This is a genomic window from Bacillus sp. FSL R10-2201 (assembly GCF_038008665.1).
In the GTDB taxonomy this organism is placed as follows: Bacteria; Bacillota; Bacilli; order Bacillales; family Bacillaceae_G; genus Bacillus_A; species Bacillus_A mycoides.
Genome location: NZ_JBBOZP010000001.1, coordinates 5,176,514 through 5,234,184 on the forward strand (window position 1 = coordinate 5,176,514; position 57,671 = coordinate 5,234,184).

Here is a 57,671-nt window from a genome sequence, read left to right on the forward strand (position 1 = left end):
CGATTGTAACAGTAACCACGGTTTATCCTGGTGCTACACCAGAAGAAGTAGCTGATAAAATTTCAAAACCAATGGAAGAGCAACTCCAAAATTTAAGCGGTGTAAACGTTGTTAGTTCATCATCTTATCAAAACGCATCTTCTATTCAGGTAGAATATGATTTTGATAAAAATATGGAAAAAGCCGAAACGGAAATTAAAGAATCGCTCGCAAACGTGAAACTGCCAGAAGGTGTGAAAGACCCGAAAGTCTCACGAGTAAACTTTAATGCCTTTCCTGTTATTTCATTAAGCGTAGCGAGTAAAAATGAATCTTTAGCTGCCTTAACAGAAAATGTAGAAAAAAATGTTGTTCCTGGATTAAAAGGACTTGATGGTGTCGCATCTGTTCAAATCGCAGGTCAACAAGTAGACGAAGTACAGCTTGTCTTCAAAAAAGATAAGATGAAAGAATTAGGTTTAAGTGAAGATACTGTAAAAAATATGGTTAAAGGTTCGGACGTATCGTTACCACTTGGCTTATATACATTTAAAGATACGGAAAAATCAGTTGTTGTCGATGGTAACATTACAACAATTAAAGCATTAAAAGAATTAAAAATTCCAGCTATCCCTTCATCACCGAATGGTCAAGGTAGCCAAAACGCTGGTGCTGGAACACAAGCACCACAGATGAATCCGGCCGCTATGAATGGCATACCAACGGTTACATTAGAAGAGATTGCTGATATTAAAGAAGTTGGAAAAGCGGAATCCATTTCTCGAACGAATGGAAAAGAAGCAATCGGTATTCAAATTGTGAAGGCTGCTGATGCGAATACAGTTGATGTTGTAAATGCAGTTAAAGATAAAGTAAAAGACCTTGAGAAAAAATATAAAGACTTAGAGATTATTTCAACATTCGATCAAGGTGCGCCTATTGAAAAATCAGTCGAAACAATGCTTAGCAAAGCTATTTTCGGTGCTATCTTTGCGATTGTTATTATTATGTTGTTCCTGCGAAACATTCGAACAACACTAATCTCTGTCGTTTCTATACCACTTTCTTTATTAATTGCAGTTTTAGTAATAAAACAAATGGATATTACCCTTAACATTATGACACTTGGAGCAATGACAGTTGCTATTGGACGCGTTGTTGATGACTCAATTGTTGTTATTGAAAATATTTACCGACGTATGTCTTTATCAGAAGAGAAATTACGTGGGAAAGATTTAATTCGTGAAGCTACGAAAGAAATGTTTATCCCGATTATGTCTTCTACAATTGTAACAATCGCTGTATTCTTACCTCTTGGGCTTGTAAAGGGTATGATTGGTGAAATGTTCTTACCATTTGCTTTAACAATTGTTTTTGCCCTACTTGCTTCCTTACTTGTGGCAGTTACAATTGTGCCGATGCTAGCACATTCCTTATTTAAGAAGGAAAGCATGAGAGAAAAAGAAGTACATCATGAGGAAAAACCAAGCAAATTAGCAAACGGCTATAAACGTATACTTGAATGGGCGTTAAACCATAAAATTATTACATCAAGTATCACAGTCCTCCTATTAGTAGGCAGCCTTGCACTTGTACCAATCATCGGTGTCAGTTTCTTACCATCTGAAGAAGAAAAAATGATTATCGCAACGTACAAACCTGAGCCAGGTCAAACGTTAGACGACGTTGAAAAAATTGCAACGAAAGCTGAAAAGCATTTCCAAGATAAAAAAGACGTCAAAACGATTCAATTCTCATTAGGCGGCGAAAACCCAATGAGCCCTGGTCAAACAAATCAAGCGATGTTCTTCGTTCAATATGATGACGATACGAAAAACTTTGAAAAAGAGAAAGAACAAGTCGTTAAAGATTTACAAAAGATGTCTGGAAAAGGTGAATGGAAAAACCAAGATTTCGGAGCAGGTGGCGGTAGTAACGAAATTAAGCTATACGTTTATGGAGATAGCTCTGAAGAAATTAAGCCTGTCGTGAAAGACATTCAAAATATCATGAAGAAAAATAAAGATTTAAAAGACATAGACTCTAGTGTTGCAAAAACATATGCAGAATATACTTTAGTCGCTGATCAAGAAAAGTTAAGTAAAATGGGGCTAACTGCTGCTCAAATTGGAATGGGACTTTCTAATCAACATGATCGCCCTGTTCTTACAACAATTAAAAAAGATAATAAAGATATAAATGTATATGTAGAAACTGAAAAACAAAACTATGAAACGATCGATGACTTAACAAATCGTAAAATTACAACACCACTTGGTAATGAAGTTGCTGTTAAAGATGTTATGACTGTAAAAGAAGGTGAAACTTCTAACACAGTAACACATCGTGATGGCCGTGTTTATGCGGAAGTTAGTGCAAAACTAACATCTGATGACGTTTCAAAAGCATCTGCCGCTGTTCAAAAAGAAGTAGATAAAATGGATCTTCCTTCTGGTATAGATGTTTCTATGGGTGGTGTTACACAAGATATTCAAGAATCATTCAAACAACTTGGCTTAGCGATGTTAGCTGCGATTGCCATTGTATACTTCGTTCTTGTTGTTACATTTGGCGGTGCCCTTGCACCATTCGCAATTTTATTCTCGCTACCATTCACAATCATTGGTGCACTCGTTGCCTTATTAATCTCTGGCGAAACGTTAAGCGTATCTGCGATGATTGGGGCTCTTATGCTAATTGGTATCGTTGTAACGAACGCAATCGTGCTCATTGACCGTGTTATTCATAAAGAAAATGACGGCCTATCAACACGTGAAGCATTATTAGAAGCTGGTACAACACGCCTGCGTCCTATCTTAATGACTGCAATTGCAACAATCGGGGCTCTTATCCCGCTTGCATTAGGATTTGAAGGTAGCGGCTTAATTTCTAAAGGACTTGGCGTAACAGTAATTGGTGGATTAACAAGTTCAACGTTATTAACACTTCTTATTGTTCCAATCGTTTATGAAGCATTAAGCAAATTTAAAAAGAAAAAAGTAAAATAAAAAAATAACCTCGCTGACTGCGAGGTTATTTTTTATTCCCAAACAAGATTAGGAAATCACCATATCCTTCTTTTTCTAAATCTTCTTTTTGAATAAAGCGTAGCGCTGCCGAATTAATACAATAACGAAGGCCGTTTTGTCCTGGGCCGTCTGGAAATACATGCCCAAGATGTGAATCTCCTTCTTTACTTCTCACTTCCGTACGCGTCATATTATGGCTAACATCCATTTTTTCTTTCACACTAGCTGACATAACTGGTTTCGTAAAACTCGGCCATCCACAGCCGCTATCGAACTTATCGAAAGAAGTAAATAATGGTTCCCCCGAAACAATATCTACATAAAGCCCTTCTTCTTTATGATTCCAATACTCATTTTGAAAAGGCGGTTCTGTCCCATTTTCCTGTGTTACATAAAACTGCATCTCGTTTAATCTTTCTTTTAAATGAGCATTATTCTTTGGCCAATGTTGTTTAATAAAAGCATCTCGACCTGAGCCTTTACGATATAACTCATAGCGAAATGTATTCTTCTTATAATATCCTTGGTGATATTCTTCAGCTGGATAAAACGTAGCAGCTGGCAATATTTTTGTCGCAATTGGCTTCGAAAAATTCCCACTTTTCTCGAGCTCTTCTTTTGAAGCCTCTGCCTTTTTATGTTGTTCTTCATTATGATAAAAAATCACCGTTTCATAAGACTGTCCACGGTCGTGGAATTGTCCCCCTATATCAGTCGGGTCAATTTGTCTCCAATATATATTTAACAACTCTTCATACGGCATTTTATTTGCATCAAATGTAATTTGTACTGCTTCATAATGCCCAGTTGTTTCCGAGCACACTTCTTTATACGTTGGATCCTCTTTATGGCCACCTGTATAGCCTGAAACAACCTGTATAATCCCTTCCATCTCTTCAAATGGCGAAACCATACACCAGAAACACCCTCCGGCAAACGTAGCTAACCCTATCTTTTCATTTACAGCCATTATTTCACCCCTATTCTATCTTCTCCTTACAGTATGGCATAAGGAACGTCATGTTATAAAAGAAAAAGCATCGAACATCGATGCTTTTTCTTTACTTCACTTTATTTTTTTCCAACGTCCTTCTCCATTTCATCACTTGTCACATCTAAGACATCTAATAAGAAAATGAAGATTGGAATACCGATAATAAGTCCCCACACACCTAAGAAATGCTCAGAGAAAATTAATATCATAAATGTGTAGAAGATTGGTAAGTTTGTTTTTTGAGACATAAACTTCGGATTTAATACATAACTCTCAAGTGCATGAATTACTGTTACGATAACTACAATATAAACGACATACATAATACCGCCAATATTGTAAGCAATCATACAGAGTGGGAATAACGAGATAATAACACCCGCCACTGGAATTAAACCAAGCAAGAAAATCATTAACGCTAAACCTAGTAATTGCGGGAATCCTAATATCCATAATGCAATAACAGATAAAACACAGTTAACAATTGCAATTAAAAATTGTGCTTCGATTACTTTTCCAAATGAACGTGCAAATTTCTTTCCGAAATACTCTATTTCGTTATAGAAAATTGCAAGTCGGCTTTCTTTAAATTTTGAAGTAAAAGCAACGATACGTGCTTTTTCAAGTAAGAAAAATAAGCTTAAAATTACAGAAAGTAAAACTTGAAGGCCAAATTTCCCAACATTCGTAATAGATTTATACAAAATGTCTACGCCTTGCCCCACATATTTAGAAAGCTCCATATGATTAACAGCATTAACTGCATACTTAATTAATTCACTATCAGGTGGATTTCTTAAAAATACATTAAATTGATAAATCAATTGTGAAATTTGTATTGTTAATACCGGTAAATATTTAAATAGCGTAATGGCAATTCCTGCCACTAACATTACATATAAAAGCGCTATAATAATTTTTCGATTAATTGGCATGAAATGATCTAATTTACGAGAAATAAACTTTTGGAATCGATCCATTAAATACGTCAACATAAACGTAATTAAAATTAAATTTAACATACTTTGCATCCCATACAATATGAGAGCAAGTAATACTAATACGATTAACCTCTGAAATCCTTTGCTTTGAAACAGGTTTTTTATTTGCATAATCGACGAGTACTCTCTCCTGTCCTATAAAGTAAAACGTTAACAAGTAGATCTCTCTCTATTCTCTACTTATAATTATCCTTTAATATTAAAGCCATTGCGAGCAATTTATATTCAACCCTAACCACCCGTTAATTGTGCTATATATTATGTTACTTCTTATTTTACAATACAATGACCTATTTCAGAACGCATTATACGTAGTATTAATGAAGATTTAAGGAAACTTTTATCCTTCAATAGGTCTTACCACTACTGTAACATAAAAAGCAAGCTATCAGTAGAAATCCGTCCTACAAATAACTTGCTTTTATATTTTTTTTAGTAAGTTTTATCATCCAATAAACGGCATGAACATTGGAATAACCACCACCGTTACGACACCAACCACTGTCACAGCGATACTGGCCATAGCTGCTTCTACTTCACCCATTTCGATACCTACTGCAACCCCTAACGCATGTCCTGCTGTTCCAAGCGCTAAACCTTTAGCAATCGGGTGTTTCACTCTAAATGTTTTTAAGAATAACGCACCTAATGCGTATACGATAACAGCATTAAAAATAACTGCAAATGATGTAATTGCTGGAATACCACCGATACTTTCAGAGATTGGTAATGCAATTGCTGTTGTTGCTGCCTGCGGTAACATTGAGTTCATTACAGCTGTATCTAGACCAATTGCTTTTGCGACAATGAACACAACAACCACTGAACAAATAGATCCAACCACAATAGCCGATAAAATTTGCCACCAATATTTTTTTAACTTATCAACTTGTTTATATAATGGAATTGCAAACGCGATTGTTGCTGGTTCTAAGAAGAAGCTAATCATTTTTCCGCCAGTATTATATTCTTCAAAAGTAAAGTTACCTACTTTTAGAAAGACAATCCCTAATACCATCGCTACGAATAATGGTGTGAATAAGAAGAATCCTTTTGAATGCTTAAATAATAATGTTCCGATTCCGTATGCGATTAATGAAACGACGATTCCGAAATATGGAGTCATTGTGCTTGCCATGTTCATTCCCTCCTAACAATATATACTAAATTGGTTACGCAACTTTTCCGTGCTTGCGTCCTTTATTTACTACTTTCAATTCTTTCGTATCTTCTATTTCTTTATCGTCTTTTCCTAAAATAAATTGTGCAAATAATCCTGTTACAGCGAGTAAAATAATTGTTGCGACAACAATTACAGTTAAAATTTGTATAAAATATTGTCCCATTACACCGAGAGAATTAATAACCGAAATACCTGATGGAACGAAAAGGAATCCGATAATACCTGTTAAAGCCGTTCCGAATGATTCAACTTGTTCCAATTTAATAACTTTTAAACATAATAGGCTAAATAAAATAACTAATCCGATCACCGATGAAGGCATCGGAATTGGTAAATGCGTTGCAATAATATTAGAAACTAACATAATAGCTGAAAATATGAATGCTTGTGATAAGAAACTATATACTTTTTTCGTACTCATTTTGGCCACCTCTTTCGATTTGGTACCTTTATTGTATAAGATAAAAATAAAACTGTAAGCGTTTACATAACAGAACGTCAAATATACAAAATTAGTTACAAAAATAGGCAGACGAAATACAAAAAGCTGCTTCTTAAATACGAAGCAGCTTTTTAAGTTCTTTTGCATATGTACGGCTAACCGGGACTTTGGATCCCTCTTTCATAATTAAGTTATAAGTCGAATTAAACCACGGCTGTATCTCAGAAATATGATTAATATTAGCAACGAAACTACGATGAACACGCATAAAAATTGTTTGTGGTAATTTCTTTTCCAAAATGACAAGCGTATCATGTGTTACATATGTTTCTTTCATTGTTTTTACAGTTACTTTCCCATCTACAAGCCCTACATAAATAATATCTTCAATGTTAACAAGTACAATTGATTCCTCAATTGGTAATGCTAATTTATGCATCTCGGCCGTTACATCTACACTCTTTACATCTTGCTTTGTTTCTAACTTTATTTGCTTTTGTTTTTTATATTTCTTTAATGTCTGTACGATACGTTCTTCATCAAATGGCTTTAAAATGTAGTCTAACGCATCTACTTCAAATGCTTGCAATGCATATTGATCATAGGCAGTAGCAAACACAATTGAAGGTGGATTTTTCATTTTCTTTAATATATTTGCGATTTCAAATCCATTATCATCAGATAACTGAATATCTAGAAAAACAATATCTGGTTTGTTTTTCATTAATTCTTCTAATGCATCCTCTACACAATCCGCCTCACCAATTATCTCTACTTCTTTTGTTTTCTCTAATAAATATTTCAATTCATCCCGTGCTAACATTTCATCATCAACTACTAATACTTTTAACACTCCGTTTTTCCTCCTCTACTTTTTTCGGAATCACAAAGAGGATCTTTGTCCCTTGCTCTAATTCACTTTCAATTTGAAGCATTGTCTCTTTCCCAAATAACCCGATAAGTCGTTCATTAATATTATATAAGGCTGTTCCCGTCCCTTTCTTTGATGGAACTACCATTTTTCCTAATTGCTCTAGACGTTCACTCTCAATCCCTTGTCCATTATCCTTTACTTCAAAGTGAACCATCCCTTCTTTTTCAAACACATGTACCTCGACTTGGCACACTGGCTGCTTTTTCGGAAAAGCATGGCGCAATGCATTTTCAACTAATAGCTGAAGCACAAATGGTGGAACTAAAGTCACCTTTAGTGCCTCTTCAATGTACATCTTCACTTCATACTTATTCGGAAACCTCGCTTGCTCTAACGATAAATATGCATGTACATGATTCAACTCTTGTTCTAATGGAATAAGTAATTGTCGTGCCCCTTGCAAATTACAACGAAAATAAACGCTAAGCTGCAATAATAATTTTCTCGCTTTCTCTACATCTGTTCGGCATAAAGCTGATACTGTATTAATTGCATTAAATAAAAAATGCGGATTGATTTGTGCTTGCAACGCTTTTATTTCGGCATCTTGCAATAACTTACTTTGTAACTCAGCTTCACCTAACTCAAGCTGTGTGGAGAATATTTTCGCTAGCCCTTCCGCTAACTCTTCTTCAACACGACTTAATTGATTAGGGTTTTTAAAATAAAGTTTTAATGTTCCTATCGTATTTCCATGTGAAGTTAATGGAATAACAACTGCCGCTTGTAATGGACACCCTTCATGTTGACAATTAATAATCTCACGTGATTTTGCCTTCATTATTTTCCCTGTTTTTAATACTTCTTTTGATAAACCTGTTATTAAACTGTGTGAAGGAATATGATGATCTGATGCTAATCCAACGTGAGCTAAGATTTCCTCTGTATCTGTTAAGGATACCGCATCTGTTCCCGTAAAGCGGTGAATAATTTGTGCCACATGTTTACAAGACTCTTCTGTTAACCCTTGGCGGAAATATGGTAACGTCTTATCAGCAATTCGTAATACTTTATGCGTTTGCAAAGCTTTTGCGTTTTCTTCTTGTCGTAAAATAGCTAGTATCATCGAAAGTAAAATGAAACTGCCAAAACTATTTACAAGAATCATCGGTAGCGCAATTGTTTTTACAACACTAAGTCCATCTTCTATAATTAATAGAATCATAAGCATTTCTAAAGTAACGATAAAAACACTTAAAATCGCAGAAAATTTAGGCGTAATTACACGATTATATTTTTTGAAAATGTATCCAATATACCCCGTTATAACACCTGCTAAAATTGATGAGATTGCACAACTGAGCGCTGTCGTCCCGCCAAGCATATAACGGTGAATACCCGCAATCGATCCCACTCCAATACCGACGATAGGACCACCAAGCAATCCACTAATTCCAACACCCATAATACGTGTATTCGCAATTGTACTAGATGACGAAACACCTTGTAGCCAATTTTCTTTCATAATTGTATTCCCGGCAATTTCAATTCCTGTGTAATTGCTGACAATTGTAAACACTGAAAAAATACAAATAAGCTTAAGCTTATCTACATACCCATCTTGTCTATGAAGAAGGCGCCTGAACGTTTTAATATGAGAAAGTAAAAATCCTAAAATAACAATAAGTCCGACACGTTCAATCATCATAAGTACTAAATTTAGCATCTGTGATTCATTCCTTTTTATATTAGTTAGTTTTATTATGGGAAAATAATGAAGTGGGCGTCAAGAAGAATGCAATATCTTTTGAAATATTTTACACATAACTATCCCCTCTTTATTTGACAATCTAACAGAAGAGTGCTAAAAATAAAGTAATATAATACAGTCCTTTAACCCAACCCCGTGAGGTTGAGAAGGAAGTCGGAATATACTATACGTATGGTCTTTTTTAGGGATACGTATGATTTTTTGGCCTTCTCATCATATCAGGTGAGAAGGCCTTTTGTTATTCTTCCATAGCGACTGTAGAAGAAAATAAGGAGGAGTAATGATGAACGTCACTACTGATGTACAATCAACAACAGAGGAAACGAAGGAGAAAAGATATAAAACATTGTTTGGTTCTGCGCTAGGATATGCAGCAGAAGGTTTAGATATGTTGCTCTTATCTTTCGTACTCGTCTACATTTTAAAAGAATTTCATTTAAGCCCTGTTGAAGGTGGAAACTTAACATTAGCTACCACAATAGGAATGCTAACCGGGTCTTATTTATTTGGATTTATTGCTGATTTATTTGGGCGTATCCGTACGATGGCCTTCACAATCTTACTATTCTCACTAGCAACAGCACTTATTTATTTTGCAACAGATTATTGGCAATTATTAATTCTTCGCTTTTTAGTTGGAATGGGGGTTGGTGGTGAATTCGGAATTGGAATGGCCATCGTAACTGAAACATGGTCTAAAGAAATGCGCGCTAAGGCGACATCCGTTGTTGCACTTGGATGGCAATTTGGCGTACTAGTCGCTTCACTCCTTCCGGCATTTATCGTCCCGCATTTTGGATGGAGAGCTGTTTTCTTATTTGGACTCATTCCCGCTCTATTAGCTGTTTACGTCCGCAAAAGTTTAAGTGAACCGAAAATATGGGAACAAAAACAACGATACAAAAAAGAATTGTTACAAAAAGAAGCTGAAGGTAATTTAACAACCACTGAAGCAGAACAACTAAAGCAAATAAAAAAGTTCCCACTTCGAAAGTTATTTGCCAATAAAAAAGTAACGATAACAACCATTGGTCTTATTATTATGTCATTTATCCAGAACTTCGGATATTATGGAATTTTCACTTGGATGCCAACTATTTTAGCAAATAAATATAATTACACGTTAGCAAAAGCGAGCGGTTGGATGTTCATCTCTACAATCGGCATGCTAATTGGAATTGCAACTTTTGGTATTCTAGCCGATAAAATTGGCCGCCGTAAAACTTTTACAATCTATTACGTCGGTGGTACTATATACTGTCTCATTTACTTCTTCTTATTCACAGACTCAACATCATTGTTATGGGGAAGTGCACTGCTTGGATTCTTTGCCAATGGCATGATGGGGGGATTCGGAGCAGTTTTAGCTGAAAACTATCCTGCTGAAGCTCGCTCGACAGCAGAGAACTTTATTTTCGGTACAGGACGTGGGTTAGCTGGATTTGGACCTGTTATTATCGGCTTACTTGCTGCAGGTGGTAATTTAATGGGAGCATTATCTCTCATCTTCATTATCTATCCAATCGGTTTAGTTACAATGCTATTATGTGTCCCAGAGACGAAAGATAAAGTATTAGAATAGATTGAAACTGTACGAAATGTTTATCCAAATACTGTCCCCTCAGGAAAAGTATTTGGATAAATAGCAAAGAGGAAGCATCTCAAATGAAATGCTTCCTCTTCTTATATAAATACAATTATTTATTTTGATTTACTAGCTTTTTGGAACAAGAAGCTAGTTTTATCTTCTTCTTTTACAATACCTTGTTTTAACGCTAATTCCCCTGCAACTTTAGGCGCTAGCCATAGCATTGGGAATAACAGAATAGATACCGGAACAGCCGTCACTACAATGAAGGATTGTAAGGCGTTAATACTTCCCTCACCCATATATAAAAGAATCGCCGCAACTGCGCCCATAATAAGCGACCAAAAAACTCGCAAACTAATTCTAGGATCTCCATCTCCAGTCACTGCCATTGAAATCGAATAAGCCATTGAATCTCCTGTTGTCACTACAAATAAAATTGTTAATAAAAGAAATGCAGGTCCAATAATATTAGATAGTGGCAGTTGCTCTGTAATTGCAATCATAGCCGCTGGCATACCAGATTCACTTAATGCGGTCGAGATAGAACCAGGATTCATTAACTCATAAAACACACCTGATCCCCCTAGTATAGTAAACCAAAACGTTGTAATAATAGGTGCAATAATTCCAATTGCAACGATGATTTCTCGGATTGTTCTTCCTCTTGAAATTCGGCTCACTAAAATTGCCATCATCGGTCCATATCCAATAAACCATCCCCAGAAAAAGATTGTCCACGATCCTAACCAAGCTGTATCACCACGATATGTGCTCATTGGAATAAATTCATTTATATAAAATCCAAACGAAGAAACAAATGAATCGATAATAAATCCACCTGGTCCAAATAGTAATACAAATACCATTAATAGAACTGCTAACCTAACATTTAAATTACTTATAATTTGAATCCCTTTATCAATTCCTGTTACCGCAGATATAGTAGAAACAGCTACTACACAAACAATAATGGCTAATTGAGTAGTAAACACATCAGGAATGTTAAACAATGCTTGTAACCCATAACTTGCTTGTAGTCCTAAAAATCCGATTGGACCAATCGTCCCTGCAGCTACCGCAATAATGGCAAATACATCGATTATTGTTCCAAGCCAACTCTTTCGCAATTTCTCTCCAAAAATAGGATATAAAAGCGTTCGAGGTTTTAAAGGCATATCTTTATGATAATGCCCGTACATCATAACTACCGCACTAATTGTACCTAAAATCGTCCAAGCCAGGAAACCCCAGTGCATATAACTTTGTGCTAAAGCCGGCATTACCGCTTCTTTCGTTCCAGCAGTTATACCTTCATGTATTGGTGGCACCGTCATCAAATGGTACATCGGCTCTGCGGCTGCCCAAAAAACGCCACCTCCAGCAAGTAATGTAGACATAATAATAGCGAGCCATTTTGTCGTACTAATCTCAGGTTTTTCTAGCCCCCCAAGTTTAACTCTCCCATATTTTGAAAACGCCATACACATTGCAACAACAAATGTACCAATTAATAAAACCTGCCAAAAGGCACCAAAATATTTAATTGAAGCTGCAAAACTGCTATTAATGGCTCCCTCTACGTAACTTTTATTTAAAATAACTGCAATTACAAATAATAAAAGTGAGCCACCACTAATAAGAAATACAGGCCAATCCGTTTTTCGACTCTTCATCCTCATTTACACTTCCTCCTTCCTCAGCAATCTAAAAAAACAACTTTATTATGTTTTCTTGTTTACACCCAAAACACAATGATTATATAAGTATAATAATTCATCAATTTCCTACACACTTATGTTGTCCCTAAAAATATGCTAAATCCCTTATTTAAAAGAAAATCTCTATTCCTATTACATAAAAAAGCAAAACAAAAGACCTTATATTTCTATAAGGTCTTCGAAACAGAAATTTGATTATAACATAAGGAACTCCTTGGTTCAAAAAGTCCTTTCCAAAAATAACCGATAGTAAAGGCTTCCATTTGCTACGTAACAGTAATTAAAAAAATTATATTTTGCAGAAAAAAAACTATACTAGCTATTATTTATGAAAGAAATTCGGCTTCAAAATTTCATTTGGATACGGTTTATGATAAATATGAGTGGTAGCTGGCGACAACGGTGGAATGAGCCACACCCAATTACCTGTTACAACCCGTCCACATGCCGCTTCCTGCTTCTCAAATTGTTGAAATTGTTGTGCAGCTGTATGGTGATCCACAATACTAACTCCTTGTTTTTTAAAAGAATGTAAAACAGCCACGTTTAATTCAATTAGCGCCTTGTCTTTCCATAACGTACCGTTTCTCGATGTATCGAGCTTCATCATCTCCGCAACAGCCGGAAGTAAATTATAGCGATCATGATCCGCTAAGTTACGAGCCCCAATTTCCGTTCCCATATACCATCCATTGAACGGGGCTGCCGTATAAGAAATACCGCCAATTTCTAAGCACATATCTGAAATCATTGGAACCCCATACCATTTTGCTCCAAGTGACGAAATCGGGTATTCTGGGTGCTCAATTGGCACTTCTTTTACTTCTTCTCTCGGAATTTCTTTATATATAGGTGCCTTCCCGTTTATAGAAAACACAAGTGGCAATACATCGAAATTCGTACCTTCTCCTTGCCAGCCAAGTTCCTGACAAAAATCTGTAAACGCAGTGGAATGAGAGTCACCAATCACTCCCATTTCTGTTTTATATCCTGCATATCGAATCAATTGGTGATTATAAATTCGTATATTATTTTCTTCACCTTGATATTGCTTAAAAATTGTAATTGTCGGTTTAACTTTCCCATCGTTCGTTGCATATTTAATATGATGAATTAATGCATTGTATACACCTTCCTCATCATTTACTTCACGTGCATCTAATATGTGCATCTTACTCCAAAATAGTCTTCCGATACATCGATTACTATTGCGCCATGCCATTCGTGATCCATGAACAAGTTCTTCAAATGTATGCTCATACGTCCCCGTCTTCTCTATCTCAACTTGAATTTCTTTTATTCTCTCTTCTATGAATTGTTCTTTATTAAGCTCTTTATAGCAAACCGTAATAAAATGACTCGCTTCCTCTATTAATTGTTTCGTTTTACTCATAAACGATCTCCTTCTATTTCAACAAAACGTTACTACTTTACAGTATAAGCAAAAAGAATAAGAGTCACAAATGAAAGTCGAAGTGTTACTTTTATTGTAATATTTTTCAGAAAATTAAAGAGATTACTATTGACTTGTATAAAAAATAGGTGTATTTTTGACTCAGGTAAATTATTTTTACCTAGACCAACTTTTTTTAATAAGAAAGGAGGGAATGTTATGTCTTCATTTCAATTGCCAAAGCTTTCATATGACTATGATGAACTAGAGCCATATATCGATAGCAACACGCTTTCTATTCATCATGGAAAGCACCATGCGACATACGTAAATAACTTGAATGCCGCTTTAGAAAACTATACGGAATTACATAATAAATCTTTAGAAGAGTTACTATGTAATTTAGAAACTTTACCAAAAGAAATTGTTACAGCTGTCAGAAATAACGGTGGTGGACATTATTGTCATAGTCTTTTTTGGGAATTAATGAGCCCGCGAGGTGGCGATGAGCCTAATGGAGACGTTGCAAAAGTAATTGATTATTATTTCAATACCTTTGACAACTTAAAAGATCAACTTTCCAAAGCAGCTATTAGTCGTTTTGGAAGTGGCTATGGATGGCTTGTTCTGGACGGTGAGGAACTTTCCGTTATGAGTACACCCAATCAAGATACACCTTTGCAAGAAGGTAAAATTCCATTACTCGTCATCGATGTATGGGAACACGCCTATTATTTAAAGTATCAAAATCGGCGTCCAGAATTTGTTACCAACTGGTGGCATACGGTGAACTGGGACCGGGTAAATGAAAAGTATTTACAAGCAATTCAATCACAAACACATTAGTCGTGCGTATAAGGTAAATTTGGTAATGTAAAATTAGTATTATCGGAATCCTCCAGAATCCCCCGGATTGCCACCGGGGGATTTATGATTATTTCATTGTATTTATGTAATAACGTAAAACTTTTTCCGTCTCTAATTTCAACTCTCGGAACAGGAACCCTAATTCACGAGCCTTTCCATTATGTAACGTACAATTAATCACTCCATTATAAGGAGCAATATTATCTCCTACTTCTTGAATGAGCGCTTTTATCCCGGTATTCTCTTCTATGAAACGAATAACTTCTCTGGTAGAAACCACCCCGTTACTACAAGCATTAATTGGCCCTTCTATGTTTTCCATCCCGCACCAAGCTAAAAACTGTCCTGCTTCCTTTTCATGTATAAATGACAACTCTCCATCTACATGATCCACAACGATAGACTCTTGTTTCACAACATGTTCAACGTAAAATTGTAATCTTTTCGTATAATCGTTTTCTCCAATAACAACGGGAAATCTTACCGCAACGACTGGGAATGTTGCATGTTGAAATAAAACTGCTTCAGCTAATCGCTTGCCTTCACTATAATTGAAATCATTCCTACCTCCATACGTAATTGTATACTCGTACGGATTGAAGTTTTCTTCTAATAGGCCTAACGCAGGCTCATAGACAGCCATTGAAGATGTCATAATGTATTTCTTCGTTTTTCCTTTTAGCACTTCACATATTATCTTCGCTGCATTCGAGCTATAGCATAAATTATCGTATACGATATCATAACTTTTACCTTCAAAATGCTCTTCTAGTAGCCTCTCATCTTCTCTATCTACAATCAGTCTTTTTACTGCACTTCCAAAGGAATCTTCAGTAACTCCCCTCGTCGCAATCGTTACATCATGTCCAGCTTGCAACAGTACTTCTACTAAATGTTTACCAAAAAATCTTGTTCCCCCTAGCACCAATACTTTTTTCACCTTCATCATCCCCGTTTTTACAAATTGTAAAATACTACCTCTATTATTATAAACGCTAAAATAAAAAAACATGGAATCAGTTTAACGATTCCATGTTTTTTCTACACACGATACATTAACGTACTCGATATTTAAAAATACAATAGCAGCAATATAAAATAGAAATTACTGATACATAAACCCATAGTTCATATATGAATCCCTCGCCCCATACTCCCATAAAATAAAAGAGTGAAGGCAACGTCAATGTTACCCATGATTGTACAAAGGCAATTCTGCCAAGATATTGATTGATATTCTTTTTTTGTGCATTTAATACAAAGAATAAATACCAAAGTAATGCCCACATAAACCATGTTAACGCATTAACAACATCGTGGAATTGAACAAATGAAACAATCATATAAAATAAAGCAATAATTGCTACCCAAATACAGAACCAGCCTAGTCCACTACTATCCATTCCTTTAATAAAAGTAACGCCTACATATAAATAAGTTAAACCAAATAAAAAAGTAGCCGCATATGAATATACCGTCCAATTACTTTGATCAGAAATCATAATCAAATAGAACGGAATGATAATTTGTAATGCCCCCACAAATAAATTAAAGACACCTGCACTTTTCATCTCTACTTTGCCTAATATGACAAGACTATTTAAAAATAAAGCTGCACCTGAAAGTAATAATCCTACGTAACCCATATATATTCGTGTGAAAATCTTTCCCTTTCACACTTTTAACCTCCCCACAATATAAAGTGATGCTTTATCCCGCATTAACGAGCAGTAAAACTCCCACCTCAAAATTCAGCTAGAGCAAAGAAGCTAAGTGGGAGATCAACTGCCCGTAAAGCCCGATTGGTGAAGGCTAATAATCAGTGGGGATGAACAACCCCCACCCACTGATTAAAGTTTCACTTTATTATTTTTCTTCCTATTTAAAACTACATACATAATTTTTAACCTAAATAAGTTAGACTTCCTACCTTAAAAAATAACAAATTTAAAACGCTTTCAATAATAAATAACCCTATCAAAACATGAAATAGGATTCCTTGATTATAAACGTACTCTAACAATGATACAAGTGTTGGAATACTTTTCAATACTACGTTTTGAATTTCTATAAAAAATTAGTAGAATGATAAATTTTCCCTATCTCATTCTATTAATTATTTGCATAGAATATCGTACACTCATATTAATTTAGAAAGGTTTGATATTTATGCCTCTTCATTATCCAAATCATTTTGTTTTTCACTCCACAGGTGTATTAACAAGAGAGCCTGCAACTGTTTCAGCAGTAGTAAACATTGTAAATTTAGATGCATATTACACACACCATGTAACTATAGAGGTTTGGGATTGGTCTAACTATTCTAATCCTGTAAAATTACCTGTACTAATTGGTGAAAATACGGAAGTAGCATTCCCATATATTTTACAAGGCAACCACTTAGCAGTTTTTTATGCTGATTTAGATGACTCTATTGATTTGTATGAAATTCGTATTTCTTATCCTGGCCACTCCAATATTGTTGCAAATTGTTTTGGGCGAAGTATCCCGCCATATACAAGCCAAGAAGGTAATACAGTATACCATAAACAACTCGTTCGAATTCATTTAATCTCCCCTATTATGTGAAAGGGGCTGGTCAGTAATACATTTATCTTTATAAGATAATCGTATTACTGACCTAAAGCGTGATAGTCAATCTTGATAGTATCTCATTTTGAACACTTGCTATTTATCATAAATATCATTCGGATTTATTGTAGGAACAAATCCATTTGTAGAACTATATTTTTTAGATACATTATCTGGGGTCACGGTAAACGTTACAATTTTATTGCTTTGTTGTTTAAAATAACGCATCCACTTTTGACTCCATTCATCTTTCGCAATAACTTGTTTATTGAAGTCTTCCCACAATACACCATGTATAAAATTCAAGGATGTATTTTTGATTGTGTCAAATCCCCAATTCTGTATAAGAAGCAGGTTGGAATCAACACTTTTAATTTCTTTTAATAAATTTACATATGCTTCTCGAAATTTCCCTTGTGTAGACGGCTGATCATAAAAATAGTCATCAATATCACCAGCTGTATCTAAAAACACCCCATCTATTCCTTTTCCAATAACTTGCTGTTTCACCTTATTCACAACAATCCCACGGTAGTGTTCATCAGCTAAATTCATAATATATGTATCCCACTGCTCAATCTTCATTTTCTTACCATCTCTATAATAATAGTCTGATTCAACTACTTGCGATTTATGCCACGATTCTAATTCTAAAACACTAACATAGCCAAGAACTACCGTTCCTGATTTTTTTAATTGCTGAACCTGTTCTTTCGTAAATGCATATGGCTCTATAATAACCATGTCATACTTTGAAAGTCTCTCAATTACTTGCTCATTTGCTTCACCATAATAAATTTTATAACTTCGTACATTTTTTAAAACTGGTTCCACAACATTTGCTTGTGCGGATGTACTTGAGGAAAAAATAAAAGAAAATATAGCTAAAAAGCATACGGAACGTTTCCACTCCATAATAATATTACCCCCTATACAACTGTAATTTTCTATTGTTTTAAATGTTAATACAAATATAGTAATACCATAACATTCTACATTTTTTCAAACTCGATTTTTTATAAAAATCCCAATAAATTCAATACATTAACAGAAATTAGAATTTATTTCACTTGAATTTACTACATCTCTGTTGATAAAATGATTTGGGCTTTATATATTATATATCTTAAAATAATTCTTTTAAATTATGTATTTTATTTCAGTGTACTATTCCTCAAAATTAAATTTGCAAACGAAAGAAGGGGTTTTTTATGCACTATAGACAATCTAATATATTCCAAAAGATGATTGAACCTACGATTCTCTTTATTGCACTATTTTTTCTATCAATACTAACTGATTTTCTTACACCAACGTATGAATACTTCCTACTCTTATTTATTACATTAATTATTTCTAGCCGGTATGGCATATCTATTGCCCTTTTCGCCTTTCTGGAAGCAATGATTTATATTTTTATAAGCGGTATATATAAAGAAAGTGATGTATTACTGTACTTTTATTCATTAGATTACTGGATAAGTTGGATTTTCTTACTTGTTATTAGTTTATGCTGTGGACTGATGAGCACTGCACAAAAAGAACGTTATGAAGATGTACATATGATAAATAATGAGTTGAAAGCTGAAAATAAAGAATTAAAATATGTCGTGAAACAATTGGATGAAACACGTATTACACTACGTTCTCGTGTACTTGAGTCAAATAACCACTTATCTAAAATGTATCATATGTTTAAAGCTTTAAATCATACACATCCTGAAATTGTACTCGATGAAGGAATGAATGTATTAAAAATGTATTTTGGAGCAAAAAAAATTGGTATCTATCACGTTGATAACAATAAACAATCGCTTCGTATTAAATTAAGAGCTGAAACTGGTAAAAATACATTATCTCAATCTATTTTCGTTAAAAACGCTTCCTTAGTCATCAAAAATGCGCTAGCGCATAATCGACCTTTTTTCCGTACAGATGAGGATTTTCAAGACGCTCCACTTTTAGTTGGTCCCGTCCTATTCCAAGATGATGTACAATACGTCATTATATTAGACGAAATCGAATTTTCAAAAGTAACTTCTGAGCAATTCGAACTTTTCACATGGTATTTACGCTGGATGGGTGATCGTTTACAAAACGCTTCTAATCTTTGGCTATCCAGTCAAGAGGATCGCACATTCCCTAAAACAAGCATTTATTATGAAGATGAATTTGAACATTTACTAAAAATAGAAAAGAAACGTTACGAAACACTATCTTATCCATATTCCTATTTTGAGTTCAATGCTCCACAAGATTATTTAGGAATGATAAATTCTATTTTAAAAGACCATTTACGATATATCGATATATTCGGTTATAATACAACCGAGCAGAAAATCATGATTTTATTACCTGGCACTGAAGAACAGTTTTGTATACAAGTTCAAACTCGTATACAAAACGCTCTTTCTTCTAAAGGAGTGATAGTCTAATGATTTTACTCCTTCTTTATTTTATTTATGTTATTTTGGTTTTTCTTTTATTTCGATTTACGAAAAGTTTGATTACTAAAGATAAAAAAGGAATTATTGAATTTTGCTTGATTCTATCTCTTCTTTTCCCGCTTATCGGACTTATTGTATCAGCAATCATGTTATTACTTAATATAAGACGTTCCAAAACCGAGTGGTTACAGCAATACTCTGATTATGTTGCCTTTCACGTTGATAATTACGAAGATATTTTGGAATCAGCAAAACAAGATATGGACTTAATTTCATTTTCTTCTGGATTAGAACTAGATAAGCCTGAATTACATAAACAACTCATTGTACAGTTAAGCTCCTCCTCTATTGCTAATGAAGGAGGCTTATTGAAAGAAGCCATTCACCATAAAGATCCTGAAACTGTGCATTACGCAGCAACTACTATTAATTTACTAAATGAACGGTACGAAAAACAAATCGAATACTTAAATAAGCAATTTCTACAAAATCCACAAAATGAAATTGCAAAAGAATTGGTTTCTAACTATTTAAGATATATAAACAGTGGTCTTCTTTCTAATCAGCAAAAAGAAAAAATAATCGCTGAATTTATGAATTTTATTACACAAGGTGTAGAACTATTCCCTAACGAACCTCTTTACCCTTTCCATCTTGGAAATCTGTTTCTACACACAAAACAATATGCAAAGTCTGAAGAACAATTTTTAAATCTTATTCATTTCTATCCTGAATCATATTACGGTTACGTTGGTTTACTTGAAATATATTATGAGCAACAGTTATGGGACGAGCTCTATAACTTAATCAATAATCTAACAGATGCAAAAAGAGTTCATATACTACCGCGTAAATATCAATTATTTGTAAGGCAGTTTGGAGGCGCACACATTGAAAAAGGGGATTAATATATATATCGGGATTATTAGTATCATTTTATTTCTCTTAATTTTATCCATCCTTATATATCGAACAGGAAATTTTTATCAAAAGTTTTCTGTTCCTAAAACTAAAGAAACAGATACTGTTAAAACACTCAAAGCAAAAGATGTAGCTCAAAATGGACAAAAAATGCAATTATACGTTTTAAAAACGGATAATACCTTAGGGCAACAAGTCGAATTTAATACGAAGAAAGCAATGGATTACGCACACCTACACTATAAAGATATTACAGCTAATGAAATTAAGGGACTTACTCCCTCTCCCTATACAGGGATTATTATTACAGGTGAAATAATGGAGCAACTTCCACAAGCTGATATTCAAAATTTTGTACAAATGGGCGGAAGAATTATTATCGCAAACCGATTTGATTCAGATCCTTCCTGGAACACATTATTTGGTATTACCAAAAAAGAAGGTTTCAAAGATGCGAAAGGATTAACCTTTGAAGAAGTTTTATTCCCTGGTTATCCAGATCTCTCAAGTTCTTCTCCACTGTTTACTCATAGCTCACTGAATATTACGCTAGATGAGAATACAACTAATACTTGGATTACAGCAGAAGATACTCCCATCCTTTGGACCAATGACTACGGTGAAGGAAAAGTCTTATATTGGAATACAACAGCATTGAACGATAAATTAGGTAGAGGTATGTTCGTTCAATCACTGGGTACTATTTTCCCAAATTTCGCTACAGCACAACTTGGAGCGGAGATTATGTATATCGATGACTTCCCATCTCCGATTCCAAGTGGAGAACTAAAAAACTTAACGAAAGAAAAAATTTCTGTTGAAGAATTTTATAAAAAACATTGGTGGAAAAATATGAAGGATATCTCTGAAGATCTTGATATTAAATATACGGGTGTTGCCATTGGGACGTACCAAAATAAAGTAACGCCACCCTTTGAAGATTTCACAGGTAAAAATAGAAATACCTATTTATTATTTGGGAGAGAATTACTAAGTCACGGCGGGGAAATAGGCATTCATGGCTATAACCATCAACCTTTATTATTACCACCAGATCCAGTAGATAAAGCACTTGAATATGTTCCATGGAATTCAAAAGAGGATATGGAGAGCTCCTTAGATGCTCTGCAAAAACTCGTGTATAACTTCTTTCCAAACGAAAAATTAAAAACCTATGTACCACCATCCAATATTATAAATACAACTGGATTAAGTGCATTAAACGACGCGGTTCCAACTATGGAAACAGTTGCTTCTCTATATGTGGGAAGTAAAAGTAACGGTAGTTTAATTCAAGAATTTGGACCAGATGAACATAATAAAAACATTTATCACTTCCCGCGCATTACGAGCGGCTATGCTATCACAGATGAAGAGCAATTTATCTTAACTGATGTTACCGCAAATTTAGGGGTTATCTCACATTTCGTCCATCCAGATGATATCCTTGATGAAAAACGCTCAGGTAATTTAACATGGGAAGAATTATTTAAAGCTTATAAAAAGACAATTAAAGAAATACGAGAAAGATATCCTTATATAAAAAGTATGACCCAAAGTGAAGCAACTGCTTCTATGAAAATTTATCAAACTGGTGACCTAGATGTTTCTTATGAAGATGATGCTGTTCACATTGCATATAAAGGGTTACCAAACCATACTTCAACAATTATACGTGTAGAAGAAGGTAAGAAAATACAACCTGGCTCATTCTCTTACGGTACAGTTAAAAAGCTTGATTCCCAAATTTATAGCGTTACGTTAACGAAAGCCAGCGCTACGATTCCAATTAAAGGAGCATAACAGATGAGAATAGGTTTGGTCGTTGAAGGCAGCTATCCCTTTGTAAGTGGAGGGGTAGCAAGCTGGGTTCAAATGATTATCCAGCAGTTTAAAGAACATGAATTTACGATTTTCGCGATAGTCCCTCAAGTAAAAACAGAAGATGAATATCAATATGAAATTCCAAGCAATGTAAAAGACATCATTCTGATTCCTTTGCAATCAGAAAATGAAGCAAAATATATAAAAACCAATTTAACTAAACAAGAAGTACAGACACTTCAAAAATGGTTTACATTTCAAGCTAACGATACAACAGCATTACAAATATTAGGAAATAAACAAAAGCTAGGAACACTCCATTCCTTCTTCGAAAGCCGTGAGTTTTATGCAATCGTTAAAGAAAGCTATTTATATGAAGAAAGTAGTGGATCCTTCTTAAATTACTTTTGGATGTGGAGATCTATGTTCACACCAATCATTCAAATTTTACAAATTGATTTTCCTGAATTAGATCTTATTCATTCTGTATCGACAGGGTATGGTGGATTGCTTGGTGCTGCAATTAGTGCCAAGTCCGATATACCATTTATTCTAACTGAACACGGTATTTATTCTCGGGAGCGTGAAGAAGAAATACTACAATCTACTTGGATACCAATTGAATATAAAAAAAGATGGGTTTCTTTCTTTCATCACTTGTCTCATCAAGCATATGAACAAGCCGCTGATGTAATTACGTTGTTCGGCCGAAATAGTGCATATCAAAAAGAATTAGGTGCTCCGGCCCATAAACTAAAAATCGTTCCAAATGGCGTTACTTTATCTGACTATAAAGGGTTACGTAAACCAAAATACAATTCGGATAAACTCATCATTTCCGCTATTATACGAGTTGTGCCAATTAAAGATGTAAAAACAATGATTTATGCAGCTAAATTATTATTAGAAAAAGATATTCCATTTATATTTTACTTACTAGGTCCTGATACGGAAGAAGCAGAATATGCTCAGGAATGTCGTGATTTAATTCAACAATTAGGATTAGAAGAGCATGTAATAATGACCGGCAAAGTAAATATTAAAGATTACTTAAAACAAACAGATATTCTCGTATTAACAAGTATATCTGAAGGACAACCATTAGCTATGTTAGAAGGAATGGCAGCAGGATTACCATGGGTTGTTACAGATGTCGGCTCTTGTAAGGAATTAATTTACGGACAAGATGAAGATCCTTACGGACAATGTGGATTTGTTGTACCACCTGTATCTCCTGAACAAGTTGCCATTCATTTAGAGTGGTATTATCGTCACCCTGAATCCATTCAACAATTTGGGGATAACGGGCGCAATCGTATTGAAGCGCACTATCAATTATCAGGTGTCGTTGATAGTTATCGTAAGCTTTACTTAGAAAGAGGTAAAAAAACATGGCAGGGATAGGGTTTCGTTTACAAAAATTATTCCAAGAAGACTACTATTCTTCCAGAATAAAAGCGTACGGATTTTCATTATTTGTTACAGCTGGTCCTTGGTTAGTCGTTATTTTAGCAGTAACAGCTATTCGATACATTTTAAGTTTGTTCCATTCTATTTCAATTGAGGAACAGCGCCTTTTCACAATTTCAATTTCATACTGCTTCATTTTTTCTCAAATCATATATGGTGCCTTGCAGCTCATCGTAACTAGATATGTGGCCGACCTTTTATACGAGCAAAAAGCTGATAAAGTATTTTCTTCCTTTTTAGGAATGACGAAAATCACACTTTTTTTTGCTATTATCTTATGGCTTTTGTTTGCAATTTTTACGCCATTAGCCTTGTATTATAAAATTGTGATGCTATTTTTATTTTTAGCTTTAAACATCATTTGGATTCAATCCATTTATTTAACAGCAGCTAAAGATTATCAGTCCATCGCTCTTGCATTTTTAATTGGTTCCATTTTCTCCTTATCTGGAATTGCGCTTATCGCTTACTGGCATCCAACACTTGGAATAGAACACGGATTGGCCCTATTACTTTTAATTTCTTTTACAATCGGGACTTTCATTACATTAGTGTGGTTAAGTATAGTTATTGTACGAATGTTTCCAAATAGTGATGCTACTGAACAATTTACCTTTCTTTCTTATTTAGATAAATATCCAGAACTATTTTGGTCAAGCTTACTTTACAATATTGGCATTTGGGTATGTAACTTTGTTATTTGGTTCGGAGAAGGGCGAGGAAATATTGAAAACACGTTTATTTATCATCAAATTTATGATACATCTGTTTTCTGGGCTTATTTAAGCATTATCCCAACCTATATTTTCTTCGTAGTATCCATTGAAACAAGGTTTTATGAACGGTATAAGAAGTTCTTCGGTTCAGTTAACAATGGGGCGACATTAAATACAATTTTACAATTAAAAGAATCAATGAACTTTGTCCTAAAGCAAGAAATGGAACGAATACTTCGTAATCAAGGTATTTTTTCTTTACTTATTATTTTTATAATATGGATGTTTAGTTCACAATCTGGGAACGTAACACTTGAATACTCTATTTTGCAGCTGACTATAATTGGTGCTTATGCAAACGGGATGGTCCTTGTTATCACGTTACTACTCTTATATTTTGAAGATCGTAAAGAAGCATTTCGAACATCAGCCCTGTTCTTTTCTGCAAATTTGTTATTAAGTCTTCTTCTACTTCCATTTGGGTTCAATGGTTACGGTATTAGTTTTGCACTTGGATCTTCTATTACATTCTTATATGCTATTTCTAGACTCTTTACTTACATTAAAGATATTGATTACTATACGTTTTGTCAGTCAAATACTCCTATAAAACGGCGAACTTTCTTTACTAAATTTGCTAATAAACTTAATGGAAATAAATAAATAAAAATGACCTTTTGCTCCCGCAAAAGGTCATTTTTTTATCTGTTTATTAAACTTCTAGATAGCCATTTTTGTTATTTGATTGCCATCTCCAAGAGTCTGCACACATCTCTTCTAATCCGCGTTTTGCTTCCCATCCTAATTCACGCTTCGCTTTCGATGCATCTGCAAAACATACTGCCACATCACCAGGTCGACGCTCCGTAATTTTATAAGGAACTTCTTTGCCCGAAACCTTTTCAAATGCTTCAACCATTTCCAACACACTATAACCAGTACCTGTACCGAGATTGTATGCATCTATCCCAGTAGTGCCAAGTACCTTTTCAAGCGCCTTTACATGGCCATTTGCTAAGTCTACAACATGAATATAATCACGGACACCCGTGCCATCTTTTGTTGGATAGTCATTTCCAAATACACTTAATTCCTTTAACTTCCCTACTGCTACTTGTGTTACATATGGCATTAAGTTATTTGGAATTCCGTTTGGATCTTCTCCAATACGTCCACTTTCATGTGCACCAAATGGGTTGAAATAACGAAGTAATGTGATACTCCATTCTGCATCCGCAAATGCTACATCACGCATAATTTGCTCAATCATTAATTTCGTTTGACCATATGGATTTGTTGCACTTAATGGAAACTCCTCCGTAATTGGTGATATTTCTGGAATACCATACACTGTTGCAGATGAACTGAAGATCATCTTCTTCACATTATGCTTCTGCATCACTTCACATAGCACTAGTGTGCTTGTAATGTTGTTATGATAATACGTTAACGGAATTTCTACTGATTCCCCTACAGCCTTAAAGCCTGCAAAGTGAATAACAGCTTCAATTGTATTTTCTTCAAAAATCGTATCAAGTGCTTCTCGATTTAAAATATCTTCTTTATAAAATTTAAACTGTTTTCCTGTTATCTCTGTCACTCGATTTATAGACTCTACTGAGCTATTCGAAAGATTATCTACTACTATAATTTCGTAACCGTTTTTTAGTAATTCTACGCATGTATGACTACCAATATATCCTGCTCCACCTGTTACAAGTATTGCCATAATTATAGTCCTCCATATTTCATTCATTATAAACTTCTCAAAGTATATCACATATTTCTTATCATATGTTTATTATACGAACACAGAAACTTACATTTTATCCCATGATTTTTAGTACAATACACGATTCAAATCAGGTAATAAAAAAACGCCACATAACAGACATCGCGTGGCGTTTTTTGATCAAATTACGTAACAATATACACTTAGAAAATGTGCAAGACTACCTAACAATACAAAAACATGAAAAATTTCATGGTGTCCCATATATTTAAACTCCAACCATTTTGGCTTCGCACCGTAAATAAACCCACCAATTGTATAAAAAATGCCTCCAAGTACTAAGAAAATAATACCTCCTGTACTTAGATTCTCAGCTAGCGGTGCAAAGAATAGAACAATTAACCAACCCATCAGAAGATAAATTGCTGTCGATAACCATCTTGGACAATTAAACCAAAACATTTTAAAAGCAATACCACAAATTGCCGTTGCATAAACTAAACAAAATAATAGTAAACCATTTGCCGAATTTAATGTAATTAAGCAAAAGGGTGCATATGTACCTGCAATTAATATGAAAATCATAGAATGATCTAGCTTCCTAAAGAAATAAATAACACGTTCACTGGCTACGACACTATGATACACAGCTGATGCCATATAAAGGACCATCATCCCGATACCGAATAAAATAACAGCTGTAATTGCAGCAACAGATGGCATCTTAACAGAAACTTTCACAAGCATAGCTAATAATGCAATAAATGATAATACAGCTCCTCCTAAGTGAGTAAATGCATTAACCGGTTCTCTTACATAAACATTCATATAAACACCCCTCATATAATTACATGTAGTTTTCATAACTACATGTAATTATATACATATTATCCGTGCGGGTCAACATTTACAATTCATTTGTTTCGTAATACCATATTTAAAGATATACTAAACATTAAGTTCCACTAAGTTATAAAAGTGAGGGGTTCTACGTGGAAAATATAAATAAATTACTTGAATCATTACATTTAGAAAAAAGTATTAAACTTGAGGATATCCCAAATGTCGACTTATATGTAGACCAAGTTGTCCAACTATTTGAGAATACTTATGCGGATACAACGAGAACTGATGATGAAAAAGTATTAACAAAAACAATGATTAACAATTACGCAAAAGGGAAATTATTCATCCCTATCAAAAATAAAAAGTATTCAAAAGAACATATGATTTTAATCAGCTTAATTTATCAATTAAAAGGAGCTCTTTCCATTAATGATATAAAAAGCTCCTTAGAAAATATAAATGCACCGTTAATAAACGATGCTACATTCGAATTAAACACTCTATATAAAGATTACCTTTCTCTTACTGACACCAATGTGGAAAGCTTTAAGCAAGACGTGAATAAACGTGTTAAGGAAGTAAACGAGGTTTCTTCCTTAGAAGATCCAAAGCTAGAAAAGTTTTTATTACTAACATCCTTCGTGACTATGAGTAATATGTATAGACGTTTAGCAGAGAAACTAGTTGATGACCTCAAAGAAACTTAAACAAAAAAACTATCCACCTGTTAGAGGTGGATAGTTTTTTTGTTTACTTAATTGCTTCATGAACCTTTAATTGTTTCCCTTTAATCGTTGTGTTTTTCATATTTTTTAAAACAAGTGGTCCTTTTCCATTTAATATTTCAACGTAAGAAACATTGTCTTGTATTGTAATAATTCCTATATCTTCTGCTGTAACACCTTTAATTTTAGCAATTGTACCGACGAAATCTACCGCCCTAATTTTCTTTTTCTTCCCGCCATTAAAGTACAATTTCATAATTCCTTTGTTTAGGTCTGCATTTTTATCTTTCTTTATAATTGGTTTAGCATGTATCTTTTCCTCAAATACTGCTTTCCCTTTCATAACTTCTTCTTTTGAAGGTGCAAGTGCCTTTGGAATTTCAAAGCCAATGTACTCCTCAATCTCTTCTAAAAATCTATTTTCATACGGCGTCATGAATGTAATAGCTTTCCCGTTATTACCAGCTCGTCCCGTTCTTCCCGTACGATGTACATAACTTTCTTTTTCTAATGGAATATCATAGTTAATAACATGTGTAATATTATCAATATCAATTCCTCTAGCAGCTACGTCTGTCGCTACTAAATAACGGAACTTTCCTTTTCTAAAATCGTCCATAACTTCAAAACGATCTTCTTGTACCATACCACCATGTATTTTGTCACAAGGATAGTTAACCCGCTTTAACTGCTGAAATACGTGATCTACATTTTCTTGCGTACGGCAAAAAATAATACAACTATCTGGATTCTCAATCGTTGTTACATCTTTAAGAAGTGAAAGCTTCTCCTCTTCTCTCATCTCAAAAAGTGTATGTTCAATTTTATCTGTTGTAATCCCGGTAGCCTTAATTTCAATATGCGTTGGCGAATCCATATACGTACGAGATAACTTTTCAACATCTTTTGGAAGTGTTGCTGAAAATAGCATTGTCATTCGTTTTTTAGGTAATTCGTCAATAATTGCCTCTACTTGATCGATAAAACCCATATTCAGCATTTCATCCGCTTCATCAATAACTAAATACTTCAAACACTCTAAAGAAAGGGTACCTTTTTCAATATGATCTAACACACGGCCAGGAGTCCCAACTACAATATGTGTTTTTTGCTTTAACTCTAATTTTTGACGTGCAAATGGAGATTTACCATAAACTGCAGCGGCCTTAATTCTTTTGAAACGACCTATATTCGTAATATCTTCTTTTACTTGCACCGCAAGCTCTCTCGTCGGTGTTAAAACTAAAGCTTGTGGCTTATTCTCTTCCCACTCCACCATTTCACAAAGTGGTATGCCAAATGAAGCGGTTTTTCCACTTCCAGTCTGTGATTTCACGACAAGGTCTTTCTTTTGCAAGGCAACTGGAATAACCTCTCCTTGCACTTCCGTTGGATGTTCATATCCTAAACCAGTAAGTGCTCTTACAATTTCTTTACTTAATGCATAATCGGTAAAACTTCTTTTACTCATGTAATAACCTCATTTTATTCTGTATTTAATAATTATATTTTTTATTCCCCTACATTTAATTATACTAAGAGGATATATCAAACTAATATTTTTAATTCGCTAAAATATCAACTTAACCTAAGTATAACTCTTTTTATATTGTTTTTTAAAACAACATAATAAAGGACAGTCTTAATAATAAGCCTGTCCACCTACATAACGAAAAATATTTTATTTTCAGATTTTTCCTTTACGGAACTAGCCTTTTTACAACCGGTATTCTTTGCAATACTAAAGTTATTAACATACTAAGGACAAGTGTAATAATTACATTTATAGGTATTGCCAATATTGCATGTACATGTGCATTCACCTTTGGAATGACTATGTATAGATAATTATTTAATAAGAAAAAGTGAAGAATATAAATCCCAAGACTTGCTTGGTTTATGCCACGTAATAAAAATGGCAATTGCCTTTCTGAATTTTGGAAAGCATATTTAAAAAAGACAAATAACCCAATTGCCATAAGTACAACACCTGGCGCAAAATATTCATACCAATATTGATCCAGCTGTCCATTTGCTTTCAATGTATAATGGTATGTCATAAAGAATGTACCAATACATCCTACAACTCCCCCAATATAAGAAATATTCCGCCATTTTTTCGCAATATCATAATTTGATAAGTAATAACCAAGTAGAAAATATCCTACATAATTTGTAACATAAAATAATTCAATATTAAAGTTGATAGGATAATAATAGTTTACTAGTTTAACTATTACAGATGCATATAGCCATAAAATTAAAAAATATTCTATCTCTCTCTTCTTAGCATTTTTCACAAATACTTTCAGTAAAGGTGCGATTAAATATATTCCTACAATCATATATAAGAACCATAGATGTAACCCGATACTATTTGTTAAAAAGTACTTTATCCCTTGCTTTAAAGAAGCCGGAAAATATCCTACGCAAGCCCCATAGATGTAAAATATAGCACTCCAACCTATAAAAGGTATAATCACTTTACTTGCACGTTTCTTTAAAAATTCCCCAATAGAAGTATCTTTTGTTCCCTTTAATAATAGGGCTCCACTAATCATTACAAAAATTGGTACACTAGCACGCGAAAGTGAGTCGTAAAAATTACCAGCCAGCCAACGCGACACGTTATTTGAATCTAACGTAGAAACATAACCAGCAGCAACGTGAATTGTAACGACCGCAATTGTCGCTAATACACGTAGCCAATCCATATACACTAATCGTCCCATAAAATCTCCCCTAAATTAATATATTTCTCTATTATTCTCCCTACATAATTCTACAGTAATCGATTACACATTAAAATACATTGTAGCCATATAAATCCAAAAATATTAAATAAGCTTTATTTTTTAAAATTAAACATTAAAACCTTTGACTTATTACTAAAAATACTGTAAATTATCATTTGGACGAACGTTTTTAAGTGAACTATGTAAAATATTCGTATTTTAGGGGTGTAAATGATGGAAAACGTATTTGACTATGAAGATATTCAATTAATTCCTGCAAAATGTATTGTAAATAGCCGATCTGAATGTGATACAACTGTCACTTTAGGAAAACATAAATTTAAATTACCTGTCGTACCTGCAAATATGCAAACGATTATTGATGAAAGAATCGCAACTTATTTAGCTGAAAATAATTACTTCTATATCATGCATCGTTTCCAACCAGAGAAACGAATTTCATTCATTAGAGATATGCAATCACGTGGATTAATTGCTTCAATCAGCGTTGGTGTTAAAGAAGACGAGTACGAATTCGTACAACAATTAGCTGCTGAGCAACTTTCACCTGAATACATTACAATCGATATCGCACATGGTCACTCTAACGCTGTGATCAACATGATTCAACATATTAAAAAACATTTACCAGAAAGCTTCGTTATCGCTGGAAACATTGGAACTCCAGAAGCGGTAAGAGAATTAGAAAACGCTGGTGCTGATGCAACAAAAGTTGGCATTGGACCTGGTAAAGTTTGTATTACTAAAATTAAAACAGGCTTTGGAACTGGCGGTTGGCAGCTAGCTGCACTTCGCTGGTGTGCAAAAGCTGCAAGTAAGCCAATTATCGCTGACGGTGGTATTCGTACACATGGCGACGTAGCTAAATCAATTCGATTTGGAGCAACTATGGTTATGGTCGGTTCTCTATTCGCAGGTCATGAAGAGTCTCCAGGGGAAACAATCGAAAAAGATGGCAAACTTTATAAAGAGTACTTCGGTTCAGCTTCTGAATTCCAAAAAGGTGAGAAGAAAAACGTTGAAGGTAAGAAAATGTTCGTTGAGCATAAAGGTTCTTTAGAAGACACTTTAATCGAAATGGAACAAGATCTTCAATCTTCTATCTCTTACGCTGGTGGAACAAAATTAGACGCAATTCGTACTGTAGATTATGTAGTCGTGAAAAACTCTATTTTCAACGGTGACAAAGTATATTAATTTATAAATTTAACTAGAAGGACAAGCATTTTTTATGCTTGTCCTTCTTTTTCATGTATAAAAATGTAAAATATTTTCATTTCACTGAATTTTCTAGTATCATGTTTTTAGATACTTATAATAAGGGGGATATAACAAATGAAAAATGTAATTGAGAAACGCCTTATTCGCGCGGAAGTCTCTACTGAATTGACATGGGACCTTTCTGATTTATACGAATCTGATAAAGAGTGGGAAACTGCATTACTTGTATTAACAGACGATATAAAAAAACTTGATGCATTTAAAGGACAATTACACACTAGCCCCGCTACCTTATTAAATTGCCTACTTTTAGAAGAAGAGCTTTTAATGAAGTTAACAAAACTCGGCGCATATGCAAACTTAAAAGAATCCGTTGATCGTACAGATTCAGTTATTCAAGCGAATTCTTCCAAAATTTCCGCTCTAGGAACGAATGTACATACCGCACTTTCCTTTATTCATAACGAAATTCTCTCATTTGAGGAGGGAATAATTGAAAAATATTTAACTGAGGAAATAAAACTTGAACCTTTCCGTAAATCATTACTAGAGATACTCAAAAAGAGGCAGTACACTCTCTCTCCTGAAACAGAAGAAGCTCTTGCTGCACTCGGCGAAGTTCATAGTTCACCCTACAAAATTTACGGCATGACTAAATTAGCCGATATGGATTTCCCTTCTATACAAGATGAACAGGGAAATGATTTGCCTGTATCGTTTGCATTATTCGAAAGCAAATATGAATTTTCTCCAAGCGCATATATACGTAAAAAAGCATATTCATCATTTGTTTCCACATTGAAACGATATAAAAATACAGTTGCAACAACATATGCTACTGAAGTAAAAAAACAAGTGGCGCTTTCTCGTTTGCGCAAGTACGAGTCCGTTACCCATATGCTTTTAGAGCCTCAAAAAGTTCCACTTGAAATGTATAACAACCAACTAGATATTATTTATAACGAATTAGCGCCTCATATGCGCCGTTTTGCAGATTTAAAAAAGAATGTATTAGGGCTTGATCAAATGCTTTTCTGTGACTTACATGCACCGTTAGATCCTGAATTTAATCCAACAATCACTTACGAAGAAGCTGGCAAACTCATTCAAGATTCTTTAAAAGTATTAGGAAATGAATATAGTTCCATTATCGAAAAGGGCTTCAAAGAAAGATGGGTAGACCTTGCAGATAACGTAGGAAAATCAACAGGTGCCTTCTGCTCTAGCCCATACGGTTCTCACCCTTATATTTTAATTACATGGCAGGGTACGATGCGCGGGTGTTTCACATTAGCTCATGAATTTGGACATGCTGGTCATTTTTATTTAGCAAATAAAAATCAGCGTATTATGAATGTGCGTCCATCTATGTACTTCGTTGAAGCTCCATCAACAATGAATGAATTACTATTAGCCCAGCATTTACTTGCGACTACTGAAGATAAGAGAATGCGCAGATGGGTTATTCTGCAACTACTCGGCACATATTACCACAACTTCGTTACCCATCTACTTGAGGGAGAATATCAAAGAAGAGTATACGCTCTAGCAGAAGAAGGGCAAGCACTCACAGCTACAACTTTAACTGAAATAAAAACGAAGGTCCTTTCGACATTCTGGGGAGATTCCGTAGAAATTGATGAAGGCGCCGGTTTAACATGGATGCGTCAACCTCACTATTATATGGGCTTATATTCTTACACATATTCTGCGGGACTAACTGCTTCTACCGCTGTAGCTCAAATGATTAAAGAAGAGGGACAACCTGCTGTTGATCGCTGGCTTGATGTACTCCGTGCAGGCGGTACAATGAAACCACTGGAATTAATGAAACACGCTGGAGTAGACATGTCAAAACCAGATGCAATCCGTAAAGCCGTTTCTTACGTCGGTTCCTTAATTGATGAATTAGAACGTTCTTATCAAGAATAAAAATAAGCCCTCGCTTTATGAGGGCTTATTCTATATTTACTTTCCAAATCTTTTGCGGTATCCGCACTTTCTACATAGTTCTTCTACTGCAACCCTTTTTGAAAATCCATCTACAATATTGTTCGCTCTTTCACCTTCAATAATATTAGAGAATGAATCATTATTAATATTTCCAAGATTAATAATTCCCTCACCATCTAGACAACAAGGAATAACCGTTCCGTTCGCTAAGATTCCAGCCTGATTTCGAAGACCATGACAGAATCCTTTTCCATCATCCTCTTCTTCATGCAATGCCGGCCACTGGAATTCATAGTCTTGATTAATAAAGACACGTTCCGCAATTTTTATACCTTTTCCCGGTGTAAGCTTCTCTTCAATTTGATAAGATAGATCAAATTCATTTTCAATTATAGATAATAAATCCCTATTTTTTTGGATTTCAGCATTTGTTTTATTATCCTGAGTTAAATTCCATAATCTTAGTGAAACGATTAAGTCCGATTGACTTGTTGCCTCTCTAATGAAAGAAAGTATACTCCTTACATAGCCCTCTTTATCTTGCGAACCTGGGTGTCCATCAAAACTGTGCAGTGAAAAATTCATTTGTCTTAACGCAGGCTTATTTAACAGTCTATGCCTTCTCTTATTAATTAACGTTCCGTTCGTTGTAATATTAACTTTAAACCCTTTTTCATGGCTTAAATCTAATAGTTGATCTATTTTCGGATGGAGCAACGGCTCACCCTTCACGTGCAAATAAATGTAGTCTGTGTGAGGTTTAATTTGGTCTAATCTTTTAGCAAAATCCTCTACAGAAATGAATTGCTTCTGCCTTTCCGTCGGCGGACAAAAGCTGCACGCAAGATTACATACACTCGTAATCTCCAAGTAAAACTTCTTAAACTTCTTCACCTTTAATTCCTCACTTCTATGACTACTTATACTTTTTCCCTCTTCATATTACAGCATATTTTTTTAGAAATAGAAACATACTTATTTTAGGAAATCTACATACCATCTATTAATGTTTAAAAGACCATCGGTGATTTTTGTCCAATGGTCTTTTTTACTCTTTATATACAAATGAAAAATTTATTTATGATACGGTTCACCACGATTAATCCGAAACGCTCTATACACCTGCTCAAGCAATACTAATCGCATTAATTGATGTGGTAATGTCATCTTCGAAAAAGAAAGAGATTCGTTTGAACGCTTCATTACTTCAGAACTAAGCCCCAGTGATCCACCAATTACAAATGTAATCTTGCTCTTTCCATATGTAGCAAGGCGATCTATACTTACCGCAAATTCTTCTGATGATTTTTGTTTTCCTTCTATAGCTAACGCAATGACATGCGTATCATCAGAAATTTTATCCAGTATACGAATACCTTCTTTTTCTTTTACAATTAACATTTCTGCTGCACTTAAATTTTCTGGTGCCTTTTCATCTGGCAATTCAATTACTTCTACTTTTGCGTAAGAAGATAATCGTTTTAAGTATTCTGCTATACCTTGTTTTAAGTATTTTTCTTTTAATTTTCCGATTGAAATAATCGAGATATTCACATTTATTCCCCACCTTACAAACACGTTATCCACAGGACTTATCCACATATCCACAAATGTTACCCACATATTGTGTGAGAATCTGTGTTCGATACAACATATGTCGCCTCATTTTGACAAAATTCACATGTTTTTTTCTCTTCTTTAGAGTTATCCACATTGTTAATAACCGGTGCGACTTCACACTCATCCACAATAATATCTAATGCTAATTCAACATGTTCTAAACAACAAGGTAAATTCATATTCCTCACCTCACTTTTCTACAATAGAAAACAGGAGGTAGGCCCTCCTGTTTTTAATACTTTTGAATGCCTAATTTCACCGTTGTTGTCGCTCGTTTTGTACCACGATAAAACGTAAGAGTCATTTTATCATTAATTTTTTTATTATATAAGGCCGTGCGGAACCCAATAATATCGTGCACCGCTTTTCCATCTACCGCCACAATAACATCATGTTCTCTAAGACCCGCATCCGTACCTGGCGAAGGACTTTTCACATCTAAAATGCAGACTCCTTCTGTTACGTTACCTGGTAAGTGTAATGTTTTTGACCAATAGTAACTCGGAATCTCATTTAATGATCTTAGTTCAATCCCAACGTAAGGTCTTCTTACTTTACCGTACTTTTCTAGTTCATTCATAATAGGAACAGCTCTCGTAACTGGAATAGCTAATCCAATTCCTTCTACTTCTTTTGCTGCAATTTTCATTGAGTTAATACCTATTAATTGTCCCGCTACATTTACAAGCGCTCCACCACTATTACCTGGATTAATTGCCGCATCTGTTTGCAATACTTCTACTTGCCAATCGTAATGTCCATCTTGATCTAAATCTACAGGAACAATACGCTCATTAGCCGAAATAATACCTTGTGTGACAGTTCCGGAAAATTGTAACCCTAGTGGATTTCCAATCGCAATAACTGGTTCTCCTCTACGAACGGTATTAGAGTCGCCAATTTCAATCACTTTCTTCACATGCTTCGCATCTATTTCTAGTACAGCTAAGTCCGTGACTACATCGGTTCCTAATACTTTACCTGGAATTTTCTTACCGTCACTTAAGCTCACTTCAATACGATTCGCCCCAGCAACAACGTGGTTATTCGTTACAATATACGCATGTCCATCTGTTCTCTTATAAATCACACCAGAGCCTGTACCAGCTTCCGAATCAGCCTCCGAAAAATTGTCTCGTTGAATATTAATAACACCAACAACAGCCTCTGAAGCACGATCCACAGCGTCTACAAAGCTAATCTGTTTAACAGGAACATTTCCACTTTGAGCTTCAGCCATATTTTTTTCACTTGCTTCAGCTTGCGGAAGCTTACCTGCATGATTTGAAAATAAAGGAGCTCCAAATGCAAATAATGAAGCCCCTACAATTGTCCCCGCTATGCTAGAAATGACAATACCTTTATGTTTCTTTTTGCCTGCACGTTTAATACGATATTTTTCTTCATCAATAAAGGACATATTTGTTCACCTATCTTCCTGAAAACAACTATATTCACCTTTATTGTTTACTAAAATGAAGAATTATACGTATTGAATTTTCGTAGGCATTTTTTGATCCGTATCATGTATTTCAAAGGATTTTCCAACCCCAAAACCTTTTTCTTCTAATACTTGTGATACAGACATACGCGCTAATTCTTTCATGTTATTATCTAAGCTTAAATGTGCTAAATAAATGTGTTTTGTCTCATCTGTAATAACATCAGCCATCGCTAATGCAGCGTCCTCATTACAAACGTGGCCAACGTCGCTTAAAATACGTCGCTTAATGCTCCATGGATAGCGTCCCATACGAAGCATTTCCACATCATGATTGCTTTCAAACACGAAAGCATTTGCTCCCTTAATAACACCTTTCATACGGTCACTTACGTAGCCCGTATCTGTAATAAGAGCTAACTTTCTATTATTGTTATGAAAAGCGTAAAACATCGGTTCCGCCGCATCATGAGAAACACCAAATGATTCAACTTCAATATCCCCAAATGTTTTCACGTCTCCTACTGAGAAAATGAATTTTTGATCAGTTGGGATATTACCTATTAAATGTTCCATTGCATTCCATGTTTTCTCGTTCGCATAAACAGGTAAATCATATTTACGCGCCAATACACCTAATCCTTTAATGTGATCACTATGCTCATGTGTTACAAGAATACCTGATATGTCATTTATATTCAGTTCAGCTTGTTTAAATAAAGCCTCTGTCGCTTTACCACTTAAACCTGCATCGACAAGCAGTTTTTTTTCATCTGTTCCTACATATAGCATATTCCCTGTACTTCCACTTGCAAGTACACTAAAATGCATGCTCATTCTTTCTCACTCCATTATGTTCTTCCGGCACTTGAGTTTCCCCTAATTCCATAACTTGTCCTTCAATTGCATTCACAAAAAAATCCTTTTTTTGTTCTGTCTTTAAGTTCCATGTTGGAGCAAGCACTTGTATATTAGAAGAAGACTCCGCAAGAGTCGCATATCCAATCTGCGCCTCTTTCACGTGCGTATTTTCTGCAATTTTATTTTTCAAATATATATTTTCTAAAGCTGTTTGAGCAGTAATAATTTCTTGTTCTTTCGTCTTTTCGCTTTCGCCCATTTCCTTCAAATCCGTTAACATTGTTTGTGTATATGAAATAAGCTCATTTTTTTCATTTAAATCTACAACAATCATCGCACGATTATTGTAGAAGATTGGTTTATCTTTATACTTTTGAAAGAAGTAAATTTTTGAGTCCTTTATTGCTCCAAACTCATATTTTTGTCCATCCAGCACATAATTTTTCAAAAACTCATTATACTTATCTTTTGACAATGATTTTGTATTTAAAAAAGGCTCTTTTAATTTACCCTCTATTTGATATTCGTCTTGCACATGCGCTGTCTGATTTTTTAAAGATTCCACATCTTCTTCTTTGAAACCCTTATTTTTCGCCATTATAAATGACTCTTTTTTCGGTTCTTTAGGAAAATTTCCCATAGTAATTTTTTCAGCTTTTAATTGTTGATCAATTTTCGTTTCCGTCACAAGTTCTAATTGATTACTATCTTGCTTTTGAATGAACTGAAAGATAAGAAAGAGGTCTAAAACAAAAAAGGTCACAATAAATATGGTCTTAATTCGATCCCAATCCATTTAGTCCCCCCTCACTCCACTCATATATTTGTTGCTTACCATCTTCTTCACATTTTACATACCATATCGGCTGTAAGACAGCGATTCTCACATCACTGATGGACGGTTCCAATGACATTTTATAACCAATACCAACATCCTGAATTGATTTTTTATCAATTTCTGGATTATTCTCTAGTGATGTCATCACTGTACGACCTGATGCTAGAGAAGTTGTTTGTTGTTTACTAGGCAAAGGAATACTGAACTCAAAAAAGGGTCTTTCATACTGCATAATTTCACCTGAACCCCATACTTGTTTTAATTCCGCTATTCCATTTGCATTAAATACAGGCAAACCATCCTCATATAAACGGAATGAAGTTTTCCTCCCATTAATATAATCAAAACGATAGGACTTCAAGGATCCACTATGCCCACTTACAAAGTCAAAACTTTTTTGTAAAATTACCGCATTATCCGTAGATTTATCACCATGTACAGCGGAATTTTTATATTTCAACATTGCATCCGACTTATCAATTTCCATAGAACGGATGCCATCTGTAAATGTTTCCTTTGTTTTCTCAGAAATAGGACTTAAATAACGTGGATCACTAAATAAGGCATTTTTAAATGGATCCACTTCTAGTTTAGCTGTAATATACTCTGCCTTACTTAATTCCGTAATCCCCTCTGGTAAAAAAAGTTTTTTTGTATCATTTATTTGATACTCAAAATATGGTCTTGCTACTGTTATAAGTTGATTTTGAGCATTTATAATATCCTTTATATAAGCACCACTTAATGTTGCTTGATATATTTTATGAGGAGTATCATAGGAAACAAAGCTAACTTTAATTTCTTGATCCTTACTTCTAGAAGGATCAATTATAATACGATTAAAACTTCTGTTACTTTCTATGTTTTTATCTTTAATATTAAACATATTTTTAATCGTATCTAACGGGATATTTGTAGGAAAAACAAATTCAATTTTTTCTTCTCCGTGTACATAAGACAGAAAATCACCTTTAGGGACTGTCCACGTTATTTCCTCGAAATTATGTAATTCTCCGTTTTCAAGAATTTTATAAATCGAATCCACATTTTCCTTCTTTTCGCTTACATAATGATTTTTCTCTTTATGAATAACGACAGAGGATGGGCGAACAACCTCCGAAATCTTTATCGTATTTATCTCTTCGTTACCTTGAACGAACTTTGTATTTTGCATAGAAGTAGAATCAGGAACATATGTCCACAAGTTAAAAGTAAGAAATAGACTAATGACAACCAAATTAATTAGAACTATCGTTTTAAAGTTTTCCATACTCATTCCCAATCGTCCTCTTCATCTGTCGCCATTGGCAATGTGAAATAAATAGTTGTCCCTTTTCCTTCCTCACTTTTCGCCCAAACCGAGCCGCCATGTGCCTCAATCATTTCTTTCGCAATGGCTAACCCAAGACCTGTACCACCCATTTGTCTCGAACGCGCTTTATCTACACGATAAAAACGTTCAAATATTTTATCTACATTTTCTTTCGGAATTCCCATTCCTTGATCACTCACACTAATCTCTAATAACTCCCCGCGGTCACGTAGGCGATATGTTACTGTACCACCTTCTGGCGAATATTTTAGTGCATTGGAAATAATGTTATATAAAACTTGTGTAATTTTGTCTGTATCCATATCAATAAATCGAGATTTTTTAGAGAAAGATCGTTTGAAGCTTACATTTTGCTCTTTAGACATTTCAAAACGATCGATAACGTTATTAAAGAAATCCGTAAAGTCGACCCATTCCTTCATTAAGCGATGTTCTGTACTATCTAGTTTAGATAGTTGTAACAATGCATTTACAAGCCTGATCATTCTTTCCGTTTCCTCTTGTGTAACCGTTAAAAATTGCGGTGCAATATTTGGATCTTGCCATGCTCCATCAGTAAGTGCTTCTAAGTAACTGCGCATCGTTGTTAACGGCGTTCTTAACTCATGAGATACGTTCGCAACAAACTCACGGCGCTCTTGTTCTATCCGCTCCTGCTCTGTTACATCATATAATACAGCAATTAAACCATTTGCCTTCCCTGTTTCTTTTTGAATAACAGAGAAACTAGCACGTAAAATATATGGTTCATTTCTCGTACTAAAATCTAATAAAACTGAATCAGGCTCTTCATATAAATGATCCAGTGTAAATTCTTCTTGTATTCCTAGCACTTCTAACACTGATTGATCTAGCGCCGTTTCACGCGAAACATTTAACATCTTTTCCGCAGGATCATTTAATAAAATGATATCCCCTTTTCGATCAGTAGCAATTACTCCATCTGTCATATGTGATAAAACGGATGATAATTTTCGTCTTTCACTTTCTGTGGAGGAACGAGCTTGTTGTAATTTTTTAGATAAATTGTTAAAAGATAATGCTAATTGTCCAATCTCATCGTGACTATGCACCTTTACTTTTCGCGAATAATTTCCTTTCGCCATTTCAATTGCTTGTCTTCGCATATCTGAAATTGGTCTCGTAATTGTTTGAGCCAATAAAATTCCAAGTACAGCTGTTACTAATAAAGCAATTACTGTCCCCGTTGCAAAAATTTGGTTGATGTCCTTCATTTGTTTATACACATCTTCCATAGATGCAACGATATGAATGACACCAAGTACCTCTCCGCCAGGCTCTTTTAGAATAGGGGTAATCATAACTTGAACTCGATGACCTGTATTTCCATCTTTCTCAATCTTTGACTCTGGTTTCTTTTGTACCATTACCCGTTGTACAGCTGTATCTGCTGACGTTCTTCCTACCTTATTTTGCTTAGACCCGTCTGAAATTGCCATTAATTTTTTAGTAGCATCAATTACACTTACTTCTTGAATATCTTTCTTACGATCTGATGCGAATTTTTGAATCGAGTCATTAATAGCTTTATCTACTGATTCTGTTTTAGGACGTTCTTTTACAAACTCTTGCTTCAGGTTATAAGAAAGTAGATTTGTTTGCTGCGTTAAGGAATCTTGAAAGCCTTTTACAAGGCTTTTTTCTAATTCCCTGACGAAATATACACCAATTACTTGCATTGCTATTAATATTAACAGCATATATATGAGCACAAATTTTAAATGAATAGATTGAAAAAAACCAACTTTCTTCATATACTATTCCTGTTCTGGGTCACGCAAGTAATACCCTACTCCACGTCTAGTTACAATTAAAGTAGGATGACTTGGATTATCTTCAATTTTTTCGCGTAAACGACGTACTGTTACGTCTACTGTACGTACATCTCCAAAATAATCATAACCCCAAACTGTTTGTAATAAATGTTCACGAGTCATAACTTGACCTAAATGCTTCGCTAAATAATGTAGTAATTCAAATTCACGATGTGTAAGCTCAATGCTTTCTTCACGCTTTGTTACACTATAAGCGTTCGAATTGATAACGATTGGTCCAATAACCATTTCGGTATTTTCTTCTTTCTCTGCAGCACCACCCTGCTGATGGCGACGTAAATTCGCTTTCACACGAGCAAGTAGCTCCCTCGTACTAAATGGCTTCGTTACATAATCATCTGCCCCAAGCTCAAGCCCTAATACTTTATCAATTTCAGAGTCTTTTGCTGTAAGCATAATAATTGGCATTTCTGAGCTTTTACGTATTTCACGACATACCTCTAAACCGTCTTTTCCCGGTAACATAATATCTAATAAAACCATATCTGGCTGTTCTTCATTTGCTTTTTCAATCGCCTCATCACCATCATGCGCCATTACAATTTCAAAACCTTCTTTTTCTAGGTTGAACTTCAAAATATCCGCAATTGGCTTTTCATCATCAACTACTAAAATTTTCTTTCCCATCATCGTCTATTTCCTCCTTATAAAAATATGATCAATAATCCTCAAACATATTGGTGTTTCTATAGTATGTTCCTATATGACAACAATCTTAGTCTAAGTATTTCTCCTCTATTCTCATAGACTCATGTATCATCCACTTTTACACAGAATCCTATACGATCTATAGAAAAACCTCTAGCTTCAACTGCTAGAGGCTCCTCATTCTATTGTAAAATAACTACCCACATTTGTAAAACTGGACAAAATAAAAAGGATATTAAGTGGGCCCACTTAATATCCTGAGAGTGGCTCGGGACGGAATCGAACCGCCGACACGAGGATTTTCAGTCCTCTGCTCTACCGACTGAGCTACCGAGCCAAAACTATATATAAAACCACTAATGGTGGTATAAACAAAAGTGGCGGTCCCGACCGGGGTCGAACCGGCGATCTCCTGCGTGACAGGCAGGCATGTTAACCACTACACCACGGGACCAAAAATGAACATAAAAAAAACATGACCCGTACGGGATTCGAACCCGTGTTACCGCCGTGAAAGGGCGGTGTCTTAACCACTTGACCAACGGGCCACGAAAAATAAAATGGTGAGCCATGAAGGATTCGAACCTTCGACCCTCTGATTAAAAGTCAGATGCTCTACCAACTGAGCTAATGGCTCATACTCACCAACGTCATATTTTCGTGACGACAAGACATATCATAACATGCTATCTTTCATTTTTGCAATACCTTTTTTTATTTTTTTATAAAAAATAAGAAAAAACTCATAAAAATATGAGTTTTTTCTTAAAAAAATCAATTTTTTATATCAATTAAGCTTCGTATACGTTACGAACGATATTTGTTTGATTACGATCTGGTCCAACCGAGAACATAGATAATTGGATTCCTGTTAATTCAGAAACACGCTCTACGTATTTTCTTGCATTTTCAGGAAGCTCATCCAATGATTTCACAGCAGTAACATCTTCTGTCCAACCTGGAAGCTCTTCATATACAGGCTCACATTTCGCTAAAATGTTTAAGTTAGCTGGAACTTCATCGATAACTTCGCCATTGTATTTGTAAGCAACACAAATTTTAACAGTTGGAATACCTGTTAATACATCGATAGAGTTTAATGATAAATCTGTTAAACCACTAACACGACGTGCATGTCTTACAACAACGCTATCGAACCAACCTACACGGCGTGGACGACCCGTTGTTGTTCCGTATTCACGACCAACTTCACGAATTTGGTGACCGATTTCATCATTAAGTTCAGTAGGGAATGGACCATCACCAACACGGCTTGTATATGCTTTACATACACCTACAACGCGAGTAACTTTCGCAGGACCGACTCCAGTTCCAACTGTTACACCACCAGCAATTGGGTTAGAAGATGTAACGAACGGGTACGTACCGTGGTCGATATCAAGCATAACACCTTGTGCACCTTCAAATAATACACGATTATTGTTATCTAGTGCATCATTTAATACGACAGATGTATCGCATACGTAATGTGCGATTTGTTGTCCGTATTCGAAGTACTCTTCAAAGATTTCTTCTACGCTGAAACCTTCTGTATCGTACATTTTTTCAAACAAACGATTTTTCTCCACTAAATTACGCTCAAGCTTCTCTTTAAATGCTTCACGGTCTAAAAGATCAGCCATACGGATACCAATACGAGCAGCTTTATCCATATATGCAGGACCGATACCTTTTTTCGTTGTACCAATCTTGTTATCACCTTTACTCGCTTCTTCTAATTCATCTTGTTTTAAGTGATAAGGTAAAATAACGTGCGCACGGTTACTTACACGTAAATTATCAGTACTTACACCACGATCGTGTAAGTATTTCAACTCTTCAAGTAATGCTTTCGGATCTACTACTAAGCCATTTCCGATTACACAAATTTTCTCTTTATAGAAAATACCAGATGGAATTAAGTGTAATTTATATTTAACTCCGCCGAAAACAATTGTATGTCCCGCGTTATTTCCACCTTGATATCTTGCAACTACTTCCGCATGCTCAGAAAGAAAATCAGTGATTTTACCTTTTCCTTCGTCGCCCCATTGTGTTCCTACAACTACTACTGAAGACATTATTAAAGCACCTCCGCAATTTTCAAACGATCTATTCAAACAATATAATTGTACCAAAACAGAAAGAGAAGTCAACCAAAAAGCGAACATTTTTTTACCGAAAAACGTTTTCGTTCGTAAGAATTACATATTCACCTTATGAAAGCCCTATCTTTTATATAAAAAAAAAGAAACACATCTTATTATAAGAAATGTGTTTCTTTTTTATACTGCCTTTATGCATGCGGTGCATGTCCATCCTCAAAGCGGCGTTCTAAGTTGACGAATTTATTAAATTCCTTAACAAACGCAAGCTCTACTGAACCTACCGGACCATTACGTTGTTTTGCAATGATAATTTCAATTGTATTTTTATTTTCTGTTTCACGGTCATAGTAATCTTCACGATATAGGAAGGCTACAATGTCAGCATCCTGCTCGATACTTCCTGATTCACGAATGTCAGACATCATCGGACGTTTATCTTGACGGGATTCTACACCACGAGATAACTGCGACAAGGCGATGACAGGTACTTGTAATTCACGTGCAATCCCTTTTAATGTACGAGAAATCTCAGATACTTCCTGCTGACGGTTTTCTCCTGATTTCCCACTTCCTTGAATAAGCTGTAAATAGTCAATCAAAACCATCCCAAGACCTTGCTCTTGCTTTAATCTACGACATTTTGCTCGAATCTCATTTACTTTAATCCCTGGTGTATCATCAATATATATACCAGCATTAGAAAGGCTACCCATCGCCATTGTTAATTTCGCCCAATCATCAGAAGTTAATGAACCGGTACGAAGTCTTTGTGCATCAATATTTCCTTCTGCACAAAGCATACGCATAACAAGCTGATCAGAGCCCATCTCTAAACTAAAAATCGCTACATTTTCATCAGTTTTCGTCGCTACGTTTTGTGCGATATTTAGTGAAAATGCAGTTTTTCCTACCGATGGACGCGCCGCCACGATGATTAAATCATTTCGCTGAAAACCTGCGGTCATCTTATCTAATTCAGTAAATCCAGTTGGTATCCCGGTAACTTCACCCTTTTGATTATGCAAAAGTTCAATTTTATCATAAGCATCTACAAGAACATCTTTAATGTTTTGGAATGCTTTTGCATTTGTTTGGTGAGATACTTCTAATATTTTTTTCTCAGCCTCGTTTAAAAGGCCATCCACATCATCTTCTCGCTCGTATCCATCCGATACAATATGAGTCGCCGTTCGAATTAAACGACGTAAAAGTGCCTTTTCAGCGATGATGCGTGCATAATATTCTACATTAGCAGCTGTTGGAACAACTTCTGCTAACTCTGCTAGATAAGAAACCCCACCAACTTCTTCTAGTAATCCTTGATCAGCCATCGCTGATGTCATTATTACTAAGTCGATTGGTTCTCCCTTATCAGACAACCCAAGCATGACTTCAAAAATCTTTTGATGTTTCGTTCGATAAAATGAGTCAGGTACCAATAGTTCCGATGCTGACGTTAACGCATCCTGATCAATTAATATGGCACCTAAGACTGCCTGCTCAGCTTCTATATTATGCGGAGGGGTACGATCAGCCATTACATCACTCATGCGCAATCCTCCTTGCTTAATTTATTTTTATTGTTCACTAACATGAACTTTTACTGTTGCTGTTACTTGCGGATGCAATTTCACATTGACGTTTGTATAACCTAATGCACGGATTGCATCATCCATTTCAAATTTACGTTTATCAAGTTTAATCTTGTGTGACTTTTGCATTACATCTACAATTTGTTTACTCGTGATAGAACCAAATAAGCGGCCACCTTCTCCAGATTTCGCCTTTACTTCTACAGTTAATTTCTCTAATGTTTCTTTCAGCTCTTTTGCATTCTCAACTTCTGCTGCTGCATCTTTTTCCTCTTTGCGCTTTTGAGCATCTAAAGTTTTCATACTGCTGTTTGTCGCTTCGGCAGCTAACCCCTGTTTTAGTAAGAAATTATTTGCATAACCGTCTGGTACGTTTTTTATTTCTCCTTTTTTACCTTTACCTTTTACGTCTTTTAGAAAAATTACTTTCATGATTGTGTGCCTCCCTGTAAATAGTCATCAATAACAAATCGAAGCTTCTCCTCCGCTTCATCTACTGTAACATTTTTCATTTGTGTGGCTGCATTTGTTAAGTGCCCGCCACCTCCTAAATTCTCCATAATTAGCTGTACATTCAATTCACCTAAAGATCTACCACTAATTCCAATGAAATTTTCTCCGCGTTTTGCAATAACAAACGATGCAATGATACCTGTCATTGTCAATAATGTGTCTGCTGATTGTGCAATAAGTACTTGGTCATAATATTCATCACCATGAACTTTAGCAATCGCAATTCCATTTTTATAAATGTACGCATTTTTAATGGCTTTTGCAACTCGTAAATACTGACCCATATCTTCTTTTAAAAGTTCTTGTACAAGTACAGTGTCTGCGCCATGCGAGCGTAAATAAGAAGCGGCATCAAATGTACGAGCGCCTGTACGGAATGTAAAACTTTTCGTATCAACAATAATACCAGCTAACAATGCCGTTGCTTCTAACATTGTCATCTTTAAATTTTTCGGTTGATACTCAAGTAATTCTGTAACAAGCTCTGCCGTTGAAGAAGCATATGGCTCCATATAAACAAGTAATGGATCTTCAATGAAATCTTCCCCGCGGCGATGATGGTCAATAACTACTACATTTTCAATCTTGTGTAACAGTTTTTCCTCCATCACCATTGAAGGTTTATGTGTGTCAACAACAACAAGTAATGAATCATCATTTGCAAATTCCATCGCTTGCCCTGGTGTAATAAAATGTGACCATAACTCTTCATTTTGTTTCACTTTATCCATCAAACGTTTGATTCCTTTATCAGAATCATTTTCATCTAATACAATATATCCTTTGCGCTCATTTAATTGAGCTACCTTTAAAATACCAATCGCTGCACCAATCGCATCCATATCAGGAGCTCTATGCCCCATTATAATGACATTACTGCTTTCTAATACTAAATCCTTTAATGCATGCGAAATAACCCTAGCACGTACACGAGTACGCTTTTCAACCGGATTCGTCTTACCACCGTAAAACTTAACTTTACCCGTTGCTTGTTTAATAGCTACTTGGTCTCCTCCTCGTCCTAATGCAAGGTCTAAACCAGATTGAGCCATCGCTCCAAGCTCTGATAAAGGTAAATCACCTGAGCCAACACCAACACTTAATGTAAGTGGTATATTCCTTTTTGATGTTTCTTCACGCACTTGATCCAAAATACTAAATTTCCCTTTCTCCATTTGCGCTAAAATACTTTCATTTAGTACAACGAAGAATCTTTCTGAAGATGCACGTTTCAAATATGCACCATACTTAACGGCCCATTCATTTAGACGTGACGTCACAAGACTTGTTATATTCGTACGTAATTGGTCATCTAATCCTTGTGTAACTTCATCATAGTTATCTAAATAAATAACAGCTAAAACAGTGCGTTGATCTTCATACATCTTTTCAATTTCTGTTTGTTCCGTTACATCAAAGAAATAAATTAGCTTTTCTTCTTTCCTTACAAAAACACGAAACTTTCGATTATTTAAAGAAACTATATCGTCAGAAGTTTCCCCCTTAATAAAAAGGAGTAATGTTTCTGATACATCGTAAAGGTGCCAACCAGCTAATGCATGCTGCCCCAAACATGATGATAAATAAGGATTCGCCCAATCAATTCCATAATCCTTATTGTATAACAAAATACCAATTGGCATTTGGTTAAATGCTTCATTACTCACTTTCTTTACCCTTGTAATCATATCTGTCGTATGTTTTTCAAAATTCCTTTGAAAAGTAAGTTCGAATCGTATAACGAAAAAAAGTACAATACAAAAGATAAAAAAGGCTGATATCCCCATAATTAAATGAAAGTAACAGAGGAGTGAAATTAGCACGAATACAAAAAATGCCAATACGTAAACAGGATATAAAAACCACTGTTTCTTATAAAATTCAGGCATGTATACAACTCCTATAAAGTAAAACTAACTCACTTTCCAGTTAGTTAAACAAATTAAAATAGTGTAAGGAATATTATTTTATTCCCCTATTTTAGAACGCAATGAAATCCCTAAATCAATTATACCTAAGATTGTTACAAGAGGAAACATCATCGGAATAAACATGCAGACAATAAAACTAATAATAGGAACACCTTTCGTAAAACCTTTGCTATGCGCTATAAAAGCGATAAATGTCAGACCTTGCAGTACTAGTAGTAAAGCAAATATGACATATAAATTAGAAAATACCATATGTAAATATGATGTCGGTTCTACTTTTATAAAAGTTGATAGCAAAATAAATATAACGTAATACCAAACAATACTCTTTGGTAATTGTATATCTTTAAATTTAGGCCAAGGTATAACGTCATGCTTTAGTTTTCTCAAAACACTACCTGATATCATAACTGTAATCCAAGAAAAACATACAGAAACCATCACAAGCAAACTTGGGAATAACGTTTGTAACACATCATTAAATTGTGCAAATAATTCTTTTTGCTCTTTACTAATAGGCATACCCGCAGCAGTAACTATCTTTTCACTTTGCGCCATACTTTCATTAAACATATTTTGCATTTGCTTCATTAAATCTATGTTAAAAAACTTTATACTCGCAACATAAATGAGCATAATACCAATTAAGTACGCAAGCGTCCCCGCCATTAAAGTTTCTACCGGCTTTTTTCGTTTTTTATACATATATCCTAAAACGATACCTATCAATCCAAACATAGTTGTCTTTACTAGGTTCATCGGCTGACTGACAATAACAGTAATAAAAAGCGCCGCAGTAAAAACTATAAAGGCGTTAGATAATCTATATCTTATCGTTAGCAATATAAATGGCAATGGCAACGCAAACGTTACAACTGTACCTAAAATTGGAACATACATAGATATAAGCAATAACATTGCATATATCGCTAACAGTGCTGCACCCTCAGTAATAAATTTCGTATTCTTCATCATCTAACCTCTCTTTCAAAAAAAGAAAAGCATAGCAAAATGCACAGTAGAGTCCGACTCTACTGTGCATTTCATACGCTATTATTCACCAACATATGGTAAAAGTGCCATTTGACGAGCACGTTTAATTGCAACTGTAAGTTTGCGTTGGTATTTCGCGCTTGTTCCTGTTACACGACGAGGTAAAATTTTACCGCGCTCAGAAACGAAACGTTTTAATAAATCAACATCTTTATAGTCAATGCGAGTGATGCCGTTAGATGTGAAGAAACACACCTTACGACGCTTCGCACGTCCACCTTTGCGTCCTGCCATGTCTATTCCCTCCATTCTTTGTTAAAAATAGCCGATTCACACCATTAAAATGGTAAATCGTCGTCCGAAATGTCAATCGGTTGACCAACATTCGAAAATGGATCGTCATTCTTCGTAAATCCAGAGTTACCTTGATTACCTTGGTTACCTGAATTACTAGATTGACCAAATGGGTTAGAGCTTTGGTTACCGAAACCAGCTCCTGATGGTTGCTGATTGAATGAACCACGTTGCTCCCCACCGCCATTACGCGGCTCTAAAAATTGTACGCTCTCCGCAAGAACTTCTGTTACATATACACGTTTACCATCTTGTCCATCGTAATTACGAGTTTGAAGACGTCCGTCTACGCCTGCTAAGCTACCTTTTTTCAAATAATTTGCCACGTTTTCTGCTTGTTTACGCCATATTACACAATTAATAAAGTCAGCTTCACGCTCACCTTGTTGATTCGCAAATGCGCGATTCACAGCTAACGTAAAAGTAGCTACTGCAACACCATTGGGCGTGTAACGTAAGTCAGGGTCCTTAGTTAAACGACCAACGAGGATAACACGATTCATCAATCGAACCACTCTCCCTTATATATCAATTATTTTTCTTCTTCTTTAACAACGATATGACGAAGGATATCTTCGTTGATCTTAGCTAAACGGTCGAATTCGTTAATCGCCTCTGAGTTAGAGTTCACGTTTAAGATCATGTAGAAACCTTCACGTAAGTCGTTGATTTCGTAAGCTAAACGACGCTTACCCCACTCTTTTGTGTTAATGATTTCTGCACCATTGTTTGTTAAAACACCTGCGAAACGTTCAACTAAAGCTTTTTGAGCTTCTTCTTCAACGCCAGGACGAATGATGTACATAATTTCGTACTTTCTCATTACACTTTCACCTCCTTTTGGTCTAAACGGCCCATAATGGGCAAGGAGCAATTAATTTATAGTAATTACTCACGAGTTTAGATTATATCATAGTAAGTTATATGAATCAACTCACCAATACGTAAAAAACTTGGCAAACACATAATATATTTGCCAAGTTCATATCTTTATTTTTCCTAGGAAATATTAAATTAAACGTTAAAGCGGAAGTGCATAACATCTCCGTCTTTTACGATATACTCTTTTCCTTCTAAACGTACTTTTCCAGCTTCTTTTGCAGCTGTCATAGAACCGTTTGTCATTAAATCATCATAAGAAACTGTTTCTGCGCGAATAAATCCACGCTCAAAGTCTGTATGAATTACGCCAGCACATTGTGGTGCTTTCATACCTTGTTTAAACGTCCATGCACGCACTTCTTGCACACCAGCTGTGAAGTAAGTAGCAAGTCCTAATAAGTCATATGCAGCACGAATTAACTGATCTAAACCAGATTCTTCAATACCTAATTCTTCCAGGAATACTTTTTTCTCTTCTTCGTCTAACTCAGCGATTTCTTCTTCGATTTTTGCACATACAACGATAACTTGAGAATTTTCATTTGCAGCAAATTCTTTTACCATTTGTACATATTTATTTTCAGAAGGATCCATAATATCATCTTCACTTACGTTTGCTACGTATAGCATTTCTTTCGTTGTAAGTAAATGAAGGCCTTTAACAATCTTCATTTGCTCTTCTGTAAATTCAACAGTACGAGCTGGTTTTCCCTCTTCGAAAGCTTCTTTTAAACGCACTAAAATTTCATGCTCATATACTGCTTCTTTATCTTTTTGTCTTGCTAATTTCGCAACACGCTCGATACGTTTATCAACTGATTCTAAATCCGCTAAGATTAGTTCTAAGTTGATTGTTTCAATATCATCAATTGGATCTACTTTCCCTGAAACGTGTGTAATATTTTCATCTTCAAAACAACGAACAACTTGGCAAATTGCATCTACTTGGCGAATGTGAGATAAGAATTTATTTCCTAATCCTTCACCTTTACTCGCACCTTTTACGATACCTGCGATATCAGTAAATTCGAATACAGTCGGAACAGTTTTTTTCGGTTCTACTAATTCCGTTAATTTATTTAAGCGCTCATCTGGTACTTCTACAATCCCTACGTTTGGATCGATTGTACAGAATGGATAGTTCGCAGATTCTGCTCCTGCTTGTGTAATTGCATTAAATAAAGTGGACTTCCCTACGTTAGGTAATCCAACAATCCCAGCCGTTAATCCCATATTTTTCACTCCTATGTCTCAATCTTTCATCATTATAGATAGTAACGAAAAAAATGACAAGTTTCCACCAAATGAAAAAAAGCAACGGCTGTCTACTGCAGCTGTTGCTTTTTCACTATTCTTCATGCTTCACAAGTATTTTTTTTACCTTACGATCAAACTCTCTTCGAGGAATCATTACCGAATGGTCACACCCCTCGCACTTAACGCGGATATCCATTCCCATACGAATAATCTTCCAGCGATTTTCACCACATGGATGGGCTTTCTTCATTTCCACAACATCGTACAAGTTATATTGCTTTTGCTCCACTCTCCAAACCCCTCTCCATACTAAATTGCTTTTCCACTAACCAATTCTTCACGATTATATAAAACCATACGTGGATATGGAATTTCAATTCCATGTAAATCCAGACGAGTTTTAATCTCTTTACGAAGAGCTCTTGCAATAACTGCATGTTGCATCGGCTCCACTTCAGCAATAACACGTAATATAACTTCTGATGCAGCTAATGTTTGTACACCTAACAATTGAGGCGTTGTTACCATCTTCTCGTACTTTGCAGGTAATTCTACTAATAACTCTTCAATTACTTGCTCTGCTTTTGCTATATCGGCCTCATACGAAATAGATACATCAACGAATGCTACACTATTACTAACCGAAAAATTAGTAACTTGAATAATACTTCCGTTTGGTAAAGTATGAATTTCCCCTGTCCAGCTCTTTAGTTTCGTTGTACGAAGTCCAATTTCTAAAACAACTCCCTCAAACTGACCAATTCTTACATAGTCACCAACTGAAAACTGATCTTCTAGCAAAATAAATAGTCCTGTAATGACATCTTTCACTAAACTTTGTGCACCAAATCCGACTGCTAAACCAATAACCCCGGCACCAGCTAATAGACCTGATGCATTAATATTGAACACGCCTAAAATCGCAATCAACATAATAAATATAACAACGTATGCCACAATATTTTCAAGTAACTTCGCTACTGTAACTGTACGACGTTCTGAAATTTGAATTGGCGAACGACTTCCCATGCGAAACGCATTTCGTACAACTGCCCTTGCAACTCGCACAATGATTGCACCAAGTATTAAAATAACGACTATTTTTAGTGTTTTTACACCTATATTCGTCCAATCAATGGACTCAAACCATTTCAACGCTAAATCCATGTACCTCTACCTCTCCAGCTAAAATTTCTTTTTAGTTATCCTTCTCATTGTATCAGAAGTCTCTCTGATTTCTGAAAAAATTTTATGACTTTAATTCCATTTGTTAACTTCTATCCAGGTATAAAATGGAGCGAATATATATATACTAGTACTATTATTTCCGTTTTCACTCACATTTTGCAAAAAGTACGCACTTATAGTTTTCCATTTTACTCAACGTATAACATATTTTGAAAATTTATTAAAAGGATGGGTGCTTCATGAATATTGGAAGTTTTCGCTTACCTTTTTTCGAAAAAGAAACTCAAAATGTTATGCACCAAGACTTAGAAGCCTCCGAGACAATCAGTAACTTTTTACTTTCCCATATTCCCATTAAAACTAACATACCACTCATTCTCGTTTGCATCGGAACAGATCGTTCCACCGGTGATGCACTCGGCCCATTAGTTGGCACTAAACTAGAACAAGTAGAAATTAAAAACTTCCAAGTATTCGGCACACTAGATGAACCAATACATGCGTTAAATTTAGAAGAGAAAATTCAGAATATACAGAAAGAAAATCCTACTTCTTTTATAATTGCTGTTGATGCATGCTTAGGAAAATCTCAAAGTATCGGTTCAATCACTACTGGAAAGGGACCTAGTAAACCTGGAGCTGCGATGAATAAGAAATTACCTGCAGTTGGTGATTTGCATATTCATGGCATCGTAAATTTAAATGGTTTCATGGAGTTTTTCGTACTTCAAAATACAAGACTAAGTTTAGTTATGAAGATGGCCGATGTAATTGCACAAAGTATAAAAGAAACCGATCAAAAATTATCTGCATTAAAAAAAGCAAACCATCTATAAACAATAAGATGGTTTGCTTTTTAATTTCCCTTTGATAATAATTCTAAAATTCGATTTAAATCTTCTTTATTAAAAAATTCGATTTCGATTTTACCTTTTTCTTTTTTCGTTTCTTTAATTTTTACATCCGTACCAAACTTTTCTCTTAAAAACGTTTCACGCTCTACAAAAAATATATTTCTTTCTTTTTTCACTTGTTGTGTTTCACGTGAAACACGTTGATTAATTTCCTGGACAATTTGTTCCAATTGGCGAACATTCAGTCCTTCTTTTTCAATTCGCTTCAATAAAGATTTCAACTGTTCTTCATCTTTTATTGTAAGTAAAGTTCTTCCATGAGCCATTGAAAGTTGACCGTTTGCAATCATATCTTGAACGAATGAAGGGAGGCTTAACAAACGAGTATAATTTGCGATATAAGGCCTGCTTTTACCAAGACGTTTTGCTAATTGTTCTTGTGTTACATTTAGCTCGTTCATTAACATCTGATATGCCATTGCCTCTTCCATAGGATTTAAATCTTCTCGTTGTAAGTTTTCAAGCAAAGCAAATTCCATCATTTGCTGCTCATTTAATTGCCTTACGACAGCAGGCACTTTCTCAAGTCCGGCCTCTTTAGCAGCACGATATCTTCTTTCACCTGCAACTATTTCATATCCTTTAATACTCTTTCGAGCAATTAAAGGTTGCAATATACCGTGCTCTTTAATAGAAGCCGCTAATTCCTGAATCGCTTCTTTATTGAAATATTTACGTGGTTGATATGGATTCGGCCTTAATTCAGTTACTATAATCTCCTGAATTGTTTCTTCTTCTTTCACATCTAAATCTGGAAAAAACACGTTGATTCCTCTTCCTAATCCCTTAGCCACCTGCAATCACTTCCTCTGCTAAATCTAAATATACTTCTGCTCCTCTTGATTTAGCGTCATACTGCATAATTGGTTTTCCATGACTTGGTGCCTCACTTAAGCGAACATTACGAGGAATAATCGAACGATATACTTTATCTCTAAAGTATTTTTTCACTTCATCTATAACTTGAATTCCTAAATTTGTACGAGCATCCAACATCGTTAACAATACACCTTGAATTGCTAAATTTTTATTTAAATGCTTTTGCACAAGTCGAACTGTATTTAATAGCTGACTTAACCCTTCCAGCGCGTAATATTCACACTGTACAGGAATAATAACAGAATCTGCTGCGGTTAATGCATTAATCGTTAATAACCCTAAGGATGGGGGACAGTCAATAATAATATACTCATATTCATCACGAATTGGCTGTAACGCTCTTTGCAAGCGTACTTCCCGGGAAATGGTTGGTACCAATTCAATTTCAGCACCAGCCAATTGAATTGTAGCGGGTAGAACATCTAAGTTTTCAGTTGCGGTTTTCCGTATGGCACCTTGAACATCTGCATCTTCTACAAGAACATTATAAATACATTGATCTAATTCAGACTTTTCAATCCCTACACCAGTCGTTGCATTTCCTTGAGCATCAATATCTACGAGAAGGACTTTTTTTCCTACTTGTGCCAATCCAGCCCCTAAATTAACGGATGTTGTTGTTTTTCCAACACCGCCTTTTTGATTAGCAATAGCAATGATTTTTCCCATGATGTCACCTACTTTCAACCTTTCTTTCTTATTCTAGAAACAATTACGTTTATTGTAACATGAAATAAAAGTTTTTCTTTTACGTCCTTATTAAACTTCAAAATTTATTTCTAAACTCCTTCTTGCTTTAACAAGAAAATATAGTAAAAGAGACCTCTCCAATAGGATAAGGTCTCTAGCACGTAATTATTTTTTCTTCGGAATTTTAATCGTAATTTGATAGTATTCATCAAACTCTTCTTCCGCAGAATTAACATTCAAACCACTATTAGCAACCATTTGTAATGATTGTCTAATCGTGTTCATAGCAATTCTCGCATCTCGACTTACTGCTTTTTGCTTCGCTTTGCGCTTTGGTTTTACTTCTTCTAATAACTTTGCAATTCGTTCTTCTGTTTGCTTTACATTCAATTGCTTCTCCACAATCTCTTGTAAAACCTTCAGTTGTAATTCCTCATTCTTCAAAGGAATAAGGGCGCGAGCATGCCGTTCTGTAATACTTTTTTCTAATAATGCACTTTTGATTTCTTCAGGCAATTTTAATAATCGCAATTTATTTGCGACTGTCGATTGTCCTTTTCCAAGTCGTTGTGCCAATGCTTCTTGTGTTAAATTATGTAACTCAATCAGCTTTTGATATGCCACAGCTTCCTCAATTGCTGTTAATTCCTCACGTTGCAAATTTTCAATTAACGCTACAGAAGCTGTCTCAGTATCATTTAAATTCTTTATTATTGCAGGAACTTTTTCCCACCCTAACTTTGTTGCTGCGCGGAAACGCCTTTCCCCGGCAATAATCTCGTACTTATCATCCTCATACTGTCTCACAACAATCGGCTGGATAAGCCCATGTGTACGAATCGTTAATGCTAGCTCCTCAATACGTGCATCGTCAAAAACTGTTCGTGGTTGATAACGGTTAGGGGTAATGTTTACTATCGGAATTTCCTGTATTTCTTCATATACCTTTTTAGCTATTTCTTCATGGCTTTCGTCTTGTAATTCGAATTCGCTCTCTTTATCTCCAAAGCCAAATAAACGAGAAAACGTATTTTTCATACATATTCCACCACCTTTTAGGCCTATTGACTGTTCTACATAAAATGTTTCCTATGAAACATTTACGTTTTCATTTATATAATTTAATCTTACGTCTAATAAGATTTATTTTTCAATAGGTAATTTATTGGGCGTTCCCGGTTTGCGTGGATATTTCTTTGGTGTCTTGCGCTTTTTCTCGATTAATAAAATATTACGCTCGCTTTCTTCAAACGGTAATTGGAACGTAGACATTTCTTTCAATTCTCCGCCAAGTACCTCTAAAGCATATTTGCCATTTTCGATTTCTTCGTTCGCCGCTGCACCTTTCATTGCAATGAATGTTCCCCCTACTTTTACAAGTGGTAAACATAGCTCACTTAATACAGAAAGACGTGCAACTGCACGTGCCATTACAATATCGTATGCTTCACGTACACCTTCTTTTTTTCCAAATGTTTCAGCACGATCATGACAAAATGCAACATCACTTAATTCTAACTTTTGCGCTAAGTGATTTAAGAAATTAATACGTTTTTGTAATGAATCTACAATTGTTACTTTTAAGTGTGGGAAACAGATTTTTAAAGGGATACTTGGGAATCCAGCTCCTGCTCCAACATCACAAATAGAAAATGGTTTCGAAAAATCATAATAAAAAGCCGCTGTAACAGAATCAAAAAAGTGTTTTAAGTATACTTCTTCTTTCTC

The 57,671-nt window shown here is 35.1% G+C and carries 52 protein-coding genes, 4 tRNA genes and 1 pseudogene (2 of these 57 running past the window's edge); 13 read left to right on the top strand and 44 right to left on the bottom strand.

Annotation, left to right across the window (positions count from 1 at the left end; all coding sequences use genetic code 11):
• Positions 1-2,987 carry the 3' portion of an efflux RND transporter permease subunit gene (locus NSQ69_RS26825; protein ID WP_050000795.1) on the top strand. The gene continues 130 nt to the left of window position 1, outside the view, so the window shows 2,987 of its 3,117 coding nt (coding positions 131-3,117); the start codon falls outside the window, past its left edge; it ends in the stop codon at positions 2,985-2,987.
• 25 nt (positions 2,988-3,012) lie between these two features.
• On the opposite strand, the gene msrB is transcribed toward NSQ69_RS26825, so the two are convergent.
• From msrB to lytS, 7 genes and pseudogenes are all read right to left on the bottom strand, one after another.
• Complete coding sequence (gene msrB, locus NSQ69_RS27830; RefSeq protein ID WP_370458379.1) at positions 3,013-3,465, bottom strand: peptide-methionine (R)-S-oxide reductase MsrB; 453 nt, start codon at positions 3,463-3,465, stop codon at positions 3,013-3,015.
• Between the two features lie 45 nt (positions 3,466-3,510).
• A pseudogene (gene msrA, locus NSQ69_RS27835) lies at positions 3,511-3,978 on the bottom strand (peptide-methionine (S)-S-oxide reductase MsrA); the annotation flags it as partial.
• 101 nt (positions 3,979-4,079) lie between these two features.
• Positions 4,080-5,114, bottom strand: a complete 1,035-nt coding sequence (locus tag NSQ69_RS26835) for an AI-2E family transporter (RefSeq protein ID WP_002016425.1) — start codon at positions 5,112-5,114, stop codon at positions 4,080-4,082.
• A 334-nt stretch (positions 5,115-5,448) separates the two neighbouring features.
• A complete protein-coding gene (gene lrgB, locus NSQ69_RS26840; protein ID WP_000168872.1) occupies positions 5,449-6,141 on the bottom strand; it encodes an antiholin-like protein LrgB in 693 nt (230 codons plus the stop codon).
• A gap of 34 nt (positions 6,142-6,175) precedes the next feature.
• Entirely contained in the window at positions 6,176-6,607 is a 432-nt protein-coding gene (gene lrgA / locus NSQ69_RS26845; RefSeq protein ID WP_002138935.1) for an antiholin-like murein hydrolase modulator LrgA, read from the bottom strand.
• Between the two features lie 133 nt (positions 6,608-6,740).
• The gene (locus NSQ69_RS26850; RefSeq protein ID WP_002130151.1) at positions 6,741-7,481 is read right to left on the bottom strand and encodes a LytR/AlgR family response regulator transcription factor; all 741 of its coding nucleotides are present in this window, start codon (positions 7,479-7,481) and stop codon (positions 6,741-6,743) included.
• The gene (gene lytS, locus NSQ69_RS26855; RefSeq protein ID WP_002130152.1) at positions 7,459-9,228 is read right to left on the bottom strand and encodes a two-component system sensor histidine kinase LytS; all 1,770 of its coding nucleotides are present in this window, start codon (positions 9,226-9,228) and stop codon (positions 7,459-7,461) included. The genes NSQ69_RS26850 and lytS overlap by 23 nt, the downstream gene beginning before the upstream one ends.
• 328 nt (positions 9,229-9,556) lie before the next feature.
• Between lytS and NSQ69_RS26860 the strand changes: the two genes are divergently transcribed.
• Complete coding sequence (locus NSQ69_RS26860) at positions 9,557-10,855, top strand: MFS transporter (RefSeq protein ID WP_002167291.1); 1,299 nt, start codon at positions 9,557-9,559, stop codon at positions 10,853-10,855.
• 119 nt (positions 10,856-10,974) lie between these two features.
• Here NSQ69_RS26860 and NSQ69_RS26865 read toward each other — a convergent pair whose 3' ends face one another.
• Positions 10,975-12,543, bottom strand: coding sequence for a BCCT family transporter (locus NSQ69_RS26865; RefSeq protein WP_033731133.1), 1,569 nt, complete (start codon positions 12,541-12,543; stop codon positions 10,975-10,977).
• A 361-nt stretch (positions 12,544-12,904) separates the two neighbouring features.
• A complete protein-coding gene (locus NSQ69_RS26870) occupies positions 12,905-13,975 on the bottom strand; it encodes a nitric oxide synthase oxygenase (RefSeq protein ID WP_002089906.1) in 1,071 nt (356 codons plus the stop codon).
• A 219-nt stretch (positions 13,976-14,194) separates the two neighbouring features.
• Here NSQ69_RS26870 and sodA point away from each other — a divergent pair, with 219 nt between their 5' ends.
• Positions 14,195-14,821: a superoxide dismutase [Mn] gene (gene sodA / locus NSQ69_RS26875; RefSeq protein ID WP_063226007.1), complete on the top strand. Its 627-nt coding sequence runs from the start codon at positions 14,195-14,197 to the stop codon at positions 14,819-14,821.
• A gap of 88 nt (positions 14,822-14,909) precedes the next feature.
• Here the strand turns inward: sodA and NSQ69_RS26880 are convergent, their stop codons facing one another.
• Both NSQ69_RS26880 and NSQ69_RS26885 read right to left on the bottom strand, forming a co-directional pair.
• A complete protein-coding gene (locus tag NSQ69_RS26880) occupies positions 14,910-15,854 on the bottom strand; it encodes an NAD-dependent epimerase/dehydratase family protein (RefSeq protein WP_176126839.1) in 945 nt (314 codons plus the stop codon).
• Between the two features lie 43 nt (positions 15,855-15,897).
• Positions 15,898-16,488 carry an AmiS/UreI family transporter gene (locus tag NSQ69_RS26885; RefSeq protein WP_002068662.1) on the bottom strand — a complete coding sequence of 197 codons (591 nt, stop codon included), beginning with the start codon at positions 16,486-16,488 and terminating at the stop codon, positions 15,898-15,900.
• Between the two features lie 523 nt (positions 16,489-17,011).
• Between NSQ69_RS26885 and NSQ69_RS26890 the strand changes: the two genes are divergently transcribed.
• Positions 17,012-17,431, top strand: coding sequence for a hypothetical protein (locus NSQ69_RS26890; RefSeq protein ID WP_002167290.1), 420 nt, complete (start codon positions 17,012-17,014; stop codon positions 17,429-17,431).
• A 99-nt stretch (positions 17,432-17,530) separates the two neighbouring features.
• Here the strand turns inward: NSQ69_RS26890 and NSQ69_RS26895 are convergent, their stop codons facing one another.
• Positions 17,531-18,349: an endo alpha-1,4 polygalactosaminidase gene (locus tag NSQ69_RS26895; RefSeq protein WP_002130160.1), complete on the bottom strand. Its 819-nt coding sequence runs from the start codon at positions 18,347-18,349 to the stop codon at positions 17,531-17,533.
• A gap of 296 nt (positions 18,350-18,645) precedes the next feature.
• On the opposite strand from NSQ69_RS26895, the gene NSQ69_RS26900 reads away from it, so the two are divergent.
• The 5 genes from NSQ69_RS26900 to pelG are packed head-to-tail and all read left to right on the top strand — an operon-like array spanning position 18,646 to position 25,475.
• Complete coding sequence (locus NSQ69_RS26900; RefSeq protein WP_341099847.1) at positions 18,646-19,869, top strand: GAF domain-containing protein; 1,224 nt, start codon at positions 18,646-18,648, stop codon at positions 19,867-19,869.
• Positions 19,869-20,789, top strand: a complete 921-nt coding sequence (locus NSQ69_RS26905) for a tetratricopeptide repeat protein (RefSeq protein ID WP_002035014.1) — start codon at positions 19,869-19,871, stop codon at positions 20,787-20,789. Before NSQ69_RS26900 ends, NSQ69_RS26905 begins: the two co-directional genes overlap by 1 nt.
• Positions 20,773-22,605: a DUF2194 domain-containing protein gene (locus tag NSQ69_RS26910; RefSeq protein ID WP_063226010.1), complete on the top strand. Its 1,833-nt coding sequence runs from the start codon at positions 20,773-20,775 to the stop codon at positions 22,603-22,605. Before NSQ69_RS26905 ends, NSQ69_RS26910 begins: the two co-directional genes overlap by 17 nt.
• Positions 22,606-22,608: 3 nt before the next feature.
• Positions 22,609-24,030, top strand: coding sequence for a GT4 family glycosyltransferase PelF (gene pelF / locus NSQ69_RS26915; RefSeq protein WP_002130165.1), 1,422 nt, complete (start codon positions 22,609-22,611; stop codon positions 24,028-24,030).
• Positions 24,018-25,475: an exopolysaccharide Pel transporter PelG gene (gene pelG / locus NSQ69_RS26920; RefSeq protein WP_341099848.1), complete on the top strand. Its 1,458-nt coding sequence runs from the start codon at positions 24,018-24,020 to the stop codon at positions 25,473-25,475. The genes pelF and pelG overlap by 13 nt, the downstream gene beginning before the upstream one ends.
• Positions 25,476-25,524: 49 nt before the next feature.
• Here pelG and galE read toward each other — a convergent pair whose 3' ends face one another.
• Positions 25,525-26,541, bottom strand: a complete 1,017-nt coding sequence (gene galE / locus NSQ69_RS26925; RefSeq protein ID WP_002130169.1) for a UDP-glucose 4-epimerase GalE — start codon at positions 26,539-26,541, stop codon at positions 25,525-25,527.
• Between the two features lie 183 nt (positions 26,542-26,724).
• Positions 26,725-27,372, bottom strand: coding sequence for a PAQR family membrane homeostasis protein TrhA (gene trhA / locus NSQ69_RS26930; protein ID WP_002016441.1), 648 nt, complete (start codon positions 27,370-27,372; stop codon positions 26,725-26,727).
• Between the two features lie 164 nt (positions 27,373-27,536).
• Here trhA and NSQ69_RS26935 point away from each other — a divergent pair, with 164 nt between their 5' ends.
• Positions 27,537-28,097 carry a DUF1836 domain-containing protein gene (locus NSQ69_RS26935; protein ID WP_340804569.1) on the top strand — a complete coding sequence of 187 codons (561 nt, stop codon included), beginning with the start codon at positions 27,537-27,539 and terminating at the stop codon, positions 28,095-28,097.
• Positions 28,098-28,140: 43 nt separating this feature from the next.
• Here the strand turns inward: NSQ69_RS26935 and NSQ69_RS26940 are convergent, their stop codons facing one another.
• Together NSQ69_RS26940 and NSQ69_RS26945 are read right to left on the bottom strand one after the other, a co-directional pair.
• Entirely contained in the window at positions 28,141-29,586 is a 1,446-nt protein-coding gene (locus tag NSQ69_RS26940) for a DEAD/DEAH box helicase (protein WP_002130172.1), read from the bottom strand.
• Between the two features lie 229 nt (positions 29,587-29,815).
• Positions 29,816-30,847: an acyltransferase gene (locus tag NSQ69_RS26945; RefSeq protein WP_002130174.1), complete on the bottom strand. Its 1,032-nt coding sequence runs from the start codon at positions 30,845-30,847 to the stop codon at positions 29,816-29,818.
• Positions 30,848-31,084: 237 nt separating this feature from the next.
• Between NSQ69_RS26945 and guaC the strand changes: the two genes are divergently transcribed.
• Both guaC and pepF read left to right on the top strand, forming a co-directional pair.
• Complete coding sequence (guaC, locus tag NSQ69_RS26950) at positions 31,085-32,068, top strand: GMP reductase (RefSeq protein WP_341099850.1); 984 nt, start codon at positions 31,085-31,087, stop codon at positions 32,066-32,068.
• 138 nt (positions 32,069-32,206) lie between these two features.
• On the top strand, positions 32,207-34,024 hold the full coding sequence (pepF, locus tag NSQ69_RS26955; RefSeq protein ID WP_002167285.1) for an oligoendopeptidase F: 1,818 nt from the start codon (positions 32,207-32,209) through the stop codon (positions 34,022-34,024).
• 36 nt (positions 34,025-34,060) lie between these two features.
• On the opposite strand, the gene NSQ69_RS26960 is transcribed toward pepF, so the two are convergent.
• The 24 genes from NSQ69_RS26960 to NSQ69_RS27075 form a co-directional block, all read right to left on the bottom strand.
• Positions 34,061-34,939: a radical SAM/SPASM domain-containing protein gene (locus NSQ69_RS26960; RefSeq protein ID WP_002016446.1), complete on the bottom strand. Its 879-nt coding sequence runs from the start codon at positions 34,937-34,939 to the stop codon at positions 34,061-34,063.
• Positions 34,940-35,119: 180 nt separating this feature from the next.
• The gene (gene rlmH / locus NSQ69_RS26965) at positions 35,120-35,599 is read right to left on the bottom strand and encodes a 23S rRNA (pseudouridine(1915)-N(3))-methyltransferase RlmH (protein ID WP_002130178.1); all 480 of its coding nucleotides are present in this window, start codon (positions 35,597-35,599) and stop codon (positions 35,120-35,122) included.
• A 59-nt stretch (positions 35,600-35,658) separates the two neighbouring features.
• Positions 35,659-35,844 carry a CxxH/CxxC protein gene (locus tag NSQ69_RS26970; RefSeq protein WP_002035001.1) on the bottom strand — a complete coding sequence of 62 codons (186 nt, stop codon included), beginning with the start codon at positions 35,842-35,844 and terminating at the stop codon, positions 35,659-35,661.
• Positions 35,845-35,897: 53 nt separating this feature from the next.
• Complete coding sequence (locus NSQ69_RS26975) at positions 35,898-37,085, bottom strand: S1C family serine protease (protein WP_002035000.1); 1,188 nt, start codon at positions 37,083-37,085, stop codon at positions 35,898-35,900.
• Between the two features lie 63 nt (positions 37,086-37,148).
• Positions 37,149-37,943, bottom strand: a complete 795-nt coding sequence (locus NSQ69_RS26980) for an MBL fold metallo-hydrolase (protein WP_002130181.1) — start codon at positions 37,941-37,943, stop codon at positions 37,149-37,151.
• Positions 37,927-38,763, bottom strand: a complete 837-nt coding sequence (locus NSQ69_RS26985; RefSeq protein WP_002130182.1) for a two-component system regulatory protein YycI — start codon at positions 38,761-38,763, stop codon at positions 37,927-37,929. The genes NSQ69_RS26980 and NSQ69_RS26985 overlap by 17 nt, the downstream gene beginning before the upstream one ends.
• Positions 38,744-40,081, bottom strand: a complete 1,338-nt coding sequence (locus NSQ69_RS26990) for a YycH family regulatory protein (RefSeq protein WP_002130183.1) — start codon at positions 40,079-40,081, stop codon at positions 38,744-38,746. The genes NSQ69_RS26985 and NSQ69_RS26990 overlap by 20 nt, the downstream gene beginning before the upstream one ends.
• Positions 40,078-41,913 (bottom strand): cell wall metabolism sensor histidine kinase WalK, encoded by a 1,836-nt coding sequence (gene walK, locus NSQ69_RS26995; RefSeq protein WP_002130184.1) that lies wholly within the window; start codon positions 41,911-41,913, stop codon positions 40,078-40,080. Before walK ends, NSQ69_RS26990 begins: the two co-directional genes overlap by 4 nt.
• A 3-nt stretch (positions 41,914-41,916) precedes the next feature.
• Positions 41,917-42,624: a cell wall metabolism DNA-binding response regulator WalR gene (gene walR, locus NSQ69_RS27000; protein WP_000971867.1), complete on the bottom strand. Its 708-nt coding sequence runs from the start codon at positions 42,622-42,624 to the stop codon at positions 41,917-41,919.
• A 282-nt stretch (positions 42,625-42,906) separates the two neighbouring features.
• Positions 42,907-42,979 (bottom strand) — tRNA-Phe (locus NSQ69_RS27005).
• Positions 42,980-43,020: 41 nt separating this feature from the next.
• Positions 43,021-43,096: transfer RNA gene (locus NSQ69_RS27010), tRNA-Asp, on the bottom strand.
• Positions 43,097-43,118: 22 nt separating this feature from the next.
• Positions 43,119-43,190: transfer RNA gene (locus NSQ69_RS27015), tRNA-Glu, on the bottom strand.
• Between the two features lie 13 nt (positions 43,191-43,203).
• Positions 43,204-43,279 (bottom strand) — tRNA-Lys (locus tag NSQ69_RS27020).
• A gap of 154 nt (positions 43,280-43,433) precedes the next feature.
• Positions 43,434-44,723, bottom strand: a complete 1,290-nt coding sequence (locus NSQ69_RS27025) for an adenylosuccinate synthase (protein ID WP_003192712.1) — start codon at positions 44,721-44,723, stop codon at positions 43,434-43,436.
• A 215-nt stretch (positions 44,724-44,938) separates the two neighbouring features.
• Positions 44,939-46,300: a replicative DNA helicase gene (gene dnaB, locus NSQ69_RS27030; protein WP_002016457.1), complete on the bottom strand. Its 1,362-nt coding sequence runs from the start codon at positions 46,298-46,300 to the stop codon at positions 44,939-44,941.
• A gap of 27 nt (positions 46,301-46,327) precedes the next feature.
• Positions 46,328-46,774: a 50S ribosomal protein L9 gene (rplI, locus tag NSQ69_RS27035; RefSeq protein WP_002130186.1), complete on the bottom strand. Its 447-nt coding sequence runs from the start codon at positions 46,772-46,774 to the stop codon at positions 46,328-46,330.
• Positions 46,771-48,744 (bottom strand): DHH family phosphoesterase, encoded by a 1,974-nt coding sequence (locus NSQ69_RS27040; RefSeq protein ID WP_341099851.1) that lies wholly within the window; start codon positions 48,742-48,744, stop codon positions 46,771-46,773. The genes rplI and NSQ69_RS27040 overlap by 4 nt, the downstream gene beginning before the upstream one ends.
• A gap of 78 nt (positions 48,745-48,822) precedes the next feature.
• Positions 48,823-49,758, bottom strand: a complete 936-nt coding sequence (locus NSQ69_RS27045) for a YybS family protein (protein ID WP_002130187.1) — start codon at positions 49,756-49,758, stop codon at positions 48,823-48,825.
• Positions 49,759-49,839: 81 nt separating this feature from the next.
• A complete protein-coding gene (rpsR, locus tag NSQ69_RS27050; protein ID WP_000918874.1) occupies positions 49,840-50,073 on the bottom strand; it encodes a 30S ribosomal protein S18 in 234 nt (77 codons plus the stop codon).
• A gap of 44 nt (positions 50,074-50,117) precedes the next feature.
• Positions 50,118-50,639 carry a single-stranded DNA-binding protein gene (gene ssb, locus NSQ69_RS27055; RefSeq protein ID WP_000981963.1) on the bottom strand — a complete coding sequence of 174 codons (522 nt, stop codon included), beginning with the start codon at positions 50,637-50,639 and terminating at the stop codon, positions 50,118-50,120.
• Positions 50,640-50,665: 26 nt separating this feature from the next.
• On the bottom strand, positions 50,666-50,956 hold the full coding sequence (gene rpsF, locus NSQ69_RS27060; RefSeq protein ID WP_001233782.1) for a 30S ribosomal protein S6: 291 nt from the start codon (positions 50,954-50,956) through the stop codon (positions 50,666-50,668).
• Positions 50,957-51,147: 191 nt separating this feature from the next.
• Entirely contained in the window at positions 51,148-52,248 is a 1,101-nt protein-coding gene (gene ychF, locus NSQ69_RS27065; RefSeq protein ID WP_000524661.1) for a redox-regulated ATPase YchF, read from the bottom strand.
• A 115-nt stretch (positions 52,249-52,363) separates the two neighbouring features.
• Positions 52,364-52,561 carry a DUF951 domain-containing protein gene (locus NSQ69_RS27070; RefSeq protein WP_000436054.1) on the bottom strand — a complete coding sequence of 66 codons (198 nt, stop codon included), beginning with the start codon at positions 52,559-52,561 and terminating at the stop codon, positions 52,364-52,366.
• A 20-nt stretch (positions 52,562-52,581) separates the two neighbouring features.
• Positions 52,582-53,439: a mechanosensitive ion channel family protein gene (locus NSQ69_RS27075; RefSeq protein WP_000362302.1), complete on the bottom strand. Its 858-nt coding sequence runs from the start codon at positions 53,437-53,439 to the stop codon at positions 52,582-52,584.
• A 260-nt stretch (positions 53,440-53,699) separates the two neighbouring features.
• On the opposite strand from NSQ69_RS27075, the gene yyaC reads away from it, so the two are divergent.
• Positions 53,700-54,296 (top strand): spore protease YyaC, encoded by a 597-nt coding sequence (gene yyaC, locus NSQ69_RS27080; protein WP_001020734.1) that lies wholly within the window; start codon positions 53,700-53,702, stop codon positions 54,294-54,296.
• A 20-nt stretch (positions 54,297-54,316) separates the two neighbouring features.
• Here the strand turns inward: yyaC and spo0J are convergent, their stop codons facing one another.
• The 4 genes from spo0J to rsmG all read right to left on the bottom strand — a co-directional run.
• On the bottom strand, positions 54,317-55,168 hold the full coding sequence (gene spo0J / locus NSQ69_RS27085) for a stage 0 sporulation protein Spo0J (protein ID WP_170935246.1): 852 nt from the start codon (positions 55,166-55,168) through the stop codon (positions 54,317-54,319).
• The gene (soj, locus tag NSQ69_RS27090; protein WP_002016469.1) at positions 55,161-55,922 is read right to left on the bottom strand and encodes a sporulation initiation inhibitor protein Soj; all 762 of its coding nucleotides are present in this window, start codon (positions 55,920-55,922) and stop codon (positions 55,161-55,163) included. The genes spo0J and soj overlap by 8 nt, the downstream gene beginning before the upstream one ends.
• A 186-nt stretch (positions 55,923-56,108) precedes the next feature.
• Positions 56,109-56,981 carry a nucleoid occlusion protein gene (gene noc / locus NSQ69_RS27095; protein ID WP_002016471.1) on the bottom strand — a complete coding sequence of 291 codons (873 nt, stop codon included), beginning with the start codon at positions 56,979-56,981 and terminating at the stop codon, positions 56,109-56,111.
• 105 nt (positions 56,982-57,086) lie between these two features.
• Positions 57,087-57,671, bottom strand: partial view of a 16S rRNA (guanine(527)-N(7))-methyltransferase RsmG gene (rsmG, locus tag NSQ69_RS27100; protein ID WP_002016472.1) — the 3' portion only. The gene runs 135 nt beyond the window's last position; the window shows 585 of its 720 coding nt (coding positions 136-720); the start codon falls outside the window, past its right edge; the stop codon is at positions 57,087-57,089.

Coding starts and splice junctions, on each gene's coding strand:
- NSQ69_RS26835 (WP_002016425.1), bottom strand. CDS start 5,114: ATGCAAATAAAAAACCTGTTTCAAAGCAAAGGATTTCAGAGGTTAATC.
- lrgB (WP_000168872.1), bottom strand. CDS start 6,141: ATGGCAAGCACAATGACTCCATATTTCGGAATCGTCGTTTCATTAATC.
- lrgA (WP_002138935.1), bottom strand. CDS start 6,607: ATGAGTACGAAAAAAGTATATAGTTTCTTATCACAAGCATTCATATTT.
- lytS (WP_002130152.1), bottom strand. CDS start 9,228: ATGCTAAATTTAGTACTTATGATGATTGAACGTGTCGGACTTATTGTT.
- NSQ69_RS26860 (WP_002167291.1), top strand. CDS start 9,557: ATGAACGTCACTACTGATGTACAATCAACAACAGAGGAAACGAAGGAG.
- NSQ69_RS26865 (WP_033731133.1), bottom strand. CDS start 12,543: ATGAGGATGAAGAGTCGAAAAACGGATTGGCCTGTATTTCTTATTAGT.
- NSQ69_RS26870 (WP_002089906.1), bottom strand. CDS start 13,975: ATGAGTAAAACGAAACAATTAATAGAGGAAGCGAGTCATTTTATTACG.
- sodA (WP_063226007.1), top strand. CDS start 14,195: ATGTCTTCATTTCAATTGCCAAAGCTTTCATATGACTATGATGAACTA.
- NSQ69_RS26880 (WP_176126839.1), bottom strand. CDS start 15,854: ATGTTTTTTTATTTTAGCGTTTATAATAATAGAGGTAGTATTTTACAA.
- NSQ69_RS26885 (WP_002068662.1), bottom strand. CDS start 16,488: ATGGGTTACGTAGGATTATTACTTTCAGGTGCAGCTTTATTTTTAAAT.
- NSQ69_RS26890 (WP_002167290.1), top strand. CDS start 17,012: ATGCCTCTTCATTATCCAAATCATTTTGTTTTTCACTCCACAGGTGTA.
- NSQ69_RS26895 (WP_002130160.1), bottom strand. CDS start 18,349: ATGGAGTGGAAACGTTCCGTATGCTTTTTAGCTATATTTTCTTTTATT.
- NSQ69_RS26900 (WP_341099847.1), top strand. CDS start 18,646: ATGCACTATAGACAATCTAATATATTCCAAAAGATGATTGAACCTACG.
- NSQ69_RS26905 (WP_002035014.1), top strand. CDS start 19,869: ATGATTTTACTCCTTCTTTATTTTATTTATGTTATTTTGGTTTTTCTT.
- pelF (WP_002130165.1), top strand. CDS start 22,609: ATGAGAATAGGTTTGGTCGTTGAAGGCAGCTATCCCTTTGTAAGTGGA.
- pelG (WP_341099848.1), top strand. CDS start 24,018: ATGGCAGGGATAGGGTTTCGTTTACAAAAATTATTCCAAGAAGACTAC.
- galE (WP_002130169.1), bottom strand. CDS start 26,541: ATGGCAATACTTGTAACAGGTGGAGCAGGATATATTGGTAGTCATACA.
- trhA (WP_002016441.1), bottom strand. CDS start 27,372: ATGAATGTTTATGTAAGAGAACCGGTTAATGCATTTACTCACTTAGGA.
- NSQ69_RS26940 (WP_002130172.1), bottom strand. CDS start 29,586: ATGAGTAAAAGAAGTTTTACCGATTATGCATTAAGTAAAGAAATTGTA.
- NSQ69_RS26945 (WP_002130174.1), bottom strand. CDS start 30,847: ATGGGACGATTAGTGTATATGGATTGGCTACGTGTATTAGCGACAATT.
- guaC (WP_341099850.1), top strand. CDS start 31,085: ATGGAAAACGTATTTGACTATGAAGATATTCAATTAATTCCTGCAAAA.
- pepF (WP_002167285.1), top strand. CDS start 32,207: ATGAAAAATGTAATTGAGAAACGCCTTATTCGCGCGGAAGTCTCTACT.
- NSQ69_RS26970 (WP_002035001.1), bottom strand. CDS start 35,844: ATGAATTTACCTTGTTGTTTAGAACATGTTGAATTAGCATTAGATATT.
- NSQ69_RS26975 (WP_002035000.1), bottom strand. CDS start 37,085: ATGTCCTTTATTGATGAAGAAAAATATCGTATTAAACGTGCAGGCAAA.
- NSQ69_RS26980 (WP_002130181.1), bottom strand. CDS start 37,943: ATGAGCATGCATTTTAGTGTACTTGCAAGTGGAAGTACAGGGAATATG.
- NSQ69_RS26985 (WP_002130182.1), bottom strand. CDS start 38,763: ATGGATTGGGATCGAATTAAGACCATATTTATTGTGACCTTTTTTGTT.
- NSQ69_RS26990 (WP_002130183.1), bottom strand. CDS start 40,081: ATGAGTATGGAAAACTTTAAAACGATAGTTCTAATTAATTTGGTTGTC.
- walK (WP_002130184.1), bottom strand. CDS start 41,913: ATGAAGAAAGTTGGTTTTTTTCAATCTATTCATTTAAAATTTGTGCTC.
- walR (WP_000971867.1), bottom strand. CDS start 42,624: ATGATGGGAAAGAAAATTTTAGTAGTTGATGATGAAAAGCCAATTGCG.
- NSQ69_RS27025 (WP_003192712.1), bottom strand. CDS start 44,723: ATGTCTTCAGTAGTAGTTGTAGGAACACAATGGGGCGACGAAGGAAAA.
- dnaB (WP_002016457.1), bottom strand. CDS start 46,300: ATGAGTGATGTAATGGCTGATCGTACCCCTCCGCATAATATAGAAGCT.
- rplI (WP_002130186.1), bottom strand. CDS start 46,774: ATGAAAGTAATTTTTCTAAAAGACGTAAAAGGTAAAGGTAAAAAAGGA.
- NSQ69_RS27040 (WP_341099851.1), bottom strand. CDS start 48,744: ATGCCTGAATTTTATAAGAAACAGTGGTTTTTATATCCTGTTTACGTA.
- NSQ69_RS27045 (WP_002130187.1), bottom strand. CDS start 49,758: ATGAAGAATACGAAATTTATTACTGAGGGTGCAGCACTGTTAGCGATA.
- rpsR (WP_000918874.1), bottom strand. CDS start 50,073: ATGGCAGGACGCAAAGGTGGACGTGCGAAGCGTCGTAAGGTGTGTTTC.
- rpsF (WP_001233782.1), bottom strand. CDS start 50,956: ATGAGAAAGTACGAAATTATGTACATCATTCGTCCTGGCGTTGAAGAA.
- ychF (WP_000524661.1), bottom strand. CDS start 52,248: ATGGGATTAACGGCTGGGATTGTTGGATTACCTAACGTAGGGAAGTCC.
- NSQ69_RS27075 (WP_000362302.1), bottom strand. CDS start 53,439: ATGGATTTAGCGTTGAAATGGTTTGAGTCCATTGATTGGACGAATATA.
- yyaC (WP_001020734.1), top strand. CDS start 53,700: ATGAATATTGGAAGTTTTCGCTTACCTTTTTTCGAAAAAGAAACTCAA.
- soj (WP_002016469.1), bottom strand. CDS start 55,922: ATGGGAAAAATCATTGCTATTGCTAATCAAAAAGGCGGTGTTGGAAAA.
- noc (WP_002016471.1), bottom strand. CDS start 56,981: ATGAAAAATACGTTTTCTCGTTTATTTGGCTTTGGAGATAAAGAGAGC.